Raw genomic sequence first — 57,292 nt, forward strand, 5'->3', positions numbered from 1 at the left:
GTTTAGTTGAGTGTTCACAAACCCGGCTTAACACTCTCCGCCTTACTTTAAAAGCCTCCACGCCCGTTCCCAGCAATAGGACTTACTCATCTAGTTGGCCTCGATGGGCAGGCCTGGTACAGCCGGAGTGACAATTGCCTTTACGTCCGGGGTGGAAATCCGGGTGGCCAGTTCACGGACGACAGCCTGAAGCTCCTGCCGGAGCACATCCGGGTCGATGGAGGCGGCGGCTAGCACCGAGCGTTCCATGTCCGCGGCCTCAGCCACGGCATCGCGGCCCCGGTCCGTCAGCGACACGACGTGGCTGCGGCGGTCAGAGGCGCTCCGCTGCCGGGAGATGTGACCGTGGGCTTCCAGACGGCTAAGAGTCTTACCCATGGTCTGCGCCTGTACGCGCACCAGTTGGGCCAGTTGGGCCTGGGTCATCGGTCCGTTGGCGGAGAGCACTTCCATCGCGATAACCCCGGCGTGGGTCAGGCCAATCGCACCCAGCTTCTCGTTCCAGGAGTGTTCAACAAGGCGTGCTGCCGTGGACAATAGGCGCCCAGTGGGCCAGCGATCCATATCAGGCATACCAACGAGTATAGCGAGCGTACGATTCGGCGCCCGCACCAACGCTCAGTAGGCTTGGAATACCGCCACCGCGACCGCCCCGAGAAGGAGCACACCTTGCCTGAACGACTCATCCCCGGCGACACAGCACCAGCTTTCGCGCTGAAGAATTCCGACGGGCTGGAGGTCTCCCTCGAGGACTTCCGCGGCCGGAGCACGGTCGTCTACTTCTACCCGGCGGCGTCCACCCCCGGATGCACAAAGCAGGCCTGCGATTTCCGGGATTCCTTGGCGTCCCTGCAGCAGGCCGGCTACGAGGTGGTCGGCATTTCACCCGACCCCGTGGAAAAGCTCGCCAAATTCGCCGCTGCGGAAGGCCTGCCGTTTCCCCTGCTCTCCGACCCGGACCACACCGTCGCCGGGGCATACGCGGCCTGGGGAGAGAAGAAGAACTACGGAAAGACGTATCAAGGACTCATCCGGTCAACGGTCGTCGTCGACCCCGAAGGGAAGGTCGCCCTCGCGCAATACAACGTCCGGGCCACCGGGCATGTCGCGAAGCTCCGCAGGGACCTCAAGCTCGACACCTAGCCACCTTGCCGGCAGCCGCCGGGGATGCACCGTGAATCTGACGCCACCCCCATAGTGTGCCGCGAAATGTACAATGGAGCCTGGCATCAGCCTTGACGGTCCCCGGACCTGTTGAGCAACGTCGCCGCGCGCGAGTGGTGAAATTGGCAGACACGCAGGATTTAGGTTCCTGTGCCTTCGGGCGTGGGGGTTCAAATCCCCCCTTGCGCACACAACGAGAGCCCCGGTCTTCGGACCGGGGCTCTTCTTGCTTAATCGCCGCTAACCCGCCGCTGCCGTCCAGCGCCGCCGTCGTTGGGCACCGCCGGAACCGCCGAAAATCCATCAGCGAAAAGATTTCCCATCCCGTACCCATCCGTTTCCCGAGACCCCGCGAATACCCATTGAGACACCAGCCAAGGGTCGGTGCCCGACAAGTCGGAAAAGGGCCAGAGCGGCAATAGTCCGCCGCTGGCAACGATCGGCACAACAAAGGAGAAACCGAAATGCAGACCATCAAGCGCACCACACTTTCCGTTGCAGGTATCGCTGCTGCAGCCATGCTCAGCCTCACTGCCTGCGGCGGATCCGCTGCCACAGCACCGAACTCCTCGGCTCCGGCATCGACGCCGATGGCCTCGAGCATGGCATCGTCGCCGTCCGCCAGCGCGGCCGCAGCCATGGATCCGGCCGCCAACCTCGTGGGATCCGGCTGCGCAGCATATGCCGCCCAGGTCCCCAGCGGCGCCGGTTCGGTCTCCGGAATGGCTCTCGACCCGGTTGCGGTCGCAGCGTCGAATAACCCGATCCTCACCACCCTGACCGCCGCTGTTTCCGGCAAGCTCAACCCCAAGGTCGACCTGGTGGACACCCTGAACGGCAGCGAATTCACTGTCTTTGCCCCGACGGATGACGCCTTCGCCAAGATCGACGCCGCCACGATCGAAACGCTGAAGACGGACGATGCCCTGCTCAGCAAGATCCTGACCTACCACGTCGTTCCCGGCAAGATCAGCCCGGACCAGATCGTCGGCACCCACACGACGGTCCAGGGCGGTTCCGTGACGGTCACCGGCACCAAGGACGCGCTCAAGGTCGACGACGCCAACGTCGTCTGCGGCGGCGTTATGACCGCCAACGCCACCGTGTACATGGTCGACTCGGTCCTGATGCCCAAGTAGGCACCACTGAACGCTCCTGCTGCGGTTCCGGCTTGACTCACTGGACCACCTGGGAGAAACGAAGGCCCGCACCGCTGGTGCGGGCCTTCGTTTGTGCACGCCCGTCCACCGCTGCCGAACAGCAGCCCGGTGATGCTGCCTGGCTCACAGCGTTCCTTCGGACCGGTCCATTAGAATGGGCCTGTTCCGCAGCCGGCGGTCAATCCAGTCCCCGAGGTGATTCCCGAGTGCCCAGAAGTACAGTGACCAGCCGTAGCGTGCGCCCCGGCACGGTGCGAGCCCGTGCAGTGCGCCGCATTGCAGCCGGTTTCGGTGCCGTGCTCCTGATGATTCCGCTCGCCGCGTGCACCGGCGTCCCCGGACCGGGACCCGGCTCCGCAACGGCGTCGGCCAGCCCGACCGATGCCGTCCCCAGCGCCGTTTTCACTTTCGGAACCGGCTCGCGGCCCCTCGGGCTGGATCCGGCCGTCGTCTCCGACATCGAGTCGTACCGGATCACGCGCCAGGTGCTGGAAGGACTCGTCGGGGTGGACCAGACCACCGGGGAGCCCACGCCGCTGCTGGCGACCGAATGGAACACGAGCGATGAAGGCCGCGCCTACACTTTCCGGCTCCGGGAGAAGGTGTCCTTCCAGGACGGGACAGCCTTTGATGCCGCCGCCGTCTGCAGCAACTTTGACCGCTGGTTCAACTTCCCCGACGCGCTGCGGAAGCAGGCTCCCGGGACATCGTTCAAGGGCGTTTTCAAGGCACACTCCGATCAGGCGTCCCTCTCCATCTACAAGGGCTGCACCGCGCTGGCCCCGGACAACGTCAGGATCGAGCTGACCCAGCCCTTCACCGGGTTCCTGCAGGCCCTCACCCTGCCCGCCTTCGCCATTTCCTCGCCGCAGGCCCTCGCCTCCCAAAACGCCGACGAGCTGAACCAGAGCCGCGACGGCCAGCCCGTCTCCGCCTACGGGCTCCACCCGGTGGGAACCGGTCCGTATTCCTTCAGCTCCTGGGACGCGGGCACGGTCACGTTGAACAGCAACCAGCACTACTGGGGCGACAAGGGCCAGATCGGGACCATCAACTTCGTCACCTACGATCACACCCAGACCCGGATGCAGGCCCTGTTCGACGGCAAGATCGACGCCTACGACGCCGTTACCGTCGGCAACTTCGACCAGCTCGTCAAGCGCGGAGAGCAGATCATCCAGCGGGACCCGTTCTCCGTGATGTACCTGGGCATGAACCAGGAAGTGCCCATCCTGCAGAACCTGAAGGTCCGCCAGGCCATTGAAATGGCGATGGACAAGGACACCCTGATCCGCAGGTTCTTCATCGACAACACCGCCCAGGCGACGCAGTTTGTCCCGCCCAAGCTCAGCGGCTTCAACAACAACGCCTCCTCCCTGGGCCACAATCCGGCAAAGGCCAAGGAGCTGCTCGCCGAGGCCGGCTACCAGGGCGAGGAACTGAAGTTCTACTATCCGCTGAACGTCACCCGGCCGTACCTGCCGACGCCGGAAAAGGTCTACGCGGAAATCAGCAGGCAGCTGACCGCCGTCGGGCTGAACATCAAACCGGTCCCGGTCGAGTGGTCCGAGGGCTACCTTCAGCAGGTCACCACGCCCGGCGACCACGCCCTGCATTTGCTGGGCTGGAACGGGTCGTACTCCGATCCGGACAACTTCGTGGGCCCGCTCTTCGGCGAGAACTCCGGCGAGTTCGGTTACCAGGACCCGCAGGTCTTCTCCAAGATCGCCCGCGCCCGCGGCCTGCCCGAGGGCAAGGAGCGGACGGAGCAGTACCAGACCATCAACGCCCAGATCGCCGCCACCGTCCCGGCTGTGCCCATCGCCTTCCCGATCTCGGCGCTGGCCCTGTCGGACCGGGTGCTGAAGTACCCGGCGTCGCCCGTCCTGAATGAAGTTTTCACGAAGGTAGAGCTAAAGCCTTGACGGGCGGACCCAATTTCAGTATGAGGCGGGTGCGGGATATTCTGTGACAGCCAGACCCGCTGCTATCGGAGACTGATTGTGACTTTCATTTCCAAGACCCAACATGCCGACGTCGTCCTGATCGGCGGCGGCATCATGAGCGCCACGCTCGGTGCTTTCCTGAAGCAGCTCGAGCCGAACTGGACGATTTCCCTGTTCGAGAAGCTGGACGAGCCGGGCCTGGAAAGCTCCGGCCCCTGGAACAACGCCGGCACCGGCCATGCCGCGCTGTGTGAGCTTAATTACTCCCCCGCCGCCAAAGACGGCTCGGTGGACCCCGCCAAGGCAATCCTCATCAACGAACAGTTCCAGCTGTCCCGCCAGTTCTGGTCCCACCTCGTCACGAAGGGCCTGATTGGCTCCCCGAAGGGCTTCATCAACACTGTTCCGCACATGAGCTTCGTGATCGGCGAGGACAACACCAAGTTCCTGCGCACGCGCTACGAGGCGCTCAAGCCGAACCCGTTGTTCCGCTCGATGGAATACTCCGAGGACCACGCGCAGATCGCCAAGTGGGCCCCGCTGATTATCAAGGGCCGCGACCCGAAGCAGCGGATCGCCGCCACCCGCGCCGCGGAAGGGACCGACGTCGACTTCGGCGCCCTGACCCGGGAGCTCACCACATACCTCGGGAACAACGGCGTGGAGGTCAACTACGGCCACGACGTCGCCGGCATCAAACGCGCCTCCGACGGCGGCTGGGACCTCGCGCTCAAGCACCCCAAGTCCGGCGAGCACGGAGCCATCCACGCAAAGTTCGTCTTCGTGGGCGCCGGCGGCGGGGCTTTGCACCTGCTGCAGGCCTCCGGTATTCCTGAGAGCAAGGGCTACGGCGGTTTCCCCGTCTCCGGCCAGTTCTTCCGCTGCACCGACGAAACGCTCGCGGCCCAGCACAGCGCCAAAGTCTACGGCCAGGCATCGGTCGGCGCCCCGCCCATGTCCGTCCCGCACCTGGACACCCGGTACGTCAACGGCAAGCGCTCCCTGCTGTTCGGCCCGTACGCCGGGTTCTCCACCAACTTCCTGAAGAACGGTTCGTACCTGGACCTGCCGCTGTCCATCCGGCCCTCCAACATCATCCCGATGCTGGCCGTGGCCAAGGACAACATGGACCTCACCGCCTACCTGGTCAAGGAAGTCGCCAAGCGGCACGGCGCCAAGGTGGAGGCCCTGCGCGAATATTACCCCGCAGCGCAGGACGGCGACTGGGAACTCATCACCGCCGGCCAGCGTGTACAGATCATCAAGAAGGATCCGAAGAAAGCCGGCGTGCTGCAGTTCGGCACCGAAGTCATCGCTGGCCGCGACGGATCCATCGGCGCCCTGCTGGGTGCGTCCCCGGGCGCGTCCACGGCGGTGCCGATCATGATCGAACTGCTCCAGAAATCCTTCCCGAAGCAGTTCAAGGGCTGGCAGTCCAAGTTCAAGGACATGATGCCCGGCTATGGCGTCAAGCTCAACGAGAACCCGGACCTTGCCACCCGGCTCGAAGCCGACACGGCCAAGGCACTGCAGCTTGAGCCTGTCACCGCGCGCAACTAAAGGCCCGCTCCGGGTTGCGGCCGTTTTGATCCCTTTGCTGGTTAGATCCCCTTAAGCACGTCCGTCGACCCATCAGGAGACCATAGATGTTCCGGCTCGCAAAGCTGTCACTGGCCAACCGGGCCCTGATCGCGCTGGTGACCGTCTTCGCGTCGGTCTTCGGCGTGATCACGATGTCCTCGCTGAAGCAGGAACTCATCCCATCCATCGAGTTCCCGCAGATCACTGTCATCACGTCGATGCCGGGGGCCTCTCCGGAAGTGGTGGACAAGCAGATCAGCAGTCCGCTGGAGACGGCGCTCAAGGGCGTTGAAGGCCTGGAGTCGACGTCGTCCACCTCGCGCAACGGCGTCTCCCAAATCAGCATGGTATTCACCTACGGTTCGAACCTGGACCGAGCCCGGAACCAGATCGACCGGGCCATCTCCAACGCCAAACGGTCGCTGCCGGATGACGTCCAGCCCCAGGCGATCGCCGGCAGCATCAGCGATTTCCCGATCGTGTTCCTCGCGGTTTCCTCCGACAAGCCCCTCAGCGAGCTCAACGCCGATCTTGCCCGCCTCACGGTACCGCGGCTGCAGAAGCTCGACGGCGTCCGCGGCGCCGAAGTGACCGGCGGCGCCACACAGCACATCAAGATCCTCCCCCGCCCCGCGGCAATGGCGGCCTCCGGTGCGAGCATCCAGTCCATCAGCGAGGCGCTGAAGAACAACGGGGCACTCGTTCCGGCCGGCACCATCGAAGAACAGGGAAAAACCCTTTCGCTGCAGATCGGCAGCCCGGTCGATTCCCTCGATGCCATCAAGGCGCTCCCGCTGGGCGGCACCAAGAACGCCGAGACCATCGGCAGCGTCGCGGACGTCAGCATCAGCGAAGACGCGCGCACCTCGATCACCCGGACGAACGGCAAGGAAACCCTCGCCCTGTCCGTCACCAAGAAGCCCGAAGGTGACACCGTCGGCATCTCCCACGCGGTGAAGGACTCCCTCCCCCAGCTTGAGGCCGAGCTTGGCTCCAACGCCCGGTTCACACCGATCTTCGACCAGGCGCCGTTCATTGAGAAGTCCATTAAGGACCTGACCACGGAGGGCCTGCTCGGCCTGGGCTTCGCCGTCGCGGTGATCCTGGTGTTCCTGATGTCGGTCCGCGCCACCCTGGTCACGGCTGTTTCCATCCCGCTGTCCCTGCTCATCACGTTCATCGGGCTGTCTGCCACCGGCTACTCGCTGAACCTCCTGACCCTCGGCGCGCTGACCATCGCGATCGGCCGCGTCGTTGACGATTCCATCGTGGTGATCGAGAACATCAAGCGGCACCTGAGCTACGGGGAGGCGAAGATCACCGCGATCCAGACCGCCATCCGCGAAGTCGCCGGCGCCATCACGGCGTCAACCCTTACCACCGTGGCCGTGTTCCTGCCGATCGCCTTCGTGGCCGGGCTGGCCGGCGAGCTGTTCCGGCCGTTCGCGCTGACCGTGACCCTTGCGCTGCTGTCCTCGCTGCTGGTCTCGTTGACCATTGTTCCGGTGCTGGCGTACTGGTTCCTGCGCAACCCCGCGGTCAACACCGGCCCCACGCAGGGAGCTTCCGCAGGGGAGATTGCCGCGAAGGCCCACGAGGCGGAGCAACGCACCGTCCTGCAGCGCGGCTACGTCCCGATCCTGACCAAGACGCAGAAGCACCCCGTGCTGACCCTGATCGCGGCCCTGCTGGTCCTCGGCGGCACCGCCGCGATGACTCCGCTGCTGGCCACCGACCTGCTGGGCAACTCCGGCGAAAACAGCATGACGGTCCGGCAGGCGCTCCCCGCCGGCACCAGCCTGGCGGAGGCCAGCGCCTCGGCCGTCAAAGTCGAGGAAGTGCTGCGGGAGATCGACGGCGTCAAGGACGTCCAGGTCACCACCGGCAACGCCCAGAGCGGATTTTCCGCGCTGCTGTCGGCCGGGGCCTCGAACTCCAGCTTCACCGTGGTGACGGAGGAAAAGGCGAACCAGGGCAAACTCAAGGACACCGTCCGCAGCGAACTGGCCCGGATCCCTGATTCCGGAAAGATCACCGTGGGCTCGCAGCAGGGCGGCTTCGGCACGTCATCGACCGTGGACATCACACTCAAGGCTGCCACCACCGCCGATCTCCGCACCGCCAGCGACGCCATGGTCAGGGCCATGGACGGGGTCCCGGGCTCTTCCGAGGTGGCCACCAACCTGGCCGCCAGCCAGCCGGTGGTCCAGGTCAAGGTGGACCGGGCCAAAGCCGTCGCCGCCGGCCTGAGCGAGGAACGGGTGGCCGGCTTGCTCGCCGCCACCATCAGCCCCATCCCGGCCGGAACCGTACGCATCGACACCAACGACTTCCCCGTGCGGATCGGCGAGGGTACCCGCTTCACCAGCATCGACGCCGTCCGGCAGACCCCGCTGCCGACGGCGGCAGGCCCCGTGCCGCTGGTGAGCATCGCCTCCGTGGAGCAGGTCGACGTTCCCGTCTCAATTACCGCCAGCAACGGACAGCGCACCGCACGTGTCTCCGTCACGCCGTCGGGCGCCAACCTTGGGGCGGTCAGCACCGAAGTGCAGGCCCGGCTCAAGACTGTCCAGCTGCCGCCCGGCGTGACGGCCGAAATCGGCGGTGCCACGACCCAGCAGGCCGAATCCTTCGGCCAGCTCGGCCTCGCCCTGCTGGCAGCCATCGCGATCGTCTACGTGATCATGGTCGCCGCGTTCAAGTCACTCGTCCAGCCGCTGATCCTGCTCGTCTCGGTGCCGTTCGCGGCCACCGGCGCCATCGGGCTGCTGCTCATCACCGGCGTGCCGCTGGGCCTGCCCTCACTGATCGGCATGCTGATGCTGGTCGGCATCGTGGTGACGAACGCCATTGTGCTGATTGACCTCATCAACCAGTACCGCCAGCCGCGGAACGGCGAACCCGGGATGAACGTGGCGGACGCGATCACCCACGGCGCCCGCCAACGCCTCCGGCCGATCCTGATGACTGCGCTGGCTACCGTCTTCGCGCTGACACCGATGGCCATGGGCCTGACCGGCGGCGGGGGCTTCATCTCGCAGCCGCTCGCCATCGTAGTGATCGGCGGCCTGATTTCCTCCACCGCCCTCACCCTGGTCCTGGTGCCGGTGTTGTACCGCCTTGTGGAAGGACGTCGTGAGCGGAAGGCCCTGGCCAAGGCCGGGGCGGGTGCCGGGTCCGGGACGGATGCCGGGGCGGATGCCGCCCGTTCCCGCAGCCGCGGCCGCCGCGCCGCCCCCGGAGCCGTCCCCGACGACTTCCCGGATGACGTACCCGACGACGCCCGCGTCCCGACCGGCTCGCGGTAGGAACGGGATCCCGGCCTCTAGGATCCTGCCAGCGCCGATGAGCGTTTCCGCGGCGCAGACCGCGTCTTCCGGTGGGTTCCCCCCGATGGCTTCGGGGACCGCCCCGCCATTTCGTCGCTGCGGTGCCGGGGCCCATTGGAGATAGGGGCAGGGCGTGCATCCCGTGCCGCCGGGACCATGACCTCCCTGGCCGGGTTGCCGGAGAAAGTTGCGCCTTCCGGGATATCCTCGCCTTTCATCAGCATGGCATCCGCCCCAAGGGAGGAACCGTCGTGCATCGTCACACCGTAGTTGACCCAGGCATCCACGCTAAGGGTGCAGCGGTTGCCAATCACGACGTAGTCGGACTTGAACGTGCCGTCTTCCATCGAGTGGCCTTGAACGTGGTTTCCCTCGTTGAACGTGCAGTCATCGCCTATCGTGACGAGGGTTTTCTCCGGCATGTTCAGGCCGGCGTCGTAGACGCGCTTTCCCATTTTGACGCCGAACAGCCTCCAGAACATGGGCTTAAACGGGGTTCCGTTGAAGGCCGGTCCGCCGAGGAGCTTCCAGAGACGTTCGTGCCGCCAGAAATACGGATCATAGATGGAGCAGAATTGGGGCTTCAGGCGGCGGAATCCCATGACCGAGCGCTCCACCAATGCCATGAACAGAATGCGGAACAAGATCAAGCCAAGCATTGTCGCCGAGACGGCCAGCACGCCCAGGACGTCGTGTGCCGTCACGGCAACGGCGCCGGCGAGTGTGGCGACAAACAGGAGGAACCAGCGCACGGCCAGATACAGCACCATACTCAGGATGTTGTGCCGGTTCTTGGACGGGAGGAGCCGGTTCTTTGCTTCGGTGATCTTGAGTTCGTCAAACTGTGCGTCACGCTGAACGGACCGCGGAATCTCGAACGCGGGCGAGCCAAGTAGACCTACATCACTCCGGACGGGGCCGTCAATCGGAATCATCACTTTCGTCCCGAGCAGGCAATTCTCCCCGGCCTTCGCTCCGATTGGAAAAGTGATGTTGTTCCCGAGGAAGTTGCGGCCAGCGATTTTCACCGTTGAGAGACGGAAGGAGGTGCTGGTGTAGTCGGCGTTCATCATGTTCAGGCCGTCAGAAACCATGGTTCCTGTCCCTACGGAGTTCAGGAATGGCGCCTCGTGGGTCACCGTGGGGCCGAAGTTCGATCCGGTTTGCTGGATCTTGCCCAGGTCCCAGCCCAGGGCGCGCAGGTAGTACACGATGTACGAACTGTCGCCAAAGATGTCTTTGTACAGTTTGAGGTTGGAGAGCCGGGAAATAAGCCGGTGGATCGAAAAATGCCAGCCATAGAGTGGATAAACAACATCAGGCTTGATGAAGTGGTTCAGCATCCGCGGAACGCAGAGGACGACGAAGAGGCCGGTGAACAGCCCGCCAATGAACAGAACCAGAGTCACGGCCACGATATCGACAAAGAACTCGAAGGCACCCAGCTGCATGTGTCCGGTGTCCAGGTAGGAAGGCAGCAGTGCGGACAACCCCAGAACACCGGCCGGAACTACCAGGACCAGGCGGTTGAACAACTGGAGCAGGCTGTAGATAACTCTCCGGCGGGTGCTGCAGTTAACGGCCGGGACGCGCAGGTAGTTGGTGTTTGCCCGCGCGGCCGGGGACCCGTGCCATACCTGTCCGTCGGGTACCGCCTGGGATGTCTGCAGCGATGAGGCGTGTCCGAGCTGGGTGTCGTTGCCCATCGACGATCCGATATCCAGCGTGGTTCTCTCCGAGATCAGAACGTTTCGTCCCAGCGTCACAGTGCCCTTCTCGATGATGCCACTGTGCGCCCGGTAGCACAGGATCGAGGCGTTCTTGTGGATGACCGTATTGTCACCGACGGTGAGCAGGTCAGGGCATCCCGGCACCTTTCGGGAGAAAATCACGACCCCCTTGCCAATTTTTGCCCCCAGGAGCCGCAGGTACAGGACATAGATCGGCGAGCCGGCGAACAGGACGAGGGGATTTGCCCTCGTTAGCGTCTTGACCATCCAAAAGCGGAGGTAGGCCGGACTCCAGATTCTGAGGTTCCCGGGTTTCCACCGCCCCACCAGGACCCATTTGAGCAGGATCGGGGTCACGGAAAGGATGACGAACATTGCGGCGCCGAACCCGATGGAACGCAGCCACACGTCGATGAGAGTGGTTCCCGCGGACACCGACTCGTAGCCGAACACCAGCAGCCAGGCGGCGTACGTCGTGTAGCCCAGGAAGAACAGCAGTTGGACTGCACCACAAAGAAAGTACTGGAGGGCGCTGACGCGGTGGAACGGGGCCGGGGCCACTGGCTCCCCCGCAGGCACGGCCGGCTGCAGCTTGGATTCAATTTGTATGGCCTGGAGACACTCGGCGAGCTGCCGAACCGTGGGGTGCTTGTAAATGTCCTGCATTGCGGCCGGCGGCAGGTCGGTTTCTTGTCTGATGCGGGCGCAATAGTGTGCCATCAGCAGGGAGTCGGCCCCCAGGTCGTTGAAGAAGTGGGCATCGGTGGACACCTTGTCGAGCCCCAGCACGGCGCCAAGCTGCTCCGCCAAAGCCTCTTCGGCGGGAGTCGCTGGGGCGGTAAACGACCCGTTTACTGCCAGACTGAGCCTGTGGGCCGGCCTCGGTAGTCGCTTCCGGTCCACCTTGCCGCTGGCCATCATGGGCATGGACTCAAGCTCTTCAAAATATGCCGGAACCATGTATCCGGGAAGCCTGGTGCGGAGCATCTGGCGGATGTCGTGTGCATCGACGCTCACAACGTCCTGGCGGAGGGTGAAGTACGCGGCCAGTTCCACCGATCCGCCTTCCGATTCGAAGGTCTGAACGGCTGCCTGCGCGATCCCGGGAAGCTGCAGGAGAAAAGATTCGATCTCGGCCAGCTCGATACGGTAGCCACGTATTTTGACCTGTGTATCGATCCTCCCGAAGTACTCGATTTCCCCGTCGGCATTTATCCGTCCCAGATCCCCGGTTCGGTAAATCCGCCCGGAGGAGTTGTTCCCGATCTCGAGGAAGTCCGGGATGAAGGCCTGCTCCGTGAGATCCGGACGGTTGACGTACCCTCGGGCCAGTCCCACACCCGCCAGGCCGATTTCCCCCGACTGACCTGGCGGTAGGGCGCGGCTCTCGTCGGGGTCGAGGATGACAGCGGAGTAGGTGGGCAGGGGCACCCCCAGGGACACCGGCCGGTCGGGGTCAAGAAGCGCCCACGTCGCGGTGACCGTTGCCTCGGTGGGTCCGTAGACATTCAGGAAGCGGCGGCCGGGTCGGTGCCAGCGCATGACGAGATCCCTGGGGCAGGCCTCCCCCGAGACCAGCAGGAACCGCAGTCCGGGCACGTCCTCGTCCAGCGTCGCCAGAAGAGTAGGAACACAGCAAAGGGCTGTGATGCGCTTGTCCTGCAGGTATTCAGCAAGTTCGGCCCCGAGCATGCTGGGTCCTGCCGGCTTGGGCACCAGAGTCGCCCCTGCCATCCAGGAGACCCAAATCTCCTCGACGGAAAAATCGAAGGCGATGGTCATTCCCTGGTAAACCCGGTCGGAGGCCTCAATGCCATAATGAGCGGACGCAACACGGACAAAATTGCAGATACTGGCCTGCTCCACGGCCACGCCCTTCGGGCGTCCGGTCGAACCCGAAGTGTAGATTATGTAGGCGAGTTCATCGTTTTTCCCGCCCATCTCCGCACCGTTTAGACGTGCGGGGTCTTCCGCGTCGACGTGTGCCTGCACATGGTCCAGGCACACGGTCTGAGCAGCGACTTCAGGCAGCAGATCCTTCAGATGTGACAGGGACAGAACCATGGCCACACCGGCGTCCTCAACAATGTACTTGAGCCGGTCAGGGGGGAACCCCGGGTCCAGGGGCACATAGGCGGCGCGGATCTTGAGCGCCGCTAGCATCGCCACGTAAGCGCGCCATGGCTGATCGAAGAGCAGCGCGAGGCGGTCCCCGGGCCTGGCTCCGCATGCCAGCAGGTGGCGGGCCAGCTGATTCGCCCGCGCATCCAGCTCCAGATAACTCAAGACGATGTCGTCAGCGTCCACGGCGATCTGGGCTCCCAGCCCCTCGTCACGCAGCCGGTCGCAGCGGTCCTCGAACAGCTGGTCCAGACGTTCGCCCTGATGCCAGCGCGCGGTCTGGTCCGAAGCGGCCGAAGTCAGCACCGTTCCCTCCACTGCACCGCTGTCGGCAATGATCTTGCCGCGCAACTCAGCAGGGGTGGTGTCGCCGCTGTGGACCCTTGTCTTCTTGCTCATGGATTGGTTCCTTCGCATGGAGTCAGCCGCTCCGCGAGGCATGGCTCGGCGCCAATCCCCGGGGGCCATGGCCCCAGCGGCTGTCGCCGTCAAGCACCGGGCCGTGGTGCGGCGGCGGGGCTGACCTGGCAGGCCCGACGGCGGCCGGGGCCATGCCAAACGCCAGCCGGACGGCGCGCTCGGCATCCGGCAGCCGTTCGGCGCGGGTGATGGCCGCGACATAGGTCTCCGATATTTCGACCAGATCGATGTCGATGCCGGCCTCCGACAGGGTCCACAGGAAGGTGCAGACGACGTCCGGCGAGGACCGCATGCCCACGCCGGTGATTGACACTCGGCCGACCTCACCGCGGTGCTGCAGGCCCGCGAATCCAATGGTCCCCTGGGCAGCACCCAGCACGGCGAGGGCGGGAGACGCTTCCAAAGCGGGGACTATCAGGGCAACGTCGGAGCGCCTGGAACCTGACCCGGCCGCGCTTTGGACTATTGTCTGGACGTTCACCCCCGAACGCGAAAGCACCTGGAACAGGCGCGCCATGTTGTCCGGTTGGTTCGGAACTCCGACGACAACTACTTTTGCCGCCGAGTTGACTCCGCCTACTCCGGTCACTACGGGCTGCTCCCTCACGGGCTTGCGGAAGGGGTGCCGGTCAGGGCCAGGCAGGATCAGCGTTCCCATCTCCGGCACAAACGAGGACCGTACGTGGATCGGAATGCCGAATCGTCGGGCGTATTCAACACACCTCAGGTGCAGAACCTTGCACCCGGAGGCTGCGAACTCAAGCATGACCTCGCTCGAGAGGACACCGATCTTGCGGGCCCGCGGAACGATCCGCGGGTCCGCGGTGTAGACACCGTCCACATCCGTGTAGATCTCGCAGATGCTTGCGCCCAGCGCCGCGGCCAGCGCAACCGCAGTGAGGTCCGAGCCACCCCGGCCGAGGGTGGTCACCCGTTTTCCCTTCTTCGTCCGCCCCTGGAACCCCGCAACAATCGGGACTTCCCCACGGGCCAGGGAGGTGCGGATGCGGTCCGGCCTGACGTCAGTGATCCTGGCTTTGCCGTGAACGCCGTCGGTGATCAGGCCCGCCATGCTGCCCGTGAACGTGACGGGAGCCTGGCCCAGGTCTGCCAGGGCAATGGCCAGCAGGGCCGATGACACGAGTTCACCGGTGCTCAGCAGGGCATCGAGGTCGCCGGGATGCGGCCGACGGGAAACTGCGGCAGCCAGATCGCACAATTCATCGGTCATGTCGCCCATGGCGGACACCACCGCCACGACCTGGTAGCCGTTTTCCCGCGTCGCGGCGATCCGCCGCGCAGCACGGAGTATGCCCGAGGGATCGGCGAGCGACGAGCCGCCGAACTTTTGTACGATGACGCTCCCCCGGGGCGTCACCCAGTCCCTTTCGTCTAGCACGACCCGGGTCCCAACAGCGCAGCCGGCGATGTCCGATGACCCGCCGGGAACTTCGACGACGTCCCGTACCTGGCAGGGTAAGGCCGCAACTTTGCGGAGCCTGCTGCGCCGAACCCAGGGTGATTAGCCCCTGCTGCCCGTTGCGTACTCATTTGCCGTCCTAAAATCTGATCGGTCGCCTAATGCGAATTTCGCTCTGCCCCAATCCCTAGGCAATGGACTTCACCGAGACCTTCCCGCCGGTCACAGACTCGGCAGCGTCGGCAAGAATATCGAGTCCCTTCAGCAAATCCCCGGGTTCTATCGTCAGGGCCGGCATCGTCTTGATGACCTCCCCATCAGGCCCGGAGGTTTCCACCAGAAGGCCGCGGGCGAACGCTTCAACGGAAATCTTCCCCGCCACCTCGTGGTCCGGGTAGTAAATGCCCGCCAGCAGACCCCGTCCCCGGACGCGGGCACCCTCGGTACGCGCCGCAATCTGCGAGAGCCCCTCGTGCAACTGCGAAGCAAGCCCGGCGACCTTCGACTCAAGTCTCCGGTCCTGCCAGTAATGCTCCAGGGCAGCTGTCCCCGTGACGAACGCAGGATTGTGTCCCCGGAAAGTCCCGTTGTGCTCGCCGGGCTTCCAGATGTCCAGTTCCGGTTTGAAGATTGTCAGCGACAGGGGCAGACCGAACCCCGAAATGGACTTGGAGAGACACACGATATCGGGGGTTATGCCGGCATCTTCAAAACTGAAGAACGTCCCCGTGCGGCCGCATCCCGCCTGCACGTCGTCAACGATGAGCAGGATGCCGTGCTGGTGGCACAGCTCGGCAAGGCCCCGCAGCCAGGAGGCGCGGGCGGCCCTGAGTCCTCCCTCGCCCTGGACGGTTTCCACGATGACTGCGGCTGGTTTGTCAACGCCGGAGCCGCTGTCTTGCAGTGCACGGCGGAGCCAGAGAAAGTCCGCCGCCTCGCCGTCAAGGAATCCGTCATAAGGCATGCTGGAGGTATTCGTCAGGGGCACCCCCGCCCCCTCGCGCTTCATTGAATTGCCTGTCACGGACAACGAGCCCAGGGTCATTCCGTGGAACGCATTCGTGAAGCTGACGATGTGTGTCCTGCCGGTGACTTTTCGAGCCAGCTTCAAGGCAGCTTCCACCGAGTTTGTTCCGGTCGGGCCTGGAAACATGACTTTATAGTCATAGTTCCGGGGCCTCAGGATCAGCTCGTGGAAGGTTTCCAGAAAGCGACGTTTGGCAACAGTTTTCATATCAAGGGAATGGACTATTGCACCGGAGAGAAGGTATTCGACCAGCGGTCGAAGCAGGTCCGGGTTGTTGTGTCCGTAGTTCAGTGCTCCGGCGCCAGAGAAGAAATCAAGATAGTCCCTTCCGTCCTCGCTGTAGAGAGTGCTGCCCGAAGCGCGTTCAAAGACAGTGTCCCAGGTGCGGCAGTAGGTGCGAACTTCTGATTCAAGGATTTCAAATATATCCATCTGAGCTTTCCTTCGTTCTATTCCCCGGCCGTGGTGCGGCTCAGACATCCGGAAAACAGTCACTGGGAGCGAATTGCGGCGGCGCAATTTCGACGTCGAAAGGTTGGACCAGTGGTAACTCAACACTATGGAAGGCCGGTAACTTTCGGAACCGTATGCCGTACTCGAAAAGTTGAAGCAGATCCGGCCAAGTCTACTTAGCTGTACTCGCACTGACGGGCATTTTCCATCAAGTAGTCCGCGCTTCGCCTTAACCTGCGGCGCCGGGCTGCCCCCGGACTCACGCCGCGCCGCCACCGGGCGCCCGCGCCGTCGGGGAGTTCAGCCGCGTGCTGCGGCGGCGTAGCTGGCGGTGGCATAGGCCAGGGCGGCGGACATTTCCTTGAGCAGGTCCGCGTCGGTGTTGCTGATCGTGTCGCAGGCCTCGTGGTAGCAGGAATCGAGGTGTCTGCCGGCCACGCCGCCGTAGGTCTGCACCTGGGCCGTGGACTTCTTTTCCTCGTCGCCGCTGAACAGTCCGCCGCCGGGAATGCCGGCCTGCAGGAACGCGTCATAGTCGGAGCCGCCGTCAAAGGCAGTGGTTTCCGCCGGCAGCGAGTTCTCCTGGAAGAACCGGAAAAAGACGTCCTCGATCTGCTTCGAACCGGCCGGCCCGGCGTGGCCGAAATCCGAGCCGTCGCCGTCGTGAATGGACCGCACCCCGTTCGGGGAGGCCAGCATGTCCACGTTCAGGTTCGCCGCGGTCTGCGCCGTCCCGGCCGGGCCCAGCTCATCCACGTAGTGCCGGGACCCGTAGAGCCCGTCCTCCTCGCCGCCCCAGAACGCAAACCGGACCCGGTTCACCGGCGTGATCCCGCTGTCCTTCATCCACCGGGCGACCTCCAGCATGGCCGCGACGCCGCTGCCGTTGTCGTTGATCCCCGGCCCCTCCCGCACCGAGTCCAGATGGCCGCCGACCACCACGGTGTTCTCGGCGCTGCCCCCGGTATCGGCCAGGATGTTGAAGCTCTCGACCTGACTGCGGTTCCGGCCCTCGCCGCGGAAAGTGAACGCCTGCCGGACCGGGTTGTACCCGGCGGCGCGCAATTGCTCCTCGACATAGCGCGCGGAGGCCTCATACCCGGAAGTCCCCGACGCCCGGTTGCCGTCATGGTCATCAGCGACACGCTGCAGCGCCTCCAGATGGCCCACCATGCCCCGGCCCTTGAACTCCGCCAGCACCGCCCGCGCGTCCACACCCCCGGCCGGCTCCAGCCGCGACGCGGTGCATCCCGAGACCACGAGGCTGATCGCAACCAGGGTTGCGGCGACCGCGGTCCTTCCGAACCTTTCCATCATGTGGGGATCCTCCAGGCTTCGAAGATAACGCCCCGGCCGGTCCAGAGAAAGAGCGCGCGGTGGGGGAATATCCGGACGTGGTGCACGTTATACCGATCGATAGATGCAAACGCATATACATCGGGTATACTGGAACCAGCTCCCCGGAACACTCAGGCCACGGAAAGGCACATCATGCAGATCGGCGTATTCAGCGTCAGCGATATCACCACCGACCCCACCACGGGCCGAACCCCCACGGAGCACGAACGCATCAAGGCCTCCGTGGCGATCGCCAAAAAGGTCGAGGAAATCGGCATGGATGTCTATGCCATTGGCGAGCACCACAACCGTCCCTTCTTCTCCTCCTCCCCGACCACCACCCTGGGCTACATTGCAGCCCAGACGGAGCGCATCATCCTGTCGACGGCGACCACGCTGATCACCACCAACGACCCGGTGAAAATCGCGGAGGACTTCGCGATGCTCCAGCATCTGGCCGACGGACGCGTGGACCTGGTCCTGGGCCGGGGCAACACCGCCCCCGTCTACCCCTGGTTCGGCAAGAACATCCAGGACGGGATCGAACTCGCGATCGAGAACTACTCCCTGCTGCGCCGGCTTTGGGACGAGGACACCGTCAACTGGTCCGGCAAGCACCGCACCCCGCTGCAGAACTTCACCTCCACCCCCAGGCCGCTCGACGGCGTCGCCCCCTTCGTGTGGCACGGCTCGATCCGCACGCCGCAGATCGCCGAAGTGGCGGCGTACTACGGTGACGGTTTCTTCGCCAACAACATCTTCTGGCCCAAGGAGCACTACCAGCAGCTGATCGGCCTCTACCGCGACCGCTACGAGCACTACGGCCACGGCAAGGCCGACCAGGCGATCGTGGGCCTCGGCGGACAGTTCTTCATGCGGAAGAACTCGCAGGACGCCGTCAAGGAGTTCCGTCCCTACTTCGACAACGCCCCTGTTTACGGCCACGGCCCGTCGCTGGAGGACTTCACCTCGCAGACCCCGCTGACCGTCGGCAGCCCGCAGGAAGTCATCGAGAAGACACTCAGCTTCCGGGAGTACTTCGGTGACTACCAGCGCCAGCTGTTCCTGATCGACCACGCCGGCCTGCCGCTGAAGACCGTGCTGGAGCAGTTGGACCTGTTCGGCGAAGAGGTCCTGCCGGTGCTGCGCAAGGAGTACGCGGAGAAGACCCCGGCGCACGTCCCCGAACCGCCGACCCACGCCGGACGCGTCGCCGCATCCCTGGCCGCAGCCGGGCAGTCCTCCGGCGAAAAAGCCGGCACCTCCGGCGCCAAGAGCGTGTGATGTCCGCCAAGACGAGCGAGTCGCCGGTGCGCCTGGCCGCGGAAACCTGGGAATCCCTGTTCCGCGCCCAGGTGGCGGTCATGCGCAGGCTGCAGGCCGGCCCCGCCTTCAGGACGCTGGCGCTGAATGAGTACGATGTGCTCTTTACGCTCTCCCGCTGTCCGTCCGGATGGCTCCGCCAGAACGAGCTCAATGACCACGTGCTGCTGAGCCAGTCCAGCCTCAGCCGGCTGGTGGAACGCCTCGAAAAGCGTGGTCTCGTCGAGCGCATGCCGGCGCCCGACGACGGCCGCGGCGTCCTGGTCAGGCTCACCGAAGCCGGCCGGGACCTGCAGAAGCAGATCGGCCGGGAACACGTCCGTGACATCGCCACCCTGGTGGGCCCGGCGCTGACCCCGGCCGAGCAGCAGGAGCTGCTGCGTTTGACGGAGAAACTGCGGGCCTCGGTGACGGCGCGCTGACCCGCCGCGCCGGTCCCGGAGCGCTACCGGAGGGCGACGAGCTTCGCTGGATCCTCATTCGGCAGTCCGCCGTCCACGACCGCGGTGACCTGGAGCTGCGTCAGGGACAGGCTGCCGCCCACTGTCGAGAGGAAAGCAGTATCCGAGGAGTCCCGGCCGGCGGTGATCCGCAGCATGCTCTCCCGCGGCGCCAGTCCGGTGGGGTCGATGATGTGCCAGGCACCGTTGATATGGGCCTCGGCCACCGCGTGGAAGTCCATGGGGCTCAGCCCCGGGGCATAGACGGCGGCCAGCCTGGCCGGAACATTCTTGGCCCGCAGCAGCGAGATGGCCAGATGGGCGAAGTCGCGGCAGACACCGCGGCGGTGCAGCAGGGTCTCGACGGCGCCGTCGGTCCCCCGGGAGGATCCGCTGATGTAGCGCAACTCGCTGAAGACCCAGTTGCGCACCGCGTGCAACAGCTCGCCGCCCTGCAGGCCGCCGAATTCCGCGTAGGCGGTCGGCAGGAGCCGGTCCGACTCGGCATAGCGGCTCGGCCGGACGTAGCGGATGAGTTCCATCAGCCGTGGTTCCTCCGGCACCGCGAAGCCGGTGACGGAGGCGGTGTACTCCACGAGCACGTCCGAGGGTTCCGCGAATTCCATGTAGTGGAAGCGCCCGCCGTGGTGGTCCGAGAGCTCGGTCAGCGGGACCTCCTCGCCGCCGGCGGTCACGGACAACGACTCCACGAAGCCGCTGTAGCCGGAGTTTCGGGCCACGGACACCGCCAGGGCGACCTTGGTGTCGGCCACGGTCTTGAAGGCCAGGCGGGCGGCTACAGCGCGTTCCATGTATCTCCGGGTGTGAGGTTACCAGCGGGTTAGGACACCGCCCCCGGCCCGGAGGTGTGCGGGGCGGAGCGGGACTAGTTTTTGATCTTCAGCGACATTAGCATCCGCTGGATGTTTGCGAATTCCGAGCCTTCGTTGACGTAGCTGGCCGCCTGGTCGAGGGTGTCGAACGCCTTGGCCGGTGCCACCTTCTGGTCCGGGGCCAACGCCTTCAGCTCCGTCAGGTCAGCGAAGGAGTAGTCCCCCATTCCCTCGGGGCCGCGGACCACGTTTTGCAGCGCACAGGCGGTGCCTGCCGTCCCGCCGACGATGTTGGTAATGCCATAGGAGCCGAAGTACCGGTAGCCCTGGATCACCCGGAACACCACATGCGGCTCGATGGTGCCGTCCCCGCCGCGGTGCGGCAGCGCGACTGGGACACTGCTGACGACAGTGTACGGTTTCGCCGCGTCATCCGTGCAGGCCGCGGCGGGCCTCGGGGGAAGCCCGGTCTGCAGGGTGGCGAGGTAGCCGCCCTGGGCGTCCTTGACCTCGATTTTCAGGGCGCCCGCCATGGTTCCCTGGTCGGGGGTAACCGACTGCGCGATCCACTCCTGCGGCAGCTCAAAACTGATGGTCTTCCCCGGATCGGTGAAAACCTTCCAGACCGCCACTGTCGAGCCTGGTTCCGGCGTTCCGGAGCCGGCGGACGGGGGTATGGCCGCCGGTGCGGTGCTGCCCGCCGATGGTTCGGCGGACGGCACGCCTCCGTTCGGGTTCGGGCCGCTGCCCGCCGTCCAGGCGGGGGCGCCCTGGTTGTCGCCGCTGCAGCCGGAGAGTGCGGCGGCAGTGAGCGCCACCGCAGCGGCCGCCCGGATGCCGCGGGCCATTGTCCGCAGCAGGGTATCCGTCCCGGTCATGGTGCCAGCGTAGCGGGACTTCGGGCCGCGGCGTCCACAATGAACGGCGCGATTCGCCACCGGAAAGCGGGATACGCTGGGGCCATGGCGGATCAGGGAATTGACTCGACGGATTTCGGGGTGCAGGACAGCGTGGCGGACATTTCCGCCGTCGACATCGCGGAGTGGCGGCTCCGGACGTTTGCGCTCTACGCGAATGTGCGCAAGATCGCGGCGGAGGATCCGGCCGAGGCGCATTCCTACTGGCGCCAGGAGCGGGACCGGATGCTCGGCACCCACCCCGCATCGCCGCTCACGGCCGCCGCGAAGTCGAGTTTCGGCGGGCTCAAAACGGCGGACTACGACCCGATCTACCGCTTCCACATTCCGGTCACCGGCGAGGGCGCCGGCCGGGAGATGAACGTGGAAACCGGGACGGACGGTGTGGTCCGTTTCGTCCGGCTGGGCACTTTCGATTTGCCGGAACTGGGCCAGCTCGCCGTGTGGAGGCTCCACGGCTACGGCGGCGGTATCTTCGTGCCGTTCCGTGATGCCACGGCCGGGCAGCCCGGCGGCAGCTACGGCGCGGGCCGCTACCTGCTGGACACGATCAAGGGCGCCTTCCACGGTGTGCAGGGATCGGGCCCGGAGGCCGAGTTCGTTGTCGACTTCAACTTCGCCTACAACCCGTCCTGCGCCTACAACGAGGCGTGGGCCTGCCCCCTCGCCGGCCCCTCCAACCGCCTGGCCGTGGAGATTCCTGTCGGCGAGCTTTACTGAGCGGATGGATGCCCAGCTCGAGCAGCACGCCCCTGCCCCTGCCGTCGCCGCCGTCCGTGTTCCCGTCCGCCGCCGGCACCGCGGCGTCCTGCGCTATCCGGTCGCCCGGCAGCTGCTGAGGTTCACCGGCGTCGGAATTGTCTGCACGGTGACGTCGCTGGCGCTCTATGCCTTCCTTCGGCCGTACTTCGGCCCGCAGCCGGCCAACGCGACAGCCCTGATCCTCACCTCACTCATGAATACGCCGCTGAACCGGCGGCTGACTTTCAAAATCACGGAACGCCACCGGATGAAGCGCGACCATCTCAACGGCCTGATCGTGATCCTGGTGGCGCTGCTGCTCACCGGCGGCAGCCTCGGCGTCCTGCACTGGATCAACCCCGCCGCGACCGTCGCCCTCGAGTTGTGGACCACCACCCTGGCCGGCTTGGCGGCCACCGCCGTGCGTTTCACCCTGCTGCGGCACTGGATTTTCCGCCGGGCCCGGCACCACTGACCCCCAACGCCCGGTTGAACTGTCAGTTGATGCGGCCAAAGGGGCCCGATAACGACATCAAGGGATAGATCAACCCGGGTGTGTGCTCCCGAGGGCCTGGACGCTGCCGACGGCGGTGCGGACCGCGGCCGCCGCCTCCTGCAGCTCCGCCGCCGTGACCGTGGAGTCGAAGCTGAAACGGACCGCGGCCTGGGCAATGTCGTCCTCGATGCCCATCGCCCGCAGCACCGGGGACGGCTCGTCCGAACCTGCGGCGCAGGCCGAGCCGCTGGAGCAGATGACACCCAGTCGCTCAAGTTCCAGCAGCACGGATTCGCCGCTGGTCCCCGGGAAGCAGAACGAGGCGACGGAGGGCAGCCGCTCGCTCGGGTGGCCCGTGAGGACGGCACCCGGGACTCCGGCCCGCACGGCCCGGATGAAGTCATCGCGCAGGGCCGCGACATGGGACGCGCGGTCCCCTTGCGAGGCCGCTGCCAGCGTCAGGGCTGTCGCGAGCGCGACGGCGCCGGCGACGTTCTCGGTCCCCGAGCGGCGCCCGCGCTCCTGCCCGCCGCCGTGGATCACGGGTTCCAGCCGGGTCCGGCCGCGCACGAACAGCGCCCCGTTCCCCTTCGGCGCGCCCAGCTTGTGGCCGGAGACGCTGAGCGCATCCACGCCAAGCACCGCGGTGTCCAGCGGCAGCCAGCCGGCGGCCTGGACGGCGTCGGTATGGAAGGGGGTGCCCTGCGCGTGGGCCAGCGCGGCGAGCCGGGCGATGGGCTGCACCGTGCCGACCTCGTTGTTGGCGTACATGATGCTCACCAGGGCGGTCCCGGGCCAGAGGACCGCGGCGAGGGCCTCCTCGGTGACGCGGCCGCAGGCGTCCACCGGGACGACGTCGACGGCGAAGCCGTGCACGCGTTCGAGGTAGCGGGCTGATTCCTCCACGGCGGGATGCTCGACGGCGCTGATCACCACGCGGTCCAGCCGCGGGTCAGCGGCGCGGCGGGCCAGGGCGATGCCCTTGACTGCCAGGTTGTCCGCTTCCGTGCCGCCGGAGGTGAAGATGACTTCGCCCGGGCGGCAGCCGAGGACTTTGGCGCTCGCCGTGCGCGCCGCGGCGAGCGCCGTGGCGGCGGCGTCGCCGAGGGAATGGCGGCTCGAGGGGTTGCCGAACTCCCCGGTGAGGTACGGCCACATGGCCTCCAGCACCTCGCGGCGGACCGGGGTGGTGGCAGCGGCGTCGAGGAAGATCATGGCGGGTTTCAGTGCGCCGTCTGGTCCGGGGCAGGAACAGGCTCGAGTTCAATATCGAGCCCGAGGTCCAGCGCCGCGACGCTGTGGGTGAGCCCGCCGATCGAGATGACGTCCACCCCCGTGGCTGCGATGCCGGCCACGGTGGCCAGGTTGACGTTGCCGCTGGCTTCGACGCGGGCGCGGCCAGCCACGAGGGCTACTCCGGCGGCGAGCTCCGGCAGGGAGAAGTTGTCGAGCATGATGGTGTCCACCCCCGCTGCAAGCACGGGTTCGATCTGCTCCATGCTGTCCACCTCCACCTCAAAGTGAGTGGTGTGTCCGAGCCGGGCCCTGGCGTCCTGCAGCACCGCGGTGAGCCTGGACGCGTCCCCGCCGGTGAGGACGGCCAGGTGGTTGTCCTTGGCCAGTACGGCGTCCGAGAGGCTGAAGCGGTGGTTCGCGCCGCCGCCGCACCGCACGGCGTAGCGTTCGAGCACGCGCAGCCCCGGCGTTGTCTTCCGGGTGTCGGTGATCCGCGCGCCGGTGCCGTGAACCAGCGCCGCGAACTCGGCCGTCTTCGTGGCGATGGCACTCATCCGCTGGACCAGGTTCAGGGCGACGCGTTCGGCCAGCAGCACGGCGCGGGCGTTCCCGCGGACCCTCGCGAGCGGCGTTCCCGCGGCAAAGGCCGCACCGTCGGCCACCAGGAGCTCGACGTCGGCACCGGCGTCCGTGAGCTTCATCGCAGCGGCGAACACCTCGCCGCCGCTGAATACCCCGGGAACGCGGGCGGCCAGGACCGCCGTCGCGCGCGCGTCGGCGGGGATGAGCGTCTGCGAGGTGATGTCACCGTACGGCGCGTCCTCCAGCAGCGCGGCCCGCAGCACCGCGTCGACGGCGGCGGCGGGCAGGGTACCGGCGAGCTCCGCCACCGGGAGGGCGCTCGGGCGGGCTGCGGCGGGTGCTGTCATGACGGGATCCTTTGTTTCGGGCGGGATGCGGGGGCATGCCGGCGGCCATGAACGCCGGCCGGCGGGGTGGAGCGGGCGGGCACTGCGAGCAGGGCGGGGCGGGCGGCAGCGGGTTCGGCGTCGGCACGATAGTGGGCGCCCACGGAGCTGGTGCGCTTCAGCGAGGCCGCGACCAGCAGCCGGGCGGCCAACAGCAGGTTCCGGTCCTCGTGGCCGGACTGGTCCAGGACGGAGCGGTCCTCACCGGCGGTGCCCGCAGCCCACTCCGCGAGCCGGCGGGCGGCGGCGTCGAGTTCGGCTGCGGTGCGCATCACTCCGGCGGCAGCGGTCATCAGGCGCCGCAGCGCGTCCCGGCTGAACGGAACCGTCTGCACCCCGGGCTCCGCGGCAGGGAGTTCGGCCCTGCTGCCGGCGGCTGTAGCCGCCGGGCCCATCTCCGTGCCCGGGCCCCCGAGGAAGGCTTCCACCGCGCGGCGGCCGAAGACCAGTCCTTCCAGGAGCGAATTGCTGGCCAGCCGGTTGGCGCCCTGCGCGCCCGTGCACGCGACTTCGCCGGCCGCGTACAGCCCCGGCACGGACGTGCGTCCCCACAGGTCGGTGGACACGCCTCCCATCCAGTAGTGGGCCGCCGGGGACACCGGAAGCGTTTGCGTGGTCCAGTCGTAACCGGCGGCGCGGGTGGCAGCGTTGATGGTGGGGAAACGGCGGGCCAGGAAACCGGGACCGCGGGCGGCCTCGATTCCACGGGCGTCCAGGAAGACGGGGCTGTCCGCCGGCGCGCCAACAGCGGCCAGGTGCAGGGCGATGCTGCGGGAGACGACGTCGCGCGGGGCGAGTTCGGCGTCCGCGTGGTAGTCCGGCATAAAGCGGTAGCCGGCGGCGTCGAGCAGGACGGCTCCCTCGCCGCGGACCGCCTCGGAAATGAGCAGCGCCGGCGGACCGCCGGGGAGCTCGTCCGCCGCCAGCGTGGTGGGATGGAACTGGAAGAACTCCAGGTCCCGGACGGCCGCCCCCGCCCGCCACGCGAGCGCCAGGCCGTCGCCCGTGGCGACGGAGGGGTTGCTGGTCCGGGCAAAGAGCCTGCCGGCACCGCCGGTGGCCAGGAGGACCGCGTCGGCGTCCAGCTGCCGGGGGTGCCCCTTGGACAGGTAGTCGACGCCGGTCACCCGGGCGGCGCCCGCCAGGGGGCCCTGCCTGGGGCGGCCGGTGCGGAGTTCGGTGACGAAGGCGCCGGTCTCCACCCGGAGCCTGCCCTGGGCTGTCCGCTCCAGGACGGCGGCGACGAGCCCGCGGGCGATGCAGGCACCGGTCGCGTCTCCGCCGGCGTGCAGGATGCGGGCGGCCGAATGTGCCGCTTCCAGGCCCAGGGCCGGTCCGCCGTCGGGACCCGCGTCGAAATGCACGCCATAGCGGCCCAGTCCGGCGATGTCCCGGACGGCCTCGGTGCACAGGACCCGGACTGCCTCGGCGTCGTTGAGCCCCGCACCGGCGGTGAGCGTGTCCGCGATGTGGGCAGCCACGGAGTCCCCGGGAGCTGCCTCCCCCGGCGCCAGCACCGCCGAGACACCGCCCTGGGCGAAGAAGGTGTTGCTCTGCTCCAGGGTCCCCTTGGTCAGGAGGACCACTTCGATGTCACGGCCGCCGGCGGTGGCGGCGTCGGTCGCGAGCAGCGCGGCGTAGAGCCCCGCAACCCCGCTGCCGACAATCACGAGCCGCCTGGTCACGGCCGCGCCGCCAGCATGCGTTCCAGGGCCACTTTTGCCGGGGCGGCGACGTCCTCGTCCACGGTGATGCGGTTGAGGACCTCGCCCCGGACGAGTGCCTCCAGGACCCAGGCGAGGTAGCCCGGGTGGATGCGGTACATCGTGGAGCAGGGGCAGATCACCGGGTCCAGGCAGAAGATGGTGTGCTGCGGGTATTCCGCGGCGAGCCGGTTCACCATGTTGATCTCGGTGCCGATCGCAAACACTGTGGGTTCGGTGGCCGCGGCGATGGCTTTCTTGATGAAGTCGGTGGACCCGGCGGAATCGGCGGCGTCAACTACCTCCATGGGGCACTCCGGGTGCACGATCACCTGCACGCCGGGGAACTCGGCGCGGGCCTTCTCGATCTGGCCGACATTGAAGCGCTTGTGGACCGAGCAGAAGCCGTGCCAGAGGATCACCCGGGAATCGAGCAGGGCCTGTTCGTCGTTGCCGCCGAGGTCCTTGCGCGGGTTCCACATGGGCATCTGCTCCAGCGGCACGCCCATGGCTTTGGCGGTGTTGCGGCCCAGGTGCTGGTCCGGGAAGAACAGCACGCGCTGGCCGCGCTCGAACGCCCACTCCAGGACAGTCGCGGCGTTGGAGGACGTGCAGACGATTCCGCCGTGCTCGCCGCAGAAGCCCTTGAGGGCTGCGGAGGAGTTCATGTACGTGACCGGGATGACGGGGACGCGGCCGTCGGCGTCGGGCTCCGTGCCGAAGACTTCCGCGAGCTGCTCCCAGCACTCTGTCACGGAGTCGATGTCCGCCATGTCCGCCATCGAGCAGCCTGCGGCGAGGTTGGGCAGGATCACGGCCTGGTCCGGCCGGGACAGGATGTCCGCGGTCTCGGCCATGAAGTGCACGCCGCAGAAGATGATGGCCTCGGCGTCGGGTCGGGTCAGCGCCGCGTTGGCCAGCTGGAAGGAATCGCCCACGAAGTCGGCGTACTCCACCACCTCGTCGCGCTGGTAGAAGTGGCCCAGGACGACGGCGCGGTCCCCAAGGGCCGCCTTGGCGGCCCTGATCCGGACGTCGAGTTCGGCGTCGCTGGCCAGCTTGTACTCCTCCGGGAGCTGGCCCTGCCGGGGGCTCGAGGCCGGTGCCACGTCGGCGGCCGAGGCGCCCGGTCCGTAGGCGGGCGCGCCGGCGAGGGCCTCGGCGAGGTCGTAGTCCCAGGGCCCGCGGGCCAGCGCCGGGCTGCAGGTGGAAGCGGCGGCCAAATTGCTGGCGGCCTGTTCGCGCGTGATCAGCTGGATGGCTGTGTTGACGCTGCTCATGGTGTGCTCCTGTTGTCTGGATCGAGGCCTGGGCGGCCGGTGAAGCGGTAGAGGCGGGGCGGGCGGTGTTTGCCGCCCTGCAGATACTGGTCGGTCTCTTCGATTTCCGGGGTGGCCTTGACGTGGCGGCGGAAGTTGGCCGGGTCCAGTTCGCGGTCCAGAACGGCCTCGTAGACCTCCCGGACCTGGGCGAGGGTGAAATATTCGCCCAGCAGGTGGTACGCAATGGATCCGTAGGCCATCTTGTTGCGCAGCCGCCACAGCGCGTAGTCAATGATGGCGTTGTGGTCGAAGGCCAGCTCGCCCAGCCGGTCGGCCCGGAACCATTTGACGTTCTCGGATTCGTCCGCGAGCGCGGCCTCGGTGGGCTGCACGAGCGCCCAGTAGACGATCGATACGACGCGCTGGGTGGGCGAGCGGTGCAGGCCGCCGAAGGCGTAAAGCTGCTCGAGGTAGCTGGGCGCCAGGCCGGTCGTTTCCCGCAGGTTCCGCAAGGCGGCGTCCGGCAGGGACTCGGTGTGGCTCAGCGGGCCGCCGGGCAGCGCCCAGAGTCCTTTGAAGGGTTCCCGGATCCGGCGCACCAGCGGGATCCAGAGGGTGGGGCGTCCGGAGCGTTCGCTGGGGCGGAGGGCGAAGATCACCGTCGAGATGGCCAGCGACGGCGGTGCGAGCTGGCGTTCGGCGACGTTGGCTGCTGTGGTGTAAACGGTGATTCACCCCGCATTCGTGCGTGCCGGGCCGGCAGTGGCGCGCTTCCCGGACAGTTCCGGCCCAACCGCCGGATTAGTTATAGTCAAATTGACTAGAACTAATGATACGGCCCCGCCGGCCGGGCGCAAAATGTTTCAGGTCACATGCCGGCGGGCCTGTCACTTGCTTGTGGCTGCGGCTTCGAGCAGCGGCAGGGTGCGCCCCTGGAAATGCGTGTTGAGGACGATCACGGACGAGGACCGCAGGATCGTCCTGGTGGCGATCATGGCATCGAGGACGCGCTGGAGGTCCGAATTGGACCGTGCCGCGATACGGGCCATGAGGTCCGAGCTCCCGGACACGGTGTGGATCTCAATCAGTTCCGGGATCCTCGCCATGGCCTCCACGACGGCGTCGTGCCCGAGATCCTGATTGATCGTGAGGGAACAGAACGCCACCACCGGGAAGCCGAAGTGTGCCGGATCCGGGTGCGGCACCCATGAGCCGATCACACCGGCGTCCTGCATCCGGTCCAGCCGCGACTGCACCGTGGCGCGGGCTACCTTCAGCACCCGGGAGGCCTCCAGGATCGAGGCCCTGGGGAAATCCGTGAAAAATCGGACAATCTTTGCATCCAGCGGATCAACGTCCATGGATTTTTCCTTTCCACGCGGCCCCGGTGGGACAAACCGCCGCCAATACCCCCGTTTTAATTAGCAAACTGCCACCATGCTCTCACGCCAGTGGCGGCCCGGCGATCCTTAGCGCCGGCGTAAGGACGGTAAATTCAATAGGTCCCATAAGGACGCACAGACCCAAACCACACGAAGGTTCGCCATGACAACGAAGTCCACCGCGACGCTACCCACCGCGGTCCCCGCCCCGAGCCTGGGGCACAGCATGAAGCCACGCCAACTGACCATGATGGGACTGGGCAGCGCGATCGGCGCCGGCCTGTTCCTCGGCTCGGGCGCAGGAATCCAGGCGGCGGGACCGGCCGTGCTGATCTCCTACCTCGTTGCCGGAACCCTGATCATCCTGGTGATGTGGGCTCTCGGCGAGATGGCCGCGGCCAACCCCAACAGCGGCGCCTTCTCCGTCTACGCGCAAAAAGCCATGGGCAAAACCGCGGGGGCGACCGTCGGCTGGCTTTGGTGGCTGCAGCTCGTGGTGGTCATCGCCGCCGAGGCCCTCGGCGCCTCCGCCCTGCTGTTCACGGTGTGGCCGGTGATCCCGGTCTGGGCTTTGTCCCTGATCTTTATGGTGCTGTTCACCGCGATCAACCTCGCCGGGGTGAAGAACTTCGGTGAGTTCGAGTTCTGGTTCGCCATTCTCAAGGTGGCCGCCATTGTGTTGTTCCTCGGCATCGGAGCCGCCCTGCTGCTGGGCTGGTTGCCGGATGTCGAGTCCCCGGGCCTGTCCAACGTCACCGCCGACTTCGCCCGGGCCGGCCTGGGCGGCATCGCCACAGCGCTCTTCGTGGTGATTTTCGCTTTCGGCGGGACCGAGATTGTCAGTGTGGCCGCCGCCGAGACGGAGAACCCCCAGCACAGTGTGGCGCAGGCAATCCGCACCGTCGTGTGGCGCATCCTGGTCTTCTATATCGGCTCCGTGTTCGTCATCGCCGCCGTCCTGCCATCCACCTCGGACGCCCTCGCGTCACCCTTCGCCGGCGTCCTGGACATGGCCGGCATCCCCGGCGCCGGCGCCGCCATCACCCTGGTGGCCGTCGTCGCACTCCTCTCGGCCCTGAACGCGAACCTTTACGGGGCGTCCCGGATGGTCTACTCGCTGTCCGAACGCGGCGAGGCGCCCCGCTTCCTGTCAAAGATCAACAAGGCACGCGTGCCGATGCTCGCAGTCGGCGTCTCCGTGGCGTTCGGCTTCCTGGCCGCCGTGCTGGAGCTGCTCTTCCCCGAGAAGATCCTTCCGGCGCTGTTCCAGCTGGTCGGCTCGACCTGCCTGATGGTGTGGGGCTCGGCGCTGGTGTCCCAGCTGATCCTCCGCCGCCGCGCCGACCGTGACGGCACCGTCCTCCCGCTGCGGATGAAGGGCTTCCCTGGCCTGACGATCTTCGGGCTGGTGCTCCTGGCCCTGATCTTCGCCGTCGGCTTCAGCAGCCCGGACAGCAGCAAGCAGCTCGTCAGCACCATCATCCTGGTCGCCGGCATCGCCGCGGCCTGCTGGCTCGGTGCCCGGCTGACCCGCAACCGCAGCGCGGCACCGGCAGAGCAGGCCGAACCCGCCGACGCCGGGAGGTAGCCCGGCCGGTACGCCGCGGCGCTGTACAAACTGTCAGGCCCAATGCCACACGAATTGGCACTCTTGTACAGTCTGGTCAGTGATCCGGAGGCTGATTGCCCAGCCGCTGGCGGGTGACTAGGGTCACAGCCATGGATACCCTTCCGTTGGCTTCCGGCGACGCCGCCGAACCGCTCGCGCCCGCCCAGCTCCGCGAGCTCTATTGGCTGATGGCGGCGGTCCGTCACCTGGATACCGCAGCCGTCGCCTGGCAGCGCCAGGGGATCATTCCCGGCTACGCGCCCGAGCTTGGCCAGGAGGCGGCCCAGGTGGGCAGCGGCTTCGCCGTTGACACCGCCCGGGACTTCGTTTTCCCGACCTACCGCGAGATGGGCGTGGCGCGCACCATGGGCGTTGACATGGTGGCGTACATGTCCACGCACAAAGCCACCTGGCACGGCGGCCTCTACAACCCGCTGGAATCCCGGCTCGCGCCGATCCAGGCCGTGGTGGCAGGCTCGGTGCTGCACGCCGTCGGCTGGGCCCACGGGCAGACGCTGGACGGGAAGGACGGCGTGGCGCTCAGCTACTTCGGCGACGGCGCCTCCTCCCAGGGCGACGTCCATGAGGCCTTGAATTTCGCCGCCGTGATGAAGGCCCCCGTGGTGTTCTTCGTCCAGAACAACGGCTGGGCCATCTCGGTTCCGACCGAACGCCAGGTGGCGGGCGGCTCGGTCGCCGCCCGCGCCGCCGGCTACGGCATGGCGGCACTGCAGATCGACGGCGACGACGTCGTCGCCGTCCTCGCCGCGACCCGGCGAGCCTTCGCGCACGCCCGGTCCGGCAACGGCCCGGTGCTCATTGAGGCCATGACCTACCGCCGCGGCCCGCACTCGACGTCCGATGATCCGGGACGCTACCGCTCCCTCGACGAGGAGCGCGACGGCGCCGGCCCTGACCCGCTGCAGCGCTTCCGGCAGCAGCTGCTCGCCGACGGCATCGCGGATGAGGCCTTCTTCGCCGCGGCCCTCGCCGCGGCCCAGGCGGAGGAGGAACAGATCCGCGCCGGCATCCAGGCGCTCGGTCCCCGCCCCGGCACCGAAATGTTTGACCTGGTCTTCCAGGAAACCACCCCTGCGCTGCAGGCCCAGGCCGCCAGCTGGCGCGAGGAGTCCGAACATGTCTAGCCCGACACTCGAAGGGGCAACGCTTGTGGAACGCTCCGTGACCACCACCGTGATGTCCATGCAGCAGGCGCTCAACCGCGCCCTCGACGAAGTCCTCGCGGAGCATCCAAAGACCCTGGTCTTCGGCGAGGACTGCGGCCGGCTCGGCGGCGTCTTCCGGATCACCGACGGCCTGCAGGCCAGGCACGGCGAGCGCCGCGTCTTCGACACGCCGCTGGCGGAATCAGGGATTCTGGGCATGTCGGTGGGTCTGGCGATGGCCGGATTCCACCCCATCCCCGAGGTCCAGTTCGACGGCTTCGCCTACCCGGCGATCAACCAGATCGTCTGCCAGATCGCCCGGATGAACTACCGCAGCCGCGGCACCATGCCGATGCCCATCACGCTCAGGGTTCCCAGTTTCGGCGGCATCCGCGCCCCCGAACACCACGGCGAAAGCCTCGAGGCACTCTTCGCCCACGTGCCCGGCCTGAAGGTGGTCTCGCCGTCGAACCCGCACGAGGCCTACCACCTGCTCAAATATGCCGCGACGCGCCCGGACCCGGTGATCTTCATGGAGCCGAAGTCCCGTTACTGGCAGAAGGGCGAGGTCAACATCGCCCGACACGACCCGGCGGGCGGCTCCCCCACCGGAGCAAAGGTGATGCGCGAAGGCCGCCACCTCACGCTCGTCGCCTGGGGAGCCATGGTCTCCCGCTGCCTGCAGGTGGCAGAGCTCGCCGCGGAGGACGGGATCGACGTCGAGGTCCTGGACCTGCGCTGGCTCAAGCCGATCGACGCCGGGGCGCTGGCGGCCTCCGTGCGCAGGACGCGCCGCGCCGTCGTCGTCCATGAAGCGCCGCTGACCTCCGGGCTGGGTGCCGAGGTGGCCCAGCTGATCACGCAGAGCTGCTTCGACACGCTCAGGGCTCCGGTGGAGCGGGTCACCGGCTTTGACGTCCCGTACCCCTCGGGGGACCTGGAAGACGAATACATCCCAAACATTGACCGGATCCTGTTCGGGATCCAGCGAGTACTGGAGTACAAACGTGGCTGAAATTTCCTTCCCGCTCCCCGACCTCGGCGAGGGCCTGATCGAGGCAACCGTGCTGGAATGGCTCGTGGCCCCGGGCGACCAGGTGGAGCGGAACCAGCCCCTGGTAGAGGTGGAAACCACAAAATCAGCCGTTGAGTTGCCCAGCCCGCAGGCAGGTAAAGTGGTCCGTATCCACGGCGGGCCCGGTGACAAGATCAATGTCGGCGAGCCCTTGATTGTGTTTGAGGTGCCGGACAACACCGCCGGCATCGTGGGCACGGTCCCGAGGGAAGAGGCACCGAAGCGCCGGGTCCGCCTGAGCGCCGTACTTGATGAGGACTGACACCATGAGCGGCAGACACACCGGCGAACAGCACTCCCACACCGTCGAGGGCACCGACCCCCAGTTATACGTCGGAGTGCACGAGCCAGGATCCGACGCCGGACTGCGCCCGGTGCTGCTGCTGCACGGCTTCTCCTCCTCTTCCAAACTCAACTGGGAGGACACCGGCTGGCTGGCCGCGCTGCTGGAGGCCGGCCGCCGCGTCATCACGGTGGACCTTCCCGGCCACGGGCGCAGCGGCGCCCCCGAGGACATGGATTCCTACACCCCCAGCAGGATCCGCGCCGACCTGCTGCAGATCGCGTTCGACGCCGGCGTCCGCCCGTTGCGCGACGGCGACCCGTCCAGCGGGCTGGACCTGATCGGCTACTCGCTCGGCTCCCGGCTCGCCTGGGAATTCGGCGCCACCCAGCATGAACTGGTGCACCGGCTGGTCCTCGGGGGCCCGAACGTCGCCGATCCGCTGGCCGACTTCGACCTGGTCGCCGCGCAGCGCTACCTGGCCGACGGCACGCCGATCGCCGACGCGTCCACGGCCGGGCTGCTGAAAATGGCCCAGATGCTGCCAAGCAACAACATCTTCTCGCTGCTGTCCCTCGTGGAGGCCATCAAGGGCGAGCCGTTCGATCCCGCCGAGGCCGTGCCGCACGTGCCGATGCTGCTGGTGGCCGGGGAGAAGGACGAGCGCGCCGCGTCAATGCCGGACCTTGCTGCCCTCGGCGCCAAGGCCGGAGCCATGGTCGAGCAGCTGGTCCTGCCCGGCCGGAACCACGCCAACGCCATCACCAGCCGCGCCTTCAAGCAGGGAGCCATCAGCTTCCTGGCCGTCTAGGCCCTCCTTAAAGAGTCAACGCGGGGCCACTTAGCGCCGGTCCGGGGTTCCGGATGGGCGCTAAGTGACCCCGCGTTGCTGTTGTGCGGGCTAGTGGTGGCTGCTGACGCCCAGCGGGCGGCCCTTGGTTTCCCCGGCGAGGAGGACGCCGGCGGCGGAGATGACGCAGAGGATCATGATGTAGATACCGATGGAACCGGTCCACCCGGTGCCCTGCAGCAGGACCTCCGCGATGGTGGCCGCGAACGCGCCGCCCAGGATGGCACCGAAGGCGTAGCCGATGGAGATGCCCGAGTAGCGCACGTTCGCCGGGAACATCTCGGCGTACATCGCGGACATCGGGCCGTAGGACAGGCCCAGGCCGATGGTCAGGACGAACAGCGCAACGCCGTAGAGCAGGATGTTCTTGGTGTCGATCAGGGCGAACATCGGGATCATCCAGGCGAAGACGATGCCGTAGCCGATCAGGAAGGTCTTGACGCGGCCGATCTTGTCCGACAGCCAGCCGCCGATCAGGGTGAAGATCAGCCAGCCGAAGGATGCCAGCGTGGTGGCCAGCAGGATCTGCGCGACGGGCATCTTCAGGGACTTGGTGGCGTAGGAGATGAAGAAGGCGATCAGCAGGTAGCCGGCAGCGTTGTTGCCGATGAAGATCATCGTCGAGTAGAGAACGGCCTTCTTGTGCTTGCGGATGAGCTCTCCGAGCGGAGCCTTGCTCTTTTCCTTGCGTTCCTGCATCTCCTTGAAGACGGGGCTCTCGGCCACCGCGCGGCGGATCAGGTAGCCGACGACGATCAGCACGATGGAGAGAAGGAACGGCACACGCCAGCCCCAGGCGGCGAAGTCTTCCTTGGACATGGTGGTATTGAGGAAGTACAGCAGGCCGGTGGCGAGGATCATGCCGACCGGAACACCGATCTGCGGGTACGCACCGAACAGGCCGCGCTTGCTCTTGGGAGCGTGCTCGACTGCCATCAGGGCGGCGCCGCCCCATTCACCGCCGGCGGAGAAGCCCTGGATGACGCGGAGGAGGATCAGCAGGACCGGAGCCCAGACGCCGATCTGGGCGTAGGTCGGCAGCATGCCGATCAGCGCCGTGGCGGCGCCCATCATGATGAGGGTGAAGACCAGCATGGCCTTGCGGCCGAGGCGGTCACCGAGGTGGCCGGCGACGATGGCGCCGAGCGGGCGGAACAGGAAGCTGATGCCGATGAGGGCAAAGGACAGGATCTGTGCCAGGCCCGGGTTGGAGGCGTTCAGCGGTGCCAGGAACAGCGGCGACAGCAGCGTTGCCGTCAGCTGGGCGAAGATGAAGAAGTCGTACCACTCGATGGTGGTCCCGACCAAGGTGCCCGCGAGGACCTTGCGTTCCTCATGCTTGCTGCTGGGGCCCGCCTCAGAATCGACACTTGAAGTTGCGGTCATTGGAACTCCGTTGCTGGGGGCAGAGGTACTGCCCGGGTGGGTGCGATGGAATAACTGAATGCCTCTAGCATTTACTGATCGAACGGTCAGTTAGTATTCAGTATCTTACTATGAAATATGTGACCGGACGCACACATTTTTGAAAAAAGGGCTTCGCCGCCCCGGGAAGGGGCGACGTCACGCAGCTCAGTCGTCGCGGTTCAGGAACTCCCGGACCCTGGCCCGGACAGGCTCCCGGTCGTAGCTGTTGACCATGGCCGCGGCCATCCGCACCGGATCGCCGAAGAAGAAGTACTCATACAGCGACTGCCGGCCGGAGAAGCCGGAGATTGAGGCATCGAAGGCCAATTTGAACAGCCGGACGCGCTCGGGTCCGGTCAGCGACTTGCCCTGCAGGTACATCTCGATGTCGGCCCGGGCTTCGCTGTTGACGTCGGCCTCGCCCGGAAGTGCCATCAGCCCGGACGCGGAGAACTTCCGGATGATCTGCGGGAAACGCTGCGCAACCTTCGGGTACCAGTTGCGGGCCGCGTTGAGCGTGGACCACTTCGGCAGCATCACGCCGGCTTCGTTGAGCCGGGCATCCGCCTCGGAGGCCCGGACCAGCGCCTTGCCGATTTCGACGTCGACAATCAGTTCGGCGATGTCCTCCTGGATGTGCTGGAAACCGTCGATGCCGATCGAGTCGGCGAGTTCGGATGCCAGTCCCAGGAAAAACTCGCTCTTTGCAATGGTGCGGGTGACCACCTGGTGCGTCATCAGGGCGCCGGCGCCGGTTTCGGAGTAGAAGCCGTTGCACAGTTGCGGGTTGCCGAGCATAAAGATGCGCTCGTTGGGGACGAAGACATGGTCGAAGATCGCGACCGCGTCCATTTCCTCGTAGCGCGACGCAAGCGGCTCATCGTGGGTGCTGCCGCCGTTGTACAGCGATGTGCGGCACAGGTAGCGCAGGCCCGGCGTGTCGTTGGGGATCGCGAAGGCATAGGAGTACGGGGCATCCTCCGGCGTGCCGCGGAGCACCGTGGAGGGGAAAACCAGGAGCTCGTCCGCGATCGGGGCGATGGTGGCCAGCATGCGGGCGCCCTGGATGACGATGCCGTCCTCGCGCTCCTCGATAATCCGGGCCGAAAGCTGGCCGCCGAGCTGTTCGGAGCCGGAGACGGAACGGTTCACCTGCGGCGGAATCAGCGTGTGGGTGGCGAGGACGTCGTTTTCACGGGCCCACTCGTAGTAGTTGCGGATGTTTTCGCCGAATTTGGGGTCGGCCTGGGAAAACCACTTCTCTGCCGTGCTGAGGGCGGTGAGCGAGGAGTTCATGTAGTCGCCGGAGCGGCCCAGGAAGCCGTTGGAGGATTCTGCCCAGGTGGAGATGGCACGCCGGCGGCGCTCGAGGTCCCCGATGGTCTTCGGCACCAGGAAGGACGCGTTGACGAGGTCGCCGCTGGTGGGTGAGGTGTAGGTCAGCGCGTCCTGGTACCTGGGGTCATGCTGCATGTCGAAGAGCTTGGCGTAGGAGCGGGCCACGTTGCGGAACGCGGGGTGCTCGGCGATCTTCTCGCTGACAACCTCCCCGTCGATCACCACGTGGGGTGTCATTTCGTTGAGCCTGTCCAGGTACTGCTGTCCGGTACGGATACCCATTACTGTTTCTCCAGTCGTCGTTGAGCTGCGTCGATAAAGGCTGAGTTGGTGTGCAGGCGGGCTGCCGTGACGCGCCCGGTCAGAGCAGGTCTTCCATGCCCAGCTGGCTTTCCGGGATCGTGGTGAAGGTGCTGTTCGCAAAGGCCAGCGCATCGCCGTTGCGGTAGTTGAAGTCCACTACCTCGCCGATGTAGAGCGTGTGGTCGCCGCCGTCGTACGCCGCCCAGGGCTTGCATTCAAAATAAGCCAGCACGCTGGAGAGCCGGGGAGCAGTTTCGCCCTCGACCCAGCGCGGTTCAGGCCCCGGACGGCCGGCGAAGTGCATCGCGAGCTGCCGTTGTTCCGCGCCCAGGATGTTGACGGTGAAGGGCCGGCCGGCGAGCTCGTTGTGCGCCCTGGTTGTGCGGGCGATGCTCACGAGTACCAGCGGCGGGTCCATGGACACGGAGGTGAAGGAATTGACGGTGATGCCGTGGCGTTTCGTGACGCCATCGAAGGTCACGATTGCGACGCCCGTGGCGAACCGGCCCAGGCTGCCGCGGAAGTGGTGGTCCCGGGGCGCGGACGTGCGGCCCGGGACAACCGGTACGGGCTCGGTACGCGGCTTGGCAATCATCAGTGATCCCCTGCGTTCTGTGGTCGCTGTGTCTTGTGGCGGTGTGTCCTGCGGCTCTTGCCCGCCCGGGAGATTGTTCTATAATCGAATTATTCTATAATCGAACATATAGTTCCCATATAGAACGCTAGCGCACTGTGGGGCACGGCACAAGGGCCACCCGGTGCCACCCGGCTTCACCACCGCCCGCACCTAGGATGGACCAATGACCCCGACTGCCGCCAGCGCCCAGGCCTCCCCCTCCCAGACGTTGTCGCGCGGCATCCGCGCCCTGGAAATCCTCGCCGATGCCCAGCACCCGCTCACCATCGCCGAACTGGCCGACGCGATGGGCGTGCACCGCTCCGTGGCCTACCGCATCCTCCGGACACTGGAGGACCATTCGCTGCTGGTGCGCGACGACGGCGGCAGGGTCCAGCCGGGTCCGGGCCTCGCGGTCCTGGCCCGGGGAGTGTCACGGAACCTCCAGACGGCGGCCCTGCCGGAGCTCACGCAACTCGCCAACACCCTGACGATGAGCGCCTTTGTTGCGGTCTGGGACCACGAGGAATGCGTCACGCTGGTCACCGTCGATCCGCGGCACACCGGGGCCACCGTGGTTCAGCATCCCGGCTCCCGGCATCCGATCAGCGCCGGCGCCCCCGGCATCGCGATCCAGTCAGCACACTCGGCACAGGAATGGGCCGCGACCGCGCCCGGCATCCCCTACCGGGCCGAAGCGGCCGAGGCGCGCCGCTGCGGCTACGCCTCCAGCCATGACGAGGTCATCGCCGGCGTCTCCTCACTGGCCGTTCCGATCCACGTTCCGGGCGGACGGCCGGCGGCTCTCGCGGTGGTGTATATCCGCGCCGACCAGGATCCGGCTGAGGTGGCCGCGGCCCTGGCCGCGAGCGCCGGGCGGATCGAGAGCCAGCTGGGCTGACGCAGCGGACACTCCCCCGCCGGGCCGGCAGCTCCCTCCCGGGGATGCTTGACAAGTGCTCCGGCCTGGGGCAGTTTGTATCGTATACGATTTCATACGCAATGAGGAGTTGCGATGGAGCAGCTTTCGCAGGAAAAGTACCGGGCCAGGTCCGCAGCCCGCACCGCGGCCCCGCACCAGGGCGTGCCGCTCCAATGAAGGCGCCGGCGGCGGGCAGCAAGTCCGAGCAGGCCTGCCCCGCGATCAAGGGCAGCATCCCCAACGGCGACTTCTCTCCCGGCTACCGCCTCGTGCCGGCAAAGATCGCCGACGACCTCGCCGCCACGCTGGACGCCTACCTCGCCCTGAGCCGCACCGGCGCCGTGCCGGTGCTTTCCTGAACGAAAAGGACAAAACAATGAAGTTCCGTTCCGATCCCCGGCACCACCTCAAGGGCTCCCTCGCCGCGATGTTTACCCCGTTCACCGAGGCCGGAGGCGTGGATCATGAGAGCCTGCGCAACATGGTCGAATGGCAGATCGCCAGCGGCTCCTCCGGCATCACGATCGGCGGCTCCACCGGTGAACCCAGCGCCCAGTCCATCGAGGAACGGGCCGAAGCCATCCGCATCACCGCCGCCGCGATCGGCGATCGGGTCCCGTTCATGGCCGGCACCGGCACCGCGAAACTGGCCGAAACGCTGGAACTCACCCAGGCCGCCGTCGACGCCGGGGCGGACGCGTCCATGATCATCACCCCCTACTACTCCCGGCCCACGCAGGAAGCGCTGTACCGCTGGTACGCCACGATTTCCACCGAGTTCCCGCAGATGCCGTTCGTGATCTACAACGTGCCCTCCCGCACCGCCGTCGACATGGCCCCCGAGACCGTGGCCAGGCTGTTCCGCGATTTCGACAACATCGTCGGCATCAAGGAGACCACCAAGGACTTCGAGCACTTCTCCCGCGTGATGCACCTCGCCGGGAAGGACCTGCTGGTCTTCTCCGGCATCGAGCTGCTCTGCCTGCCGCTGATGGCAATCGGCGGCGTCGGTTTCATTTCCGCCCTGGCCAACATCGCCCCGAAGGCCTCCGCGGACATGTACACGGCGTGGGTCGAGGGTGACTTTGAGACCGCCCGCAGGATCCACTACGGCGTGCACCCGCTCGTGGACCTGCTCTTCGTCGAGACCAACCCGGCGCCCAGCAAGTGGCTGATGGCCGAATCCGGACTGATCACCTCCGATTACGTGCGCCCCCCGCTCATCACACCCACGGAGTCCGGCCTGAAGCGGATCAACGAGCTCGCGGAGGCCGGCCGCGACTACCTCACCCCCGTCGAGGGGTTCCGGATCTCCCGCTGACACCTCCACCGCAGCATTCCCGCCTGTACCGACTCCCTGCCGACGCAAAGGATCATTCCCATGGCTGAGCACTACATCCCGGACAACCTCCCCACCCGCATCCGCCACTACATCGACGGCGAGTTCGTCGATTCCGTCAGCGGCAGGACCTTCGACGTGCTGGACCCGGTGTCCAATGAAACGTACGCCACCGCCGCCGCGGGCCAGAAGGAGGACATCGACCTCGCCGTCGCCGCCGCCCGCAAGGCCTTCACCACCGGGCCGTGGCCGCGGATGAAGCCGCGCGAACGCGCCCGCGTCCTGTACCGGATCGCCGACGCCGTCGAGGCCCAGGAGGCGCGGCTGGCGCAGCTGGAGACGTTCGACACCGGGCTGCCGATCACCCAGGCCAAGGGCCAGGCGCTCCGCGCCGCGGAGAACTTCCGGTTTTTTGCGGACCTGATCGTGGCCCAGTTCGACGACGCCATGAAGGTCCCGGGCGCGCAGATCAACTACGTGAACCGCAAGCCGATCGGCGTCGCGGGCCTCATCACGCCCTGGAACACCCCGTTCATGCTGGAGTCCTGGAAGCTCGCCCCGGCGCTGGCCACCGGCAACACCGTGGTGCTCAAGCCGGCGGAATTCACGCCGCTGTCCGCGTCGCTCTGGGCGAAGATCTTCCAGGACGCCGGGCTGCCCGACGGCGTGTTCAACCTCGTCAACGGCCTCGGCGAGGAAGCCGGTGACGCGCTCGTGAAGCATCCGGACGTTCCGCTGATCTCCTTCACCGGGGAAACCACCACCGGAAAGACGATCTTCCGCAACGCCGCGGAGAACCTCAAGGGCCTGTCCATGGAGCTGGGCGGCAAGAGCCCGGCGATCATCTTCGCCGACGCGGACCTGGACGCCGCGATCGACTCCACCCTGTTCGGCGTCTTCTCGCTCAACGGCGAGCGCTGCACCGCCGGTTCCCGCATCCTCGTCCACCGGGACATCTACGAGGAATTCTGCGACAAGTACGCCGCCCGGGCGAAGAAGATCGTCGTCGGCGACCCGCACGACCCCACGACCGAGGTCGGCGCCCTGGTGCACCCCGAGCACTACGACAAGGTTGCCCGCTACGTCGAGATCGGCAAGTCGGAGGGCCGGCTGCTGGCCGGCGGCGGACGGCCCGAGGGGCGTCCGACCGGCAATTTCATTGCCCCCACGGTCTTCGCCGACGTCGCCCCGGACGCCCGGATCTTCCAGGAGGAGATCTTCGGCCCCGTCGTCGCCATCACGCCGTTCGCCGACGACGCCGAGGCGCTGGCCCTGGCGAACAACACCCGCTACGGGCTGGCCGGCTATGTCTGGACCAACGACCTGACCCGTGCGCACACCTTCGCCCAAAACCTCGAGGCCGGCATGGTCTGGCTCAACAGCCACAACGTCCGTGACCTGCGCACCCCGTTCGGAGGGGTCAAGGCCTCCGGCCTGGGCCACGAGGGCGGCTACCGCTCGATCGACTTCTACACCGACCAGCAGGCCGTCCACATCAGCATCGGCAGCGTGCACACGCCGAAGTTCGGCGCCTCGACGGCGCGGTAGCCCGGCAAGGAGCGCGGCTCCCAGCTCTGACTCCCCCGATGCTCTACCACTTTTGGTCCTTTTGGGGCCCTTTTAGGGACTGTAGGTGATAGGGCAACTGCGGGTTTTTGTGGAGCACGACGGCGGCCGCGCCGAGCAGGAACAGTGCCGCGGCGGCGCACACGGGCACGAGGAACGCCGTCGCGTAGCCATGGTTCTGCGCCAGCTGCCCCGCGATGGACGAGCCGATCGCGGTGCCGGCGACGATGCCGCTGGCCAGCGCCGTCATGACCGTGCCGAGTTTGCCGGCCGGGGCGACGAGTCCGCCGATCGCGAAAACCGTGACCATCAGCGGTCCCACCGGCAGCCCAAGGACCAGGAGCACCAGGATCATGGGCAGCGCGGTCGAGGGCAGCAGCAGCAACAGCGCCAGGCCCGCCATCAGCGCCGCGCAGGCCAGCCAGCGGGCATTGGCCGTGAACCGCAGCGGCCAGTACGCCACCGACAGGGCCGCCGCAGCCGAGCTCAGCCCCATCACCGCGTAGAGCAGGCCGGCGAGTTCGGAGCTGGCGAAGCTGGCGGAGAAGGAACTCAGCGAGGTCTGGGTGGAGCCGAAGAATGTGCCCATGCAGACCATGGCCAGGACGGGAAGGGCGACGGCGGCAATGGCGCCCGCACGCTGCCCGGCCGGCCGGGATGCCCGGAGCACTTTAGTGGGTGACGTACCGGCCACTGTCCGCGCCGGCGTCCGGGCCACCGCATGGTGCGTGGGATGCACGGCAAAAGCCGGGACAAGGGTGATGGTCAGCGCCGCGGCGAGGGCGAGCGGCAGCCACGGGGTTACCAGGCTGGCCAGGATCCCCACCAGCGCCGGGCCCAGGACAAAGGTCAGCTCGTCAGCGGTGCTTTCGTAGGACAGGGCGGTGTCCAGGTCCGCGGTGCTGCTGTCACGGCTGTCCCGTGAGGTGAGGGCCATCCAGCGGACCCTGGCCAGCGGCCCCACCTGCGGGCAGCTCGCGCCGGCCACGAACGCGGCGGCGAGGACGGGGACAGCCGCAGCCAGGTCCGCACCGCCAGGAATCAGGTAGGCGGCGAGGATCAGTGCGATCACGGCTACGGTGTTGAAGACGGCGGCGAACACCAGCACAGTGCGTTGGCCGAGCCGGTCCGCCAGCGCACCGAGGACGGGGGCGCCGAGGGCCGAGCCGATCCCCACCGCGCCGGCCGAGACGCCGCCGACCGCGTAGGAGCCGGTCACGGCGGTGATCAGGGTGAGGGCCCCCACGGTGAGCATTGCCAGCGGGAGGCGGGCGAAGAGCCCAATCGGGATGAAGCTTCGGCCGGCGAGCAGGGGCAGTCGGGCGAACCGCCCGCCCGCACGCCGTGCCGGCGGTGCGGCGGTGCGTCCCGGGGCAGCGGCCGGACCGGCAATGCCGGGTACGGTTTCAGGAAAATGGGGCGCCGCGGAAGCGGGCGCCTGGGAGCGCGCTGAAAGAGTCATGATTCCGGGTTCGTTCAATGGTGCGCATCGTCCCTCCTCCCGATGCGCGCAACCCGGTAACACCCGAATTATACCGCAGGGTGCTGGCTGCGCGGCCTGGGGCCGTCGCCGCGGTGGCGCGGCCGGACCTGCCGGCGCGCGTCAGCCCTCGGCGTCGTCCGAGATGTGCAGGGTGGAACCGTTGCGTCCCTTGACCACCTGGAGCTGGGTGCTGATGCGCTGCTTCATTTCCCCCACATGGCTCACCAGCCCGACCACACGGCCGCCGTCGCGGAGCCCTTCGAGGGCGTCCATGACCTGCTCCAGGGCCTGTTCGTCGAGGCTGCCGAATCCCTCGTCCACGAACAGCGTCTCGATGTCGACGCCGCCGGATTCCTGCTGCACCACGTCCGCGAGGCCGAGGGCCAGGGCGAGGGAGGCCATGAAGGACTCACCGCCTGAGAGCGTCGCGGTGTCGCGGCGCTGGCCGGTCCACTGGTCCACAACCTCCAGGCCGAGCCCGGATTTCGCGCCGCGGGCCGCTTTGGCGTCCGTGTGCTGCAGGGTGTAGCGGCCGTCGCTCATGCCGATGAGCCGTTCCGAGGCCGCCAGCGCGACCTGTTCGAGCCTTGCGGCGAGAACGTAGCTGTTCAGGCTCATGCGGTAGTTGTTGTCCCCCGCGCCGCGTGCCGCGTCGGCGACGGCGGTCAGGAGGTTCGCCTGTTCGCGGGGTTCCCGCCCGGCCTCCGCGAGTTGTGCATAGTCGGCGGTGTGCCCGTCCAGCGTCCGCACCGACTTTTCCGCCAGGCCTGCCGCGAGTTCCGCGTCCCGGGCCGAGCGTTCGGCCGCCGCTGCGTCCGCCCGGAGCTGTTCCACGAATTCCTCGGCGAGGGGGCCCTCAGTTTCCCGCTCGTGCGCCGCCAGCACGAGTTCCTCGGCGGCGAAGAGCTCCCCGATCCGCGCCGCTTCATCCTGTGCTGCGCGGACGGCGGCTTCCAGTGCCGCCGCCTCCGCGGCTGGAAGCAGCACGGCCCGGGCCGCGGCCGCGGACTCGAAGCCGGTGCCGGGAAGCGCCAGCTCGAGCTGCTGCCGGGCCTCCGCGGAACGGGCGGCGGCTTGTTCGAGCCGGGTCCGTGCCGCATCGGCGCGTTCCAGCACGGCGGTCGTGCCGTCCAGCGCCCTGATCCGGCCGGCCAGGACCGGGTGGCTCGCCCGGAGGGTGTCGAGTGCCAGCTCGAGGGAATCGGCCTGCTCCCGGACTTCCGTGAGGGTGGATTCGGCCTGGACGATCGCCGACGCCGCGGCCGCCCGGGCCCGCTCGGCGCCGTCGATCTGCCCGTCCAAATCCGTGTGCCGCGCCCGGTTGGCGGCAAGCTCCGCCGCCGCGCGGCTCGCCTCCGCGGCGCGTTCCCTGGCCAGGGCGGCCTCGAGGGTTGCGTCCTCGGGCGCGGTGTTGCCGCCCTGGGCCGCCAGCACGGCGACGTCCTGCTGGGCCTCGTTGAGTTCGCGTTCGAGCACCGCGAGGGCGGATTCCGCCGCCTCGCAGGCGTGCTGCGCGGTCTCCTCGGCCTCGGCTACGGTCAGCGCGGACGCTGCAGCCGGCGCGGGGACCGGATGCTCAGGACTGCCGCAGACCGGGCATGGGAGATCGGGCTGCAGCTGGGACGCGAGTTCCGCGGCAGCGTTGGCCAGCCGTTCCTCGCGGAGGTCCAGCCAGCGCTGGCGGCGGTCCTGGTACTCCTCCCGGGCGCCGCGATGGCGTTCCGCAGCGGCTCCGCACTCCTGCTCGGCCGCGGCGTAGCGCCGGACCAGGACCAGGAGTTCCTCCGCGGCAACTGCTTCCTTCGTCCGCAGCTGCAGCTCGGCGGCGAGTTCCTCGAGCGGACGCAGTCCGGCGAGGAGTGCCTCGGATTCATGGCGCAGGGCGGCCAGGGCGGCAGCCCCGGACGTCCGTTCGTCTTCCAGCCGGGCCAGATCCAGTCGCAGCTGGGTGCTGCGGCTCCGGAGTCCGGCGAGTTTGGCTTCGTCGGGCAGCCGCTCCTCCAGCACCGCCCGCAGTGAGCGCAGTCTGCGCAGCGCGGACCGCACGGATTCGCCGTCGACGGTGATCGCGCCTGGGCTGTTGTCCGACGTCCCATTCCGGAGCGCCGCAAGTTCGGGGTCGGTGAGGGCGGCGGCGCCCAGTTCCTCCCCGGCAACGGCCATGGCTGCCCACGCCGCTTCCTCCGCCGTCGCGGCAGCGTCGACTGCCTGCAGCTGGCCGCCCAGGACTTCGGCCCGGCGGTGCAGGGCGAGCTGGCTTCCCTGGGCCCCGACCGTGGAAGCGGCGGCCTCTGCCTCGGAGCGCCGGTGTTCGGCCGCGGCCAGCCTGGCCTGGCGGGCGGCACGCGCCGTCGCGGCGTCCCTTGCGGACAGCCGGCCGGCGTGCAGTTCGCCGGCCTCCAGCGCAGCCGCACGGCGCCGGTCCGCGGCCGTGGCGGCGTTCACCCCGAGCCAGGTCAGGAAGGAGTCCGGGTCGGCCCGGTCCGGGGCATCCGCCAGGTCGAGCTCCAGCGTGGCCGTTTCGGCTTCCGCCCGGGCCACGAGCAGCTCAAGCCGGCCATTGAGGCTGGCTACCTCGGTGCGGGCGGCCTGCGCCTTCCGGCCAAGCTCCTCCTCCACGGCCTCAAAACGCCGGGTGCCGAAAAGGCTCTGCAGCAACTCGAGCCGGTCGGCGGCCTTGGAGCGCAGGAAGGCGGCGAAGTCGCCCTGTGGCAGCATCACGACGCGGGTGAACTGCTCCCGGTTCATGCCCAGGACGTCCGCGATTTCGGCGCCGGCCTCGTCGTTGCGGCCGGACTTCTCGGTCCATTCGCCGTCAACACGCTCGCGGAGCACTGTATTGGCCTGCTGGACGGTGAAGCCCTTCCTGCCCCGCGCGCTGGGTTTGTCCCAGGCGGGAGAGCGGGAGACTTCGAAGTGCCGCCCGCGCGCGGAGAACTCGCAGGTGACCCTGGGCTCGACCGCGGTGCCGGCATGGTCGCTGCGCAGCCGCTTTCCGTCCTGCCGCGCACCGGGCACCGAACCGTAGAGCGCGAAGCAGATGGCGTCGAGGACGCTGGTTTTGCCGGCGCCGGTGGGACCGTTCAGCAGGAACAGCCCATGGGCGCTCAGGCGGTCAAAATCGATGTGTTCGGTGGCTGCGAACGGGCCGAAGGCGGAGATCTCAAGGCGATGGATCCTCACAGGGACATTCCTTCCAGGCGCACGGCTTCCAGGGCTTCGGCCAGGGCAGCCGCCTCGTGGTCGTCGGCTGCCCGGCCGCGGACGTGCTCCAGGAAACCGCAGCAGACGGACAGGTCATCCGCCGCCTCGGCGAGCTTGCTGCTGTAGCTGGTCTTGGCGGTGGCGCCGGCACCTTCCGGATCGAACCCCAGCACCAGCGTGTCCGGGAACCGCGAGCGCAGCTTTTCCATGGCCTGGGCCGGGCGCTGTGCGTCCGTCAGGGTGATCTGGCAGTAGGCGCCTTCCGCCCATGCGAAGGCGTCGGCGGAGAGCAGATCCTCCAGTTTGCCGCGCAGCACGGCCAGGGTCCGGGGCGCCTGCCAGAGCACTTCACGGATCCCGCCGATACCGTCCGGCCCGACGTCCAGGAGCCAGCCGCCCTTCTTGTGCTGCGCTTCGGAGAAGGAGTACGCCAGCGGCGAACCGGAGTAGCGGACGGACGGCGAGAGTTCCTGCCGGTCGTGCAGGTGGCCCAGCGCGGTGTAACCGAAGCCGTCGAAGAGATCCAGCGGCACAGCGCCGACGCCGCCGATGCTGAGGTCCCGCTCGCTGTCGGAACTGATCCCGCCGCTGGCAAAGGTGTGGGCCAGGACCACTGAATGGACCGTCCGGGTCCCGGCCCGGACCGCAAGATCGGCACGGATCCGTGCGGTGGCTGCCCGGGTCACCTCGAAGTGGCTGGCGGTGTCGACGCCAAGCTGTTCGGCCACGAGCCGCGGCTCGAGCCAGGGAATGCCGTAGATGGCAAGCAGCGGAGCGTCGCCGTCGTCCGCCCTGCCGCCGAGCGGGAACAGCACGGGCTGGTCCAGCTCGGCGAGGCGGGTGCGCAGGTGCACTCCCCCGCGCTCCAGCAGCCGGGAGGCGAAGCCGAGCCGGATCGCCGAGTCGTGGTTGCCGCTGGTCAGCACCACCTGGGCGCCGGCGCCGGTCAGGCCCACCAGGGCGTCATCGAGCAGCCGGACGACGTCGACTCCCGGCAGGGCGCGGTCGTAGACGTCGCCGGCAATCAGGACGACGTCGACCGCCTCTTCCCGCACGACGGCGACAAGCTGCTCGATGAACGCGCGCTGGGCGTCAAGCATCCCGACGCCGTGGAACGACCGGCCCAAATGCCAGTCCGAGGTGTGCAATAACCGCATGCTCCTACGGTATCGGTCGGCACCGACAGGAATGCGCCACCGCTCCGGAACAGCAGCGCAGGTCACATCCGGCGGGCCCTGCTGCCGGGCGCGGCGGGCGGGTGCGGCGGTACTGGAGTTCGCGGACTATTTGCCGCGCTCCCCGCGCTTACCGCGCTCCCCATCGAAGAAGGCGCGCGCTTCGTCGCTCCCGGCTTCCGCCGTGGCAGGGCCCGTCTTCGAGGTCCGTTCCGGGGAGACGCGGGCGCCGGCGGTGCCCGCCGGGACCGTGGCCCCGCCATCCGCACCGCTGTCGGACCCGCCGTCCGCACCGCCGTCCGCTTCGCCGTCGTCCGCTTCGCCGCCGTCCGCTTCGCCGTCCACCTCGTCCACCGGCGCCGTGTCCGGCACCGCCCCGGCGGTCTTCGTTGGCTGCGCGAAGCCGCGGAACACGAATCCCGCGAGGGCCGCGCCCACCAGCGGGGCGACCCAGAAGAGCCACAACTGCCCGAGGACGTCCGGGCTGCTGAAGAGCGCGGACGCCGTGGCGCGCGCCGGATTAAAGGCAGTGTTGCCGGCCGCCTGGCCGAACTGCAGCAGCACCGCCATGGTCAGGCCGACGGCGAACGGCGCGGCCAGCCGGGAGGGGTTCCGGGCCGAGGTGCTGGCCAGGTAGACCGCCACCAGCAGGGCGGCGCCGAGCACTTCAATGAGCAATACCCCGGCCAGCGGGACCTGGATGATGGAATTCTCGCCGAAACCGGCGCTCACCGTGTCGAAGGCGGCCCTGGTGTCGGCGATGTTCGGGACGGTGCGGAGGATCCCGAAGAGCGTCACCGCGCCGAGCAGGGCGCCCAGCAGTTGCGCTGCCACATACGCTGCGGCGTCGCCGGGCCGGATCCGGCCCGCGATCGCGTTTCCCGCCGTCACCACGGGATTGAAGTGCCCGCCGGAGACGTACCCGAACGCCAGCATCGCCGCGGTGAGAGCCAGCCCCGCGGCCAGGGCGGCGGAGAGCGGGTTCGACTGCGGAATGGTGAACAGCGGAACGCCCAGGCCGGCGACCACCACGAAGAAGGTCCCCAGGGCCTCGGCGGACAGCCGTCCCGGCAGCCCGTGCCACAGTGGATCGTCGGGGGCGGCGGCCGGGGCGGCCGGCTCGGGGGCAGACGCAGGCGTGATCATGTTCAGGGCTTCCTTTGTTTGGAGTCAGCGAGCAGTCTGCCACCCGAATCTGGGCATTGTCTGGACCCAGGCTCACGGTCCCGCCGCAATGACGGCGACGATGCTGCCCCCCAGCACGATCACGCCGGCCGCGGCCCAGCGCATCAGGGACGCCGGCGGCGGTGCGGCGGTGGAGCGCCGGAGTTGCCGGAGCCGGGCCAGGACGCAGAGGCACAGCACCGCGGTGGCCACGACCGCGGTCAGGGCACAGACACCCAGATAGTCAGTGACGGCCATCCCGGCCCCTGGAACGGAGGACGGAACGGAAGACGGGACGGAGCCGGGGACGCCGCCGGACTGCGTTGCCGCGATCGCCCAGCTGCGCCAGATGAGCAGGTCGGCGGCGAAGAGGGCCAGCAGCGTCCGGCCCCAGGACAGCGACGTCCGCTCCGCCGGCAGCCCGGGGTCCCGGACGGCCGCGGCGCTCACCGCGCGGCCAGGAGCAGTACGGCCAGGATGAACGCCGCGGCCGTCACCCCGATGGTCATCACCAGCATCACACCGGAAAACGGCAACTCGCGGTTGTTGCGCATGGCCGCTTCCATCTGCCCCCAGCGCCGGTAGGCCAGACCGGCCAGGACGGCACCGATGACCGCCAGCGCCACGCATATGGAGATCCGCAGCGGCGCGGGTGCGATGTCGGGGAAGAGCTGGTCGATGCCAAGCGCCCCCACGATCAGGGCCAGGGAGGTTCGGATCCAGGCCAGGAAGGTCGTTTCGTTGGCGAGCGAGAACCGGTAGTCGGGCGTGGATCCGGTCTTCCGCCATGCTGGTTCGCGCATTGGTCGCCTGCTGTCCCGGTGTTGACTTGTGCACCGGCTCCGACATGGGGCCGGGGTAAAATTCTAAGTCATGAGCACCGAGCCCGTCAGTACCCCTGCACCCGCGCCAGCCCCCTCGCACGAATCCCGGATCCACGGGTGCCTGCTGGGCGGCGCCCTGGGTGATTCGCTCGGCTACGCCGTCGAATTCGACGACATCTTCACCATCCGCGGGAAGTTCGGTGCGGACGGCCTGCAGGACTTTTCCGTGCTCGACGGCGGCAGCCACTTCTCCGACGACACGCCGCTCACGCTGTACACCGTGGACGGGCTGCTGGAGGCGCTGGAGTGGGCGAATTCGGGCGTGGGCGCGGACACCAACGCGTGCCTGTGGCTCGCCTACCTGCGCTGGCTCGGCACCCAGGGCGTGCCGGTTCCGGAGGCGGCGCCGTTCCAGCCGCCCCGCTGGATCGACTCGCACGACGTGCTCAAGCACCGCCGGGCCCCGGGCAACGCCTGCCTGAGCGGTCTGGCCACCGGAGAGATGGGAACGTTCTACCGGCCGGTCAACCCGGACTCGAAAGGATGCGGCACGGTGATGCGCTCGGCCCCGTTCGGCCTGATCCCGTACATCGGGGCCGGCGCCGTCTACAAGCTCAGCGCAGACGCAGCCTCGCTGACCCACGGGCACCCGGCGGCGCGGCAGGGCGCCGGGGTCTTCAGTCTCGTCATCCACGCCCTGACCGCCGGGGCCGGCCTGCGCGAAGCGGCACTGTTCGCGCTCGGGGAACTGGGAGCCGGCCACCTGCACAAGGGCGAAGAACCCGACCCGGACCTCGTCGCACGGCTCGAGGCGGCCCTGCGCCTCGGCGGCGCGGGAGGGCTGCTGGCTCCCGAGGAGCTGGTCCGGGAACTGGGCGAGGGCTGGGTGGCCGAGGAGGCGCTCGCCGTCGCGCTCTACGCGGTACTCGCCACGGCGCCGGACCCGACGGCGGCCGGGCACCCGGAGGCCCACTTCCGCGCGGCCATCGCGCTCGCGGTGAACCACAGCGGGGACAGCGACTCCACCGCGTCGATTGCCGGCAACATCCTGGGCACGTTCTATGGCGAGGACTGCCTTCCGGCGCAATGGCTCGCGGCCCTTGAGGCCCCCGAGGTCATCCGCGGCATGGCCGCACGGCTGGCAGCGGTGACCGGCGCCTGAACCGGCGCCCGCCGTGCGCGCGGCGGGCAGACCCGACGCTTAGGCGCGGCGCAGCGGAATGTTGTTGCAGGCCTCGCACACGTTCTCGGGGATCAGGCCGCGGCGCTGCAGGAAGCCGAAGATGGCGCAGCCGAGGCAGAAGCCGGCGAACGCTTCCAGGGACGCCGCAACGATCAGGACGGCGAGCAGGATCCACGATGCCGGCGCCAGCCCGGCGGCCAGCAGGACAGCCGCGGCGGTGGACATGGCGGCGCCAATGCCCTGGGCGAAGCGCTTCGGCGGGCCGGGAACCAGGCGGGTCTTCCCCAGCCTCGGCGTCAGGACCTTGACGGATAGCTGCGCGAGCGGCGAGATCCGGGGGCCGAACAGGACGCGCAGCCAGAATCCCGCGGCAATGGCCGCCAGGCCCCAGCCGAAGCCGGTCAGCAGCACCACCACGGACAGCAGCACCACCAGGGCGGCGGTGACACGCGCCGCATACTCGTTGACCGGATTCGGAAACGCGAAGACCCGCCGCCAGGCGGTGGCGGGTGCCGAAGGCTCGGCTGGTGGCGGGGTCGGTCTGCTCATCGTCCAAGGCTAGGAGCCGGCCGGGCCCGGCGAAACGTTTGTTGCGCCGCATGACCGCGGACCCCTGACCGCGGAACCTGGACCGTGGAACCTCAACCTTGGACCGTGGGCCGGCCGGGTTCAGGCAAGCGCGGCGGACGCGACGTGGCCGCCCAGCATCTGCAGGAATTCGCCCTCGGAAAGAACCTCGATCCGCTGGCCCCGATCGTGCAGCTCCAACACCCGCCGGGCCTTGCCGGTGAGGCGGCCGGAGCGCAGGTCGGCGGCCACGAACCCGTCGCCCACCACCAGGACACTCGTGCGGGCCGTGACCCTGCTCTCGGGCCGGGCACCGAACTCGGCGGAACGGATCTTGGCCTCCGGCCGGGGGATGGCGAGCTCGCCGGTGAACACCACGGTCTGGCCGAACAGGGGGTGGCCAGGCTCGGCCAGGGCGTTCGGCAGCGGATTGGCGCCCTCCTCGGGCCAGCCGGCCTGGTAGGCCCGGACCGGGGCAGCTGCGGCGCCTCCCCCGGCGAGTGCGTCCAGGGCTGACCGGCTGGCCTTGGAGAGCGGATCGCGCAGCGGGTCGAACGCCTCCTGGCGGGACACCGTCAGGCCCAGGGACAGGTACAGCTCCGCGATGCTGCCGGCGCCGTTGCGCGCGGCAATGTCAATCAGGATCCCGGCGCAGGCACGGGCGTCCTCGGCGGCGTCGTGGTGGTTCACCAGCGGGACACCGGCCTCCTCGGCCGCGTACGGCAGCGAATTGGACACGAGCGAGTAGCAGCGGCGCGAGAGCAGCACGGTGCAGACGTAGTCATAGGCCGGGCCCGGCAGGCCGGAAACCTCGAGGCCGGAGCGGATCACACCCAGGTCGAAGGCGGCATTGTGGGCGGCCAGCACGTCGCCGCCGATGAAGGCGCCGATCTCCGGGAAGAGTTCACCGAAGCGGGGCAGCCCCGCCACCTGCTCAGGCCGGATTCCGTGGATCCGCACGTTGTGGTGGTCGAAGCGGTCGTGGTTTTCCGGCGGCCGCATCAGCCATGACGCCTCCTCGACCACCACGCCGCCGCGCACCTTGCTCAGGCCGACAGCGCACGGTGAACCCCGGAAGCCATTCGCGGTCTCAAAGTCGATCGCCGTAAAGTCCAAACCCACGGTGCAACTTTACCGCCGGATTCCGGCCGGCCCGCCCCGGCCGCGCCGGTCAGCCCCAGTACCGCTGGCTGCGCCGCGGACTGCGGTACGCGTCTGTGACGCGGATCGCGCCGCGGCACGGGGCCACCCGCCGGGAGCGCCCGACGGCGGCCGTCAAGTACCCTTGACAGGTGAACCTTTTAGCTTTGAGTGACTTCGCCGTGTCCACGATCGGCGGTGCAGGCCCGGTCCAGCCCCAGCTGGCGTCCTTCCTGCCCGACTGGCTGAACCCCCAGGTCTTCCTGGCTGATCCTGCCCTCGCGCCCTGGGTTGTGCTGCTGGTCTGCGGCATCATCTTCGCGGAGACCGGCCTGCTGGTCGGCTTCTTCCTGCCGGGCGACTCGATGCTGTTCACGGCCGGACTGCTCGTGGCCACCGGGACCATCAAGGTCAACATCTGGGCCTTCATCGCGCTGATCATCACCGCGGCGATCATCGGGAACCAGATCGGCTACCTGATCGGGTCCAAGGCCGGTCCGGCCATCTTCAACAAGCCCAATTCCAGGCTTTTCAAGCGCGAAAACGTGGAAAGCGCGCACGCCTTCTTCGAAAAGCACGGCGGCAAGGCCCTGATCCTGGCCCGTTTCGTGCCGATCATCCGGACCTTTGTCCCGGTGATTGTTGGCGTCGCCCAGATGGACAAACGCAAATTCTTTTTCTTCAACGTGATCGGCGCCGTCCTGTGGGGCGGCGGCGTGACTCTCCTGGGCTACCTGCTGGGCGACACGTTCCCGTGGGTCCGCGAGAACCTGGACATCATCTTCATCGTCATTGTCATGCTCTCGGTGATCCCGATCGGCATTGAGGTCGCCCGCGGCTTCATCGCCAAGCGCCAGGCCGAGAAGTACGGCACGGACGTCGTCGAGGAGTTCATCGAGGAGCACGAGCCCGAAGAGGAACGCAAGACCCCGTAGCCACGCTCCGGACCAGACAGCCCAAGGAAGGCGCCCCGCAGTGCGGGGCGCCTTCCTGGTTTAACCCGCCCGTCAGGGCAGGGCCTGCCTGCCGGCCAGTGCCTCCACGATCGCCGGCAACAGCGCCCGGAACGCGTGCCCGCGGTGGCTGATCGCGTTCTTCTCCGCGGAACTCAACTCGGCGCAACTGCGGTCCAGCCCGCTGGGCTGAAGCACCGGGTCGTAGCCGAAGCCGCCGGCCCCCCGCGGTTCGCGCAGGAGCGTCCCCTCAAGCTGCCCATACTCCACAACTTCCCGGCCTTCCTCCCCGGCGGTGCCCGGGACGGCCAGCGCCGCGGCGCAGACAAACGCGGCGCCGCGGTACCCGTCGGGAACGTCGGCCAGCTGGGCCAGGAGCAGCCGCAGGTTGGCGGCGTCGTCGCCGTGGCTCCCGGCCCAGCGGGCCGAGAAGATCCCCGGCGCCCCGCCCAGCACGTCCACGGCGAGCCCGGAGTCGTCGGCGATCGCCACGAGCCCGGTCGCCTGCGCCACCGCGCGCGCCTTGAGCAGCGAGTTCTCAGCGAAGGTCACCCCGGTTTCGGCAACGTCGGGGGCGCCAACGGCGCCCGCGTCCACGACCTGGGTGTCGACGTCGAGGCCGGGAACCTGCCCGCGCAGCAGCTCACGGAGTTCCCGGAGCTTGCCCTGGTTCCGCGTGGCGAGCACCAGCACCGGCGCTGCGCCTCCTGTCACGGGGCTTCCGCCAGGGTGTCGCGCTGGATGGCGGCGAGCTGCTCCGTCCCCATCAGGGCCAGGTCCAGCAGTTTGTTGAGCTCATCACGGTCGAAGGGAGCGCCCTCGGCGGTGCCCTGGACTTCGACGAACTTGCCGGAGCCGGTCACGACGACGTTCATGTCGGTCTCGGCGCGGACATCCTCGACGTACGGCAGGTCCAGCATCGGGATGCCGTCGATGATGCCCACGGAGACGGCGGCGATCGTGTCGATCAGGGGCTGGGCGTTGCGGGCGATCATCTTGTTCTCGCGGGCGAAACGGATGGCCTCGGCCAGCGCCACGTAGGCGCCCGTGATAGCGGCGGTGCGGGTTCCGCCGTCGGCCTGCAGGACATCACAGTCCAGCACAATGGTGATCTCGCCCAGCGCCTTCGTGTCGATGATGGAACGCAGCGACCGGCCGATGAGCCGGGAGATCTCGTGGGTGCGGCCACCGATCTTGCCCTTGACGGACTCGCGGTCGGAGCGGGTGTTGGTGGCGCGCGGCAGCATGGCATATTCGGCCGTGACCCAGCCCCGGCCTTCGCCCTTGAGCCAGCGCGGGACGCCTTCGGTCAGGGAGGCCGTGCACAGCACCCGGGTGTTGCCGAACTCGATCAGGGCCGACCCCTCGGCCTGCTTGGACCAGCCGCGGGTGATGCTGATTGGACGGAGCTGGTCGGGGGTGCGGCCATCGGCGCGGATGACGGGGGCAGTAAGGGCTTCGGAAGTCATGCCATTAGCTTATCGACCCTGACCGGGACCCCGGCACGGCCGCCCGTCCGGACCGGACGGGTCCCGCTCAAATCGTGTAGTGCACGCCCGCGACGGCCACGGCCACGTGCTGGCCGAAGACCTCCTTGGCTTCCGCCATCACGGTTGTCGGGGACGTCCAGACCGGGATGTGGGTCAGCAGCAGCCGCCGGGCGCCGGCGGCTACGGCGGCGTCCCCGGCGCGTTTGCCCGTCAGGTGCACATCCTTGATCCCGTCGTCGCGGCCTTCCTCGAAGGCCGCCTCGCAGAGGAACAGATCGGCGTCGCGGGCCGCGTCTTCGAGCCCGCTGCAGGAGTCGGTGTCACCCGAGTAGCTGAGCACCCGGGTGACCGGATTGCCGTCCCGGTCCGGTTCGGTGACTTCCACGCGGAGCGCGTAGCCCTCCTCCACGGGATGGTTGACAGCGTACGGGGTAACCGTGAACGGGCCCACGGTCACCGGCTTGCGCTCGGACCAGTTGCTGAAGTCGAATTCCTCATGCATCCCGGGGTCCAGGTCCAGGCCGTAGGCGGTGGCCATCCGGTCGGCAGTGGCGGCGGGGCCCCAGACCGGGATCCGGCCCCGGCCCCAGCCGCCCGGCTTCCAGCGCACCGCGACGTGGAGCCCGCACAGGTCCATGCAATGGTCCGGGTGCAGGTGGGTGAGGAAGATGGCGTCAATGTCCTCCAGGTCCGTGTAGCGCTGGATCGCGCCGAGTGCCCCGCTGCCGAGGTCCAGGACGATCTTCCAGTTCCGCTCGCCGTCGTTGGCGGTCAGCAGATAGCACGACGCCGGCGAGCCCGGCCCCGGGAACGACCCGGTACAGCCCACGATGGTCAGCTTCACAGCAGTGTTCCCCCGGCCGCGGATCCGCCCACGAAGTTGGAGATCCGGGGCCGGTTTGCGCCGGCCTGTGCGGCGGCGATCATTTCCGGCGTGATTCTGGCGAGGCTCCCCGTGGGGTACTGGGCCGCGACGTGGTCCACGTGGCGGACGCTGAGCACTTCGGGTCCAAGGAAGCGGCGGGCCAGGTGCTCGAACTGTGCGGCGTCGCCCGTGGCGATGAAGTTGTGGGCCGGGCCGGTGGCGTCGGTGCGTTCCAGCCCGCGGGAGGCCAGCGCCCGGTAGACGTCCTTGGCCGTCTCCTCCGCACTGGAGACGAGCGTGACGTCCTCCCCCATCACATAGGAAATGACGCCGGTGAGCAGCGGATAGTGGGTGCAGCCCAGCACCACGGTGTCCACGCCGGCGGCCTTGAGCGGTGCCAGGTAGTCGCGGGCGACGGCGAGCAGTTCCGGCCCGGTGGTGATCCCGGCCTCGACGTAGGGCACAAACGCCGGGCAGGCCACGGAGGTCAGGTGCAGGTCCGGGGCCGCGGCAAAAGTGTCCTCGTAGGCGCGGGAGCCGATCGTGGCCGAGGTGCCGATCACACCGACGCGGCCGCTGCGGGTGGCGGCGACGGCGCGGCGGACGGCCGGCTGGATCACTTCGATGACGGGGATCCCGTAGCGGGCGGTGTAGCGTTCCCGCGCGTCGCGCAGCACGGCGGCGGACGCTGAGTTGCACGCGATGGTCAGCAGCTTCACGCCGGAATCCACCAGCTCGTCCATCACGCCCAGGGCGTTGGCCCGGACCTCGGCGATCGGGAGCGGACCGTAGGGGCCATTGGCGGTGTCGCCGACGTAGAGGATGGATTCGTTGGGCAGCTGGTCGATGATGGAGCGGGCCACGGTCAGCCCCCCGACGCCGGAATCAAACACACCGATGGGACGCGAACCCATCCGGCTGGCGGTCTGGCTGCTGGCGCTGTTGCTCGCTGGGGAGTCCGCAGCAGCTCCCGCTGCCGGATCCATGTTCGATGCTGAAGTCATGATTATTCGAGGATAGGGCTTAGCCGGGCGTGCGGACATCTCATTGTGCCGTCCGACTCATGTCTTATGTGTCACACGAGGCGGCAGCCTCCGGCCCCGGCCGGCACCCTGTGCCGCCGTTCAGCCGCGTGTGTCCAGGGCCTGCAGCATCGCCTGGACCAGGGATTCCTGGAGCCAGGTGGTGAAGTTGTAGACCAGCGCCAGGTAGCTTTCGACGTCCTCGGCCTGGGACCAGTCCTGCATCAGGTGCACGTGCCCGGCATCCTCGTCGTCGCGGATGTCGAGGCGTTCGGCGAGCACCAGCCGGACGTCGTTGAGCGCGGTGGACCAGTGCCGCGCGTCGGCCGGGGCGAGGACCAGTTCGTCCTTGTCCAGTCCAAGGGACGCGGCTTTCAACGCGCCGATCTTGCTCTCCCGCAGCGACCGTTCGGTATACCGGCGGAACTCCAGCGAGGCGGCGTCATCGGACTTCGAGACGTTCGGGAGCAGCCGGCGCAGGGCACGGTCTGAAGGTTCGCGCGCCTCGGAGTCAAGCCCGACCAGCGCGGCGAGGGGGTCCTGGTTGGCCCGTTCCTCCGGCTCCAGCATGGACACGACGTCGTCGAAAAGGCTGCGCAGCAGTTCCCGCTCGGCCGGTTCCAGATACCCGGTAATGCCCTTGATTCCGTACTTGAATGCCTTAGCCACGTTTTCCTTTGCCCTTGCCTGACCCCGTGCCGCCGCTGCCGGTGGCCTTCTCCACCGTGGCCCACAGGCCGTAGCCGTGCATCGCGACC

Annotated in this window: 50 protein-coding genes and 1 tRNA gene (1 of these 51 cut by a window edge); 21 read left to right on the forward strand and 30 right to left on the reverse strand. The window is 67.8% G+C overall.

Features of this window, described 5'->3' with window-relative positions:
- Positions 1-90: 90 nt before the first annotated feature.
- Positions 91-564 (reverse strand): MarR family winged helix-turn-helix transcriptional regulator, encoded by a 474-nt coding sequence (locus tag J2X01_RS10855; RefSeq protein WP_310057184.1) that lies wholly within the window; start codon positions 562-564, stop codon positions 91-93.
- Positions 565-669: 105 nt separating this feature from the next.
- Between J2X01_RS10855 and bcp the strand changes: the two genes are divergently transcribed.
- From bcp to J2X01_RS10885, 6 genes are all read left to right on the forward strand, one after another.
- Positions 670-1,143 (forward strand): thioredoxin-dependent thiol peroxidase, encoded by a 474-nt coding sequence (gene bcp, locus J2X01_RS10860; RefSeq protein WP_310056729.1) that lies wholly within the window; start codon positions 670-672, stop codon positions 1,141-1,143.
- Between the two features lie 128 nt (positions 1,144-1,271).
- Positions 1,272-1,353: transfer RNA gene (locus tag J2X01_RS10865), tRNA-Leu, on the forward strand.
- 275 nt (positions 1,354-1,628) lie between these two features.
- On the forward strand, positions 1,629-2,303 hold the full coding sequence (locus J2X01_RS10870) for a fasciclin domain-containing protein (protein WP_310056731.1): 675 nt from the start codon (positions 1,629-1,631) through the stop codon (positions 2,301-2,303).
- A gap of 326 nt (positions 2,304-2,629) precedes the next feature.
- Positions 2,630-4,249, forward strand: coding sequence for an ABC transporter substrate-binding protein (locus tag J2X01_RS10875; protein ID WP_310057187.1), 1,620 nt, complete (start codon positions 2,630-2,632; stop codon positions 4,247-4,249).
- Positions 4,250-4,327: 78 nt separating this feature from the next.
- The gene (locus J2X01_RS10880; RefSeq protein ID WP_310056733.1) at positions 4,328-5,830 is read left to right on the forward strand and encodes a malate:quinone oxidoreductase; all 1,503 of its coding nucleotides are present in this window, start codon (positions 4,328-4,330) and stop codon (positions 5,828-5,830) included.
- 86 nt (positions 5,831-5,916) lie between these two features.
- Entirely contained in the window at positions 5,917-9,159 is a 3,243-nt protein-coding gene (locus J2X01_RS10885) for an efflux RND transporter permease subunit (protein WP_310056736.1), read from the forward strand.
- Between the two features lie 17 nt (positions 9,160-9,176).
- Here J2X01_RS10885 and J2X01_RS10890 read toward each other — a convergent pair whose 3' ends face one another.
- The 4 genes from J2X01_RS10890 to J2X01_RS10905 all read right to left on the reverse strand — a co-directional run bounded on the left by J2X01_RS10890 (position 9,177) and on the right by J2X01_RS10905 (position 17,668).
- The gene (locus J2X01_RS10890) at positions 9,177-13,430 is read right to left on the reverse strand and encodes a Pls/PosA family non-ribosomal peptide synthetase (RefSeq protein WP_310056741.1); all 4,254 of its coding nucleotides are present in this window, start codon (positions 13,428-13,430) and stop codon (positions 9,177-9,179) included.
- A 22-nt stretch (positions 13,431-13,452) separates the two neighbouring features.
- Entirely contained in the window at positions 13,453-14,850 is a 1,398-nt protein-coding gene (locus J2X01_RS10895) for an aspartate kinase (RefSeq protein WP_310056744.1), read from the reverse strand.
- Between the two features lie 208 nt (positions 14,851-15,058).
- Positions 15,059-16,378: a diaminobutyrate--2-oxoglutarate transaminase gene (gene ectB / locus J2X01_RS10900; protein ID WP_310056746.1), complete on the reverse strand. Its 1,320-nt coding sequence runs from the start codon at positions 16,376-16,378 to the stop codon at positions 15,059-15,061.
- A 273-nt stretch (positions 16,379-16,651) separates the two neighbouring features.
- On the reverse strand, positions 16,652-17,668 hold the full coding sequence (locus J2X01_RS10905; RefSeq protein ID WP_310056748.1) for a M20/M25/M40 family metallo-hydrolase: 1,017 nt from the start codon (positions 17,666-17,668) through the stop codon (positions 16,652-16,654).
- Between the two features lie 174 nt (positions 17,669-17,842).
- On the opposite strand from J2X01_RS10905, the gene J2X01_RS10910 reads away from it, so the two are divergent.
- Positions 17,843-18,973, forward strand: a complete 1,131-nt coding sequence (locus tag J2X01_RS10910; protein WP_310056750.1) for an LLM class flavin-dependent oxidoreductase — start codon at positions 17,843-17,845, stop codon at positions 18,971-18,973.
- The gene (locus J2X01_RS10915; protein WP_310056752.1) at positions 18,973-19,434 is read left to right on the forward strand and encodes a MarR family winged helix-turn-helix transcriptional regulator; all 462 of its coding nucleotides are present in this window, start codon (positions 18,973-18,975) and stop codon (positions 19,432-19,434) included. Before J2X01_RS10910 ends, J2X01_RS10915 begins: the two co-directional genes overlap by 1 nt.
- 23 nt (positions 19,435-19,457) lie before the next feature.
- Here J2X01_RS10915 and J2X01_RS10920 read toward each other — a convergent pair whose 3' ends face one another.
- Entirely contained in the window at positions 19,458-20,264 is an 807-nt protein-coding gene (locus J2X01_RS10920) for a transglutaminase-like domain-containing protein (protein WP_310056755.1), read from the reverse strand.
- Positions 20,265-20,338: 74 nt separating this feature from the next.
- Positions 20,339-21,163 (reverse strand): hypothetical protein, encoded by an 825-nt coding sequence (locus tag J2X01_RS10925; protein ID WP_310056758.1) that lies wholly within the window; start codon positions 21,161-21,163, stop codon positions 20,339-20,341.
- Between the two features lie 84 nt (positions 21,164-21,247).
- Here J2X01_RS10925 and J2X01_RS10930 point away from each other — a divergent pair, with 84 nt between their 5' ends.
- Both J2X01_RS10930 and J2X01_RS10935 read left to right on the forward strand, forming a co-directional pair.
- On the forward strand, positions 21,248-21,922 hold the full coding sequence (locus J2X01_RS10930; protein ID WP_310056761.1) for a DUF1684 domain-containing protein: 675 nt from the start codon (positions 21,248-21,250) through the stop codon (positions 21,920-21,922).
- Positions 21,923-21,926: 4 nt separating this feature from the next.
- A complete protein-coding gene (locus J2X01_RS10935) occupies positions 21,927-22,418 on the forward strand; it encodes a GtrA family protein (RefSeq protein ID WP_310056765.1) in 492 nt (163 codons plus the stop codon).
- 69 nt (positions 22,419-22,487) lie between these two features.
- Here J2X01_RS10935 and J2X01_RS10940 read toward each other — a convergent pair whose 3' ends face one another.
- From J2X01_RS10940 to J2X01_RS10965, 6 genes are all read right to left on the reverse strand, one after another.
- Positions 22,488-23,654, reverse strand: a complete 1,167-nt coding sequence (locus tag J2X01_RS10940) for a cysteine desulfurase family protein (protein WP_310056767.1) — start codon at positions 23,652-23,654, stop codon at positions 22,488-22,490.
- Between the two features lie 8 nt (positions 23,655-23,662).
- Positions 23,663-24,604 (reverse strand): carboxylating nicotinate-nucleotide diphosphorylase, encoded by a 942-nt coding sequence (gene nadC / locus J2X01_RS10945; protein WP_310056769.1) that lies wholly within the window; start codon positions 24,602-24,604, stop codon positions 23,663-23,665.
- Complete coding sequence (gene nadB / locus J2X01_RS10950) at positions 24,601-26,328, reverse strand: L-aspartate oxidase (protein ID WP_310056773.1); 1,728 nt, start codon at positions 26,326-26,328, stop codon at positions 24,601-24,603. Before nadB ends, nadC begins: the two co-directional genes overlap by 4 nt.
- Entirely contained in the window at positions 26,325-27,626 is a 1,302-nt protein-coding gene (gene nadA, locus J2X01_RS10955; protein ID WP_310056774.1) for a quinolinate synthase NadA, read from the reverse strand. The genes nadB and nadA overlap by 4 nt, the downstream gene beginning before the upstream one ends.
- The gene (locus J2X01_RS10960; protein ID WP_310057191.1) at positions 27,623-28,339 is read right to left on the reverse strand and encodes an NUDIX hydrolase; all 717 of its coding nucleotides are present in this window, start codon (positions 28,337-28,339) and stop codon (positions 27,623-27,625) included. The genes nadA and J2X01_RS10960 overlap by 4 nt, the downstream gene beginning before the upstream one ends.
- A 156-nt stretch (positions 28,340-28,495) precedes the next feature.
- On the reverse strand, positions 28,496-28,969 hold the full coding sequence (locus J2X01_RS10965) for an Lrp/AsnC family transcriptional regulator (protein ID WP_310056776.1): 474 nt from the start codon (positions 28,967-28,969) through the stop codon (positions 28,496-28,498).
- Positions 28,970-29,153: 184 nt separating this feature from the next.
- Between J2X01_RS10965 and J2X01_RS10970 the strand changes: the two genes are divergently transcribed.
- From J2X01_RS10970 to J2X01_RS10990, 5 genes are all read left to right on the forward strand, one after another.
- On the forward strand, positions 29,154-30,578 hold the full coding sequence (locus J2X01_RS10970) for an amino acid permease (protein WP_310056778.1): 1,425 nt from the start codon (positions 29,154-29,156) through the stop codon (positions 30,576-30,578).
- A gap of 131 nt (positions 30,579-30,709) precedes the next feature.
- Positions 30,710-31,744 (forward strand): thiamine pyrophosphate-dependent enzyme, encoded by a 1,035-nt coding sequence (locus J2X01_RS10975; protein WP_310056781.1) that lies wholly within the window; start codon positions 30,710-30,712, stop codon positions 31,742-31,744.
- Positions 31,737-32,780, forward strand: coding sequence for an alpha-ketoacid dehydrogenase subunit beta (locus J2X01_RS10980; RefSeq protein WP_310056784.1), 1,044 nt, complete (start codon positions 31,737-31,739; stop codon positions 32,778-32,780). The genes J2X01_RS10975 and J2X01_RS10980 overlap by 8 nt, the downstream gene beginning before the upstream one ends.
- Complete coding sequence (locus tag J2X01_RS10985; RefSeq protein ID WP_310056786.1) at positions 32,773-33,102, forward strand: biotin/lipoyl-containing protein; 330 nt, start codon at positions 32,773-32,775, stop codon at positions 33,100-33,102. Before J2X01_RS10980 ends, J2X01_RS10985 begins: the two co-directional genes overlap by 8 nt.
- A 4-nt stretch (positions 33,103-33,106) precedes the next feature.
- On the forward strand, positions 33,107-33,934 hold the full coding sequence (locus tag J2X01_RS10990; RefSeq protein ID WP_310056789.1) for an alpha/beta fold hydrolase: 828 nt from the start codon (positions 33,107-33,109) through the stop codon (positions 33,932-33,934).
- A gap of 90 nt (positions 33,935-34,024) precedes the next feature.
- On the opposite strand, the gene J2X01_RS10995 is transcribed toward J2X01_RS10990, so the two are convergent.
- The 3 genes from J2X01_RS10995 to J2X01_RS11005 form a co-directional block, all read right to left on the reverse strand.
- On the reverse strand, positions 34,025-35,359 hold the full coding sequence (locus J2X01_RS10995; RefSeq protein ID WP_310056791.1) for an MFS transporter: 1,335 nt from the start codon (positions 35,357-35,359) through the stop codon (positions 34,025-34,027).
- 186 nt (positions 35,360-35,545) lie between these two features.
- Positions 35,546-37,000 carry a 4-hydroxyphenylacetate 3-monooxygenase, oxygenase component gene (gene hpaB / locus J2X01_RS11000; RefSeq protein ID WP_310056794.1) on the reverse strand — a complete coding sequence of 485 codons (1,455 nt, stop codon included), beginning with the start codon at positions 36,998-37,000 and terminating at the stop codon, positions 35,546-35,548.
- Positions 37,001-37,079: 79 nt separating this feature from the next.
- On the reverse strand, positions 37,080-37,616 hold the full coding sequence (locus tag J2X01_RS11005) for a flavin reductase family protein (protein ID WP_310056797.1): 537 nt from the start codon (positions 37,614-37,616) through the stop codon (positions 37,080-37,082).
- Between the two features lie 205 nt (positions 37,617-37,821).
- On the opposite strand from J2X01_RS11005, the gene J2X01_RS11010 reads away from it, so the two are divergent.
- The 4 genes from J2X01_RS11010 to hpaE all read left to right on the forward strand — a co-directional run bounded on the left by J2X01_RS11010 (position 37,822) and on the right by hpaE (position 41,446).
- On the forward strand, positions 37,822-38,538 hold the full coding sequence (locus J2X01_RS11010) for an IclR family transcriptional regulator (RefSeq protein WP_310056800.1): 717 nt from the start codon (positions 37,822-37,824) through the stop codon (positions 38,536-38,538).
- A 194-nt stretch (positions 38,539-38,732) separates the two neighbouring features.
- Positions 38,733-38,918: a hypothetical protein gene (locus J2X01_RS11015; protein WP_310056803.1), complete on the forward strand. Its 186-nt coding sequence runs from the start codon at positions 38,733-38,735 to the stop codon at positions 38,916-38,918.
- Between the two features lie 17 nt (positions 38,919-38,935).
- Positions 38,936-39,880 carry a 4-hydroxy-tetrahydrodipicolinate synthase gene (gene dapA, locus J2X01_RS11020; RefSeq protein ID WP_310056806.1) on the forward strand — a complete coding sequence of 315 codons (945 nt, stop codon included), beginning with the start codon at positions 38,936-38,938 and terminating at the stop codon, positions 39,878-39,880.
- Positions 39,881-39,940: 60 nt separating this feature from the next.
- Positions 39,941-41,446, forward strand: a complete 1,506-nt coding sequence (gene hpaE / locus J2X01_RS11025; RefSeq protein WP_310056808.1) for a 5-carboxymethyl-2-hydroxymuconate semialdehyde dehydrogenase — start codon at positions 39,941-39,943, stop codon at positions 41,444-41,446.
- A 43-nt stretch (positions 41,447-41,489) separates the two neighbouring features.
- Here the strand turns inward: hpaE and J2X01_RS11030 are convergent, their stop codons facing one another.
- From J2X01_RS11030 to J2X01_RS11055, 6 genes are all read right to left on the reverse strand, one after another.
- Complete coding sequence (locus J2X01_RS11030; RefSeq protein ID WP_310056811.1) at positions 41,490-42,926, reverse strand: MFS transporter; 1,437 nt, start codon at positions 42,924-42,926, stop codon at positions 41,490-41,492.
- 141 nt (positions 42,927-43,067) lie between these two features.
- Entirely contained in the window at positions 43,068-46,130 is a 3,063-nt protein-coding gene (locus J2X01_RS11035; protein ID WP_310056813.1) for an AAA family ATPase, read from the reverse strand.
- A complete protein-coding gene (locus tag J2X01_RS11040; RefSeq protein WP_310056817.1) occupies positions 46,127-47,308 on the reverse strand; it encodes an exonuclease SbcCD subunit D in 1,182 nt (393 codons plus the stop codon). Before J2X01_RS11040 ends, J2X01_RS11035 begins: the two co-directional genes overlap by 4 nt.
- Before the next feature lie 126 nt (positions 47,309-47,434).
- Positions 47,435-48,472 (reverse strand): MIP/aquaporin family protein, encoded by a 1,038-nt coding sequence (locus J2X01_RS11045; RefSeq protein ID WP_310056822.1) that lies wholly within the window; start codon positions 48,470-48,472, stop codon positions 47,435-47,437.
- Positions 48,473-48,544: 72 nt separating this feature from the next.
- A complete protein-coding gene (locus J2X01_RS11050; RefSeq protein WP_310056825.1) occupies positions 48,545-48,940 on the reverse strand; it encodes a DUF202 domain-containing protein in 396 nt (131 codons plus the stop codon).
- On the reverse strand, positions 48,937-49,293 hold the full coding sequence (locus J2X01_RS11055; protein ID WP_310056827.1) for a YidH family protein: 357 nt from the start codon (positions 49,291-49,293) through the stop codon (positions 48,937-48,939). The genes J2X01_RS11050 and J2X01_RS11055 overlap by 4 nt, the downstream gene beginning before the upstream one ends.
- 70 nt (positions 49,294-49,363) lie before the next feature.
- On the opposite strand from J2X01_RS11055, the gene J2X01_RS11060 reads away from it, so the two are divergent.
- A complete protein-coding gene (locus tag J2X01_RS11060; protein ID WP_310056830.1) occupies positions 49,364-50,476 on the forward strand; it encodes an ADP-ribosylglycohydrolase family protein in 1,113 nt (370 codons plus the stop codon).
- A gap of 39 nt (positions 50,477-50,515) precedes the next feature.
- Here J2X01_RS11060 and J2X01_RS11065 read toward each other — a convergent pair whose 3' ends face one another.
- The gene (locus tag J2X01_RS11065; RefSeq protein ID WP_310056833.1) at positions 50,516-51,046 is read right to left on the reverse strand and encodes a DUF4395 domain-containing protein; all 531 of its coding nucleotides are present in this window, start codon (positions 51,044-51,046) and stop codon (positions 50,516-50,518) included.
- Positions 51,047-51,166: 120 nt separating this feature from the next.
- Positions 51,167-52,186, reverse strand: coding sequence for a 3'-5' exonuclease (locus J2X01_RS11070; protein WP_310056836.1), 1,020 nt, complete (start codon positions 52,184-52,186; stop codon positions 51,167-51,169).
- Between the two features lie 185 nt (positions 52,187-52,371).
- Here J2X01_RS11070 and J2X01_RS11075 point away from each other — a divergent pair, with 185 nt between their 5' ends.
- Entirely contained in the window at positions 52,372-53,139 is a 768-nt protein-coding gene (locus tag J2X01_RS11075; protein WP_310057194.1) for a DedA family protein, read from the forward strand.
- A gap of 72 nt (positions 53,140-53,211) precedes the next feature.
- On the opposite strand, the gene rdgB is transcribed toward J2X01_RS11075, so the two are convergent.
- The 6 genes from rdgB to clpS form a co-directional block, all read right to left on the reverse strand.
- Positions 53,212-53,871, reverse strand: coding sequence for an RdgB/HAM1 family non-canonical purine NTP pyrophosphatase (gene rdgB / locus J2X01_RS11080; protein ID WP_310056840.1), 660 nt, complete (start codon positions 53,869-53,871; stop codon positions 53,212-53,214).
- Positions 53,868-54,626 carry a ribonuclease PH gene (rph, locus tag J2X01_RS11085; RefSeq protein WP_024367137.1) on the reverse strand — a complete coding sequence of 253 codons (759 nt, stop codon included), beginning with the start codon at positions 54,624-54,626 and terminating at the stop codon, positions 53,868-53,870. Before rph ends, rdgB begins: the two co-directional genes overlap by 4 nt.
- A 67-nt stretch (positions 54,627-54,693) precedes the next feature.
- Positions 54,694-55,491, reverse strand: a complete 798-nt coding sequence (locus J2X01_RS11090; RefSeq protein WP_310056843.1) for an MBL fold metallo-hydrolase — start codon at positions 55,489-55,491, stop codon at positions 54,694-54,696.
- Positions 55,488-56,516 carry a glutamate racemase gene (murI, locus tag J2X01_RS11095; protein WP_374724958.1) on the reverse strand — a complete coding sequence of 343 codons (1,029 nt, stop codon included), beginning with the start codon at positions 56,514-56,516 and terminating at the stop codon, positions 55,488-55,490. Before murI ends, J2X01_RS11090 begins: the two co-directional genes overlap by 4 nt.
- Before the next feature lie 120 nt (positions 56,517-56,636).
- Complete coding sequence (locus tag J2X01_RS11100; RefSeq protein WP_310056848.1) at positions 56,637-57,203, reverse strand: DUF2017 domain-containing protein; 567 nt, start codon at positions 57,201-57,203, stop codon at positions 56,637-56,639.
- On the reverse strand, positions 57,196-57,292 hold the 3' end of the coding sequence (gene clpS / locus J2X01_RS11105) for an ATP-dependent Clp protease adapter ClpS (protein WP_310056851.1). 269 nt of this gene lie beyond the right edge of the window; the window shows 97 of its 366 coding nt (coding positions 270-366); the start codon falls outside the window, past its right edge; the stop codon is at positions 57,196-57,198. The genes J2X01_RS11100 and clpS overlap by 8 nt, the downstream gene beginning before the upstream one ends.

It is taken from the genome of Arthrobacter ginsengisoli, from assembly GCF_031456935.1.
GTDB lineage: Bacteria > Actinomycetota > Actinomycetes > Actinomycetales > Micrococcaceae > Arthrobacter > Arthrobacter ginsengisoli.

Excerpts from the sequence above, each read along its gene's own strand:
- J2X01_RS10855 (WP_310057184.1), bottom strand. The coding sequence starts at position 564 with ATGGATCGCTGGCCCACTGGGCGCCTATTGTCCACGGCAGCACGCCTT.
- J2X01_RS10870 (WP_310056731.1), top strand. The coding sequence starts at position 1,629 with ATGCAGACCATCAAGCGCACCACACTTTCCGTTGCAGGTATCGCTGCT.
- J2X01_RS10875 (WP_310057187.1), top strand. The coding sequence starts at position 2,630 with ATGATTCCGCTCGCCGCGTGCACCGGCGTCCCCGGACCGGGACCCGGC.
- J2X01_RS10885 (WP_310056736.1), top strand. The coding sequence starts at position 5,917 with ATGTTCCGGCTCGCAAAGCTGTCACTGGCCAACCGGGCCCTGATCGCG.
- J2X01_RS10890 (WP_310056741.1), bottom strand. The coding sequence starts at position 13,430 with ATGAGCAAGAAGACAAGGGTCCACAGCGGCGACACCACCCCTGCTGAG.
- ectB (WP_310056746.1), bottom strand. The coding sequence starts at position 16,378 with ATGTCTGAGCCGCACCACGGCCGGGGAATAGAACGAAGGAAAGCTCAG.
- J2X01_RS10905 (WP_310056748.1), bottom strand. The coding sequence starts at position 17,668 with ATGATGGAAAGGTTCGGAAGGACCGCGGTCGCCGCAACCCTGGTTGCG.
- J2X01_RS10910 (WP_310056750.1), top strand. The coding sequence starts at position 17,843 with ATGCAGATCGGCGTATTCAGCGTCAGCGATATCACCACCGACCCCACC.
- J2X01_RS10915 (WP_310056752.1), top strand. The coding sequence starts at position 18,973 with ATGTCCGCCAAGACGAGCGAGTCGCCGGTGCGCCTGGCCGCGGAAACC.
- J2X01_RS10920 (WP_310056755.1), bottom strand. The coding sequence starts at position 20,264 with ATGGAACGCGCTGTAGCCGCCCGCCTGGCCTTCAAGACCGTGGCCGAC.
- J2X01_RS10925 (WP_310056758.1), bottom strand. The coding sequence starts at position 21,163 with ATGACCGGGACGGATACCCTGCTGCGGACAATGGCCCGCGGCATCCGG.
- J2X01_RS10930 (WP_310056761.1), top strand. The coding sequence starts at position 21,248 with ATGGCGGATCAGGGAATTGACTCGACGGATTTCGGGGTGCAGGACAGC.
- J2X01_RS10935 (WP_310056765.1), top strand. The coding sequence starts at position 21,927 with ATGGATGCCCAGCTCGAGCAGCACGCCCCTGCCCCTGCCGTCGCCGCC.
- J2X01_RS10940 (WP_310056767.1), bottom strand. The coding sequence starts at position 23,654 with ATGATCTTCCTCGACGCCGCTGCCACCACCCCGGTCCGCCGCGAGGTG.
- nadC (WP_310056769.1), bottom strand. The coding sequence starts at position 24,604 with ATGACAGCACCCGCCGCAGCCCGCCCGAGCGCCCTCCCGGTGGCGGAG.
- nadA (WP_310056774.1), bottom strand. The coding sequence starts at position 27,626 with ATGAGCAGCGTCAACACAGCCATCCAGCTGATCACGCGCGAACAGGCC.
- J2X01_RS10965 (WP_310056776.1), bottom strand. The coding sequence starts at position 28,969 with ATGGACGTTGATCCGCTGGATGCAAAGATTGTCCGATTTTTCACGGAT.
- J2X01_RS10970 (WP_310056778.1), top strand. The coding sequence starts at position 29,154 with ATGACAACGAAGTCCACCGCGACGCTACCCACCGCGGTCCCCGCCCCG.
- J2X01_RS10975 (WP_310056781.1), top strand. The coding sequence starts at position 30,710 with ATGGATACCCTTCCGTTGGCTTCCGGCGACGCCGCCGAACCGCTCGCG.
- J2X01_RS10980 (WP_310056784.1), top strand. The coding sequence starts at position 31,737 with ATGTCTAGCCCGACACTCGAAGGGGCAACGCTTGTGGAACGCTCCGTG.
- J2X01_RS10990 (WP_310056789.1), top strand. The coding sequence starts at position 33,107 with ATGAGCGGCAGACACACCGGCGAACAGCACTCCCACACCGTCGAGGGC.
- J2X01_RS10995 (WP_310056791.1), bottom strand. The coding sequence starts at position 35,359 with ATGACCGCAACTTCAAGTGTCGATTCTGAGGCGGGCCCCAGCAGCAAG.
- hpaB (WP_310056794.1), bottom strand. The coding sequence starts at position 37,000 with ATGGGTATCCGTACCGGACAGCAGTACCTGGACAGGCTCAACGAAATG.
- J2X01_RS11005 (WP_310056797.1), bottom strand. The coding sequence starts at position 37,616 with ATGATTGCCAAGCCGCGTACCGAGCCCGTACCGGTTGTCCCGGGCCGC.
- J2X01_RS11010 (WP_310056800.1), top strand. The coding sequence starts at position 37,822 with ATGACCCCGACTGCCGCCAGCGCCCAGGCCTCCCCCTCCCAGACGTTG.
- J2X01_RS11015 (WP_310056803.1), top strand. The coding sequence starts at position 38,733 with ATGAAGGCGCCGGCGGCGGGCAGCAAGTCCGAGCAGGCCTGCCCCGCG.
- dapA (WP_310056806.1), top strand. The coding sequence starts at position 38,936 with ATGAAGTTCCGTTCCGATCCCCGGCACCACCTCAAGGGCTCCCTCGCC.
- hpaE (WP_310056808.1), top strand. The coding sequence starts at position 39,941 with ATGGCTGAGCACTACATCCCGGACAACCTCCCCACCCGCATCCGCCAC.
- J2X01_RS11030 (WP_310056811.1), bottom strand. The coding sequence starts at position 42,926 with ATGACTCTTTCAGCGCGCTCCCAGGCGCCCGCTTCCGCGGCGCCCCAT.
- J2X01_RS11040 (WP_310056817.1), bottom strand. The coding sequence starts at position 47,308 with ATGCGGTTATTGCACACCTCGGACTGGCATTTGGGCCGGTCGTTCCAC.
- J2X01_RS11045 (WP_310056822.1), bottom strand. The coding sequence starts at position 48,472 with ATGATCACGCCTGCGTCTGCCCCCGAGCCGGCCGCCCCGGCCGCCGCC.
- J2X01_RS11055 (WP_310056827.1), bottom strand. The coding sequence starts at position 49,293 with ATGCGCGAACCAGCATGGCGGAAGACCGGATCCACGCCCGACTACCGG.
- J2X01_RS11060 (WP_310056830.1), top strand. The coding sequence starts at position 49,364 with ATGAGCACCGAGCCCGTCAGTACCCCTGCACCCGCGCCAGCCCCCTCG.
- J2X01_RS11065 (WP_310056833.1), bottom strand. The coding sequence starts at position 51,046 with ATGAGCAGACCGACCCCGCCACCAGCCGAGCCTTCGGCACCCGCCACC.
- rph (WP_024367137.1), bottom strand. The coding sequence starts at position 54,626 with ATGACTTCCGAAGCCCTTACTGCCCCCGTCATCCGCGCCGATGGCCGC.
- murI (WP_374724958.1), bottom strand. The coding sequence starts at position 56,516 with ATGACTTCAGCATCGAACATGGATCCGGCAGCGGGAGCTGCTGCGGAC.